Origin of the sequence: Streptomyces sp. FIT100 (genome assembly GCF_024584805.1) — a bacterium.
Classification (GTDB): Bacteria; Actinomycetota; Actinomycetes; order Streptomycetales; family Streptomycetaceae; genus Streptomyces.
On record NZ_CP075715.1, the window covers coordinates 6900092 to 6957762 of the forward strand.

The following is a 57671-nucleotide window of genomic DNA, read 5'->3' on the forward strand; positions in this document are numbered from 1 at the left end:
AGGAGTACATCTCTTCCGAACTCTCCCTCCATGTTGATCGGTTTACGGTAAAGGATAAAAGCGGGAAGATATACGCAGACATTTGGTTGAAAAAGGATAGGAAGAGTTTTTCGATACACATGCATGATTATGCTGGCAAAGTCGGGATCAGGCTGTCCACGCTCACGAGAGCAGGGGAGGGGAAAAGTCAATACATACACCGGCATGGATACCATAGATTTCCGGAGTCGGGTACTGACCTCACTGCCGCCGATCTCGAGAACGTCGTTCTCCAAATAGCATATAACACATGAACAAAAGCGGAGTCTGGCGAGTGCCTTTGAAGCCTTACCTGCCTTTAGCGGCGCCTCGTCTCGCGTTCCGTGGTCTATGTCGGGGTGCGACTGCGTATACCTGGGGAGAGCGGAAACGCAAGTGTTCACTAAAACGGCCGTCATTATGTGCATTCTTCATGCTTGCGCAGGTGACAGCGCTGTGACGACTCTCCCGACGTCCGGCCCGACTTTTCTGTACCCTCGGGGCCTCTGATCAGAGAAGCAGCAGGTCAGAGGCTCTTCATCGTGAATCGACCGACCTCGCTTCACCCCGGTTTGTACCGGCCCAGACCGGACCGTCTGCATGTCCGCGTTGAGGGTGGCGGTCGTGGAGTGGTTTCGCAGGCCGGTGCGGTGCTGCTGGTGGAGAGGGTCTGCAGGACCGGTCTGGACGCGGTGATATGGGGCGGCGCTTGAGTCGTGGCGAAGGGCCCGCGTGGTGCACGATCCGGGAAAGATCCGCTGGATGTGGCTCTCGCGGTGGCGTTGGGCGGGGACTGCGTGGCCGATGTGGCCCTGCTGCGAGCCGAGCAGCCCGTGTTCGGGCCGGTGGCCTTCGACCCGACGGTCTCCCGCCCGGTCGGAAGGCGGGCATCGGGTGGTAAGCGGGTCTTGGCCGTGCTGCGCACCGCTTGCGCCGAGGCACGCGCACGCATGTGACTGTTGGCCGGTGATGCGGCGCCGGAGGCGGGCGGGCATTGTGTCCAAGAGTGGATGCTCTCGGATGGGGTTGAGTTGTACGTGCCGTTCTTCTCCCCTCGAGAGCTCGGTGCGACTGGGACTGCGCCGGAGGGGCGCCACCACCTGGGCGCGAAGCCGGGCTTGAAGCGTAAGCAGCCGTGAAGTAGCCAAGGAGGCGATCAGCTGCACGTTTTCGCAGGTGGTAGGGCTGCGGCAATTCTTCCTCAAGGAGAAACCGCTGGTGTCCATGAACGCCCCCGCCTCCGCCGAGCCCACGTCCGTACCGAACGCCCGCACCGCGACCCCGGCCTTCGGGTCGGGGTCGGGGTCCGGGGCCGGTCCCGCGTACGTCGCCGGTGTACCCGTCTGCGGTACGGTCCAGCACCCCGACGGCAGCCGTGTGCCGCGCGCCGCGCTCACTCTCATCGACGTCCACGGCCGGCAGGTCGGGCGGGGCGCCAGTGGCGAGGACGGCCGGTACGCGCTGAGCGTGCCCGGTTCCGGTTCGTACGTCCTCATCGCCGCCGCGGGCGGTCATCAGCCGCAGGCGGTCTCGGTGACCGTCGGCGAGCGGCCCGTCGATCTCGACGTCGTGCTCGGCGGTGCCGGACGGCTCGCCGGGAGCGTCACCACCGCCGACGACCTTTTTTCCGCTTCGTCGACCTGTCGTCGGGCGAGTACACGGTGATCGCCGCGGGCTACCGCCGGTCGCCACTGTGCTGCAGGTCGCGGGCGGCGGACGCACGGAACGCGATCTCCAACTGGGCCACGAGGACTGACGTCCGGTTAATGGAGGCACCCGTTGTGCGGTTCCGTGCGCGGGCGCACGACCGATTCCGTCGATGCCCGGCGCCCGGCGGTCGCAGGGGCCTACCGTGGTGAAACGAGCTGGACATCAGCCCGGCGACGGGGAAGGAGCCTCCCACCGATGCACAGTGGCGTTCCGCCGCAGCTGCCACGGCAGGATGCGGCGGCCGGCCGGATACCGCTCGCCGTGGTCGTCGTGGACGGCGACGGCCGGGTCTCGCACTGGTCGAGCGGCGCGCGGCGGCTGTTCGGCCATTCCAAGGAGGACGCGGTAGGGCAGTCCGTCGTGGAGCTGCTTCCGGTCGCCGGCGCGCTCGATGGGGGCGGACCGTACGAGGGGGATGAGGGCTACAGCGGCCTGGGCCCAGGGCTCGACGCCTCGCTGAACGGACTGACGTCCTATCCGGCGGCCGGGTGCGCGCGGCTCTCCGACGGCGCGGCCGACGATGGGGCGGAGCGCGGGGTGACTCACGGTAGGGACGCGTACCGGCTGGACGTGCTGTGGTGGGCGTACGCCCTGGTCGGGCCCGGGCGGGAACGGCTTCTCGTACTCGCCGCCGACGCCGCCCAGTTCGATGCCGGACCCGACGGTCCGGTAGCCGGCGGGGTGACCGAGCGGATCGCCCCCGGCTTCGCGCTGCACACCGAGTTCCCCGGCTTCGACGAGCTGGCGCGGCGGCTCACGGAGATCCTGCCGAGCATGAGCGTCCAGGAGTCCACGCGGATCGTCGCTCAGGTGCTCGACCTCGGCTATCCCGTCCTCGAGTTCAGCCACCACGACCGGGTGCCCGTCACTCCCGACTGGGGCGTGCCGATGCGCGCGCAACGCCGCGCGCGGAAGCAGGCGGCGCGGCGGGCGGCGGCTGCGAGCGGGCCCGTGGGCGCGGGCGATCCGGGGCGCGAACGCCAGGACCTCGACGACCTCGACGCTCTCGACGACCTGGAACACGCCGCCGTGCGCGAGCGGCTCGAATTCCTCAACGAGGTGAGCGGACGCATCGGCTCCTCGCTCGACCTGGCCCGTACGATCCATGAGGTCAGCGCGGCCGTCGTCCCCCGGTTCACCGATGTCGCAGGCACCTATCTGCGCGAGCAGGTCATCGCCGGCGAGGGCTTCCCCGACGGGCCGCCCGACGCCACCACCCTGTGGCACCGGGTCGCGGTGGAGCACGTGGACGAGCCGGGCCGCTGGGACGACGTCGTGCCGGTCGGCGAGTCCATGCCGTTCCCCGAACACACCCCGTTCTTCCGATGCATGACCACCGGCGAGCCGGTGCTGGTCCCTCGGATCAGCGAGCAGGCGGGCACCGCCATCGCCTCCCAGTTCGAGAAGCGGGACATCAGGCCGCTGATCAACGGCCGGTCCATGCTGGTCGTGCCGCTCAAGGCGCGCAACGTGGTGCTCGGTTTCATGATCCTGCTGCGTCACCCCGAGCGCGCCGAGTTCAACGACATCGACCGCGTTACGGGCGCAGAACTCGCCGCCCGTGCCGGGCTCGTCCTCGACAACGCGCGGATGTACACGTACCAGGAGAGCGTCGCCGAGGCCCTCCAGGACTCCATGCTGCCGCAGATCACCCCGCGCATGGCGGGGTGCGACACGGCCACCCGCTATCTGCCCGGCACGCTCCTCGGCCGCGTCGGCGGGGACTGGTTCGACTCCGTCAAACTGCCCGGCTCGCGCACCGCCCTCGTCGTCGGCGACGTCATGGGCCACGGCCTCGGCTCGGCGTCCATGATGGGCCAGCTCCGTACGGCCGTGCAGACCATGGCCGCGCTCGACCTGCCGCCGGACCAGCTCCTGCGCAACCTCGACGACCTCGCGCAGCGGCTCGGCGAGCACTATCTGGCGACCTGTCTCTACGCCGTCTACGACCCGGTCGCGGGGGAGTTGCTGCTGGCGAACGCGGGACACGTCCCGCCGGTCGTGGTGCGCGCCGCGGACGGCCGCAGCGAACTGCTCGACCTGCCCACCGGAGCGCCGATCGGCGTCGGCGGGGTCCCCTTCGAGACCGTGCGGGTCACCGTCGACCCCGGCGACCGGCTCGTCATGTGCACGGACGGTCTGGTCGAGGTCCGCGGCGAGGACATCGGGGTCGGGCTCGCCACCCTCTGCGAGTCGGCCGCACACCCCGCCGCCTCCATGGACGACGCCTGCGACACGATCATCCGCGCGCTCAACACACGGGGTGGCCGCAAGGACGATGTCGCGCTGCTGATGGCCCGGCTGAACGGCATCGCAGCCGACGACGTGGCCCGCTGGCACCTGACGCCCGCGGCGTCCGAGGCGGGCCGTGCCCGCAGGCTCGTACGGCAGCAGCTGGCCGCCTGGCGGCTCGACGAGCACGTGGACACCCTGGAGCTGCTGGTCAGCGAGCTCGTCACCAACGCCGTACGGCACACGGCGGGCGACCGGATCGAGCTGCGGCTGGTGCGGACCGACTCGCTGCTGTGCGAGGTGACGGACGACGGGCACACCCTGCCTACGCTGCTCAGCGCGGGGCCCGGCGACGAGTCGGGGCGCGGGCTTCGGGTGGTGAGCAGCCTGGCGCGGGAGTGGGGCACGAGCCGTTCGGGCGGCGGGAAGTCGGTCTGGTGCGAGCTTTCGCTGCCGCGGCGTGCGGGAGCAGAGGCCGGGCGCGAGGGAGACCGGCGCGGGGGGACCGGCGCGCCTTCTCCAACTCCCGGTGAAGGAACGCCGCCGAGTCTTGCCGACGCAACCAGCGGGATGTAGAACGATCTTGACGTGTCGTCGGATGCGGTGCCGTGCGGTCGTACTCGCCCTGGGGAGCTGGTCATGAGCGTGACGAGTCGGTACAAGGACGCCTGGGAGGGGTTCTGGCGGGAGGCGCCGGGCGAACCGGGCGCGGTGTTCTGGGACGCCGAGCCGGCCGTCACCGCGGGCGTTCATCTGCCCCTGCTCGAACCGCATCTGGCCGCGTCCGCGCTGCCGCTGGTCGACCTCGGCTGCGGCAACGGAACCCAGACGCGGTTCCTCGCCGGGCGCTTCCCGAAGGTGCTGGGGGTGGACCTGGCGCCGGCCGCGATCGACCACGCACGGCAGCAGGGCAAGGACGGCGAGGTGGAGTTCCGGGTGCTGGACGCGGTGGACGCGTCGGCCGTCGGACGGCTTCACGCCGAGCTCGGCGACGCCAATGTGTACATGCGCGGCGTACTGCACCAGTGCGAGCCGCAGGACCGGGCCGCGCTCGCCGAGTCCGTCGCCACGCTGGTGGGGGCGACGGGCCGGGCGTTCGTCGTCGAGCTCGCGGAGGCGGCTGGTCGTGCTATCGCGGGCCTCGCCCAGAGCCCGTCCGGGCCCCCGGCCAAGCTCCTGCCGGTCCTCCGCCACGGCATCGCTCCGGGCGCGGTAGCGGACGCCGAGATGCCCGCCTGCTTCCGCTCCGCCGGCCTCGGCATCCTGGCGAGCGGCGCGCTGCCGCTGGCCACGACCGAGCACGGGCCGGACGGCGCACGCGTCGAGGTGCCGTCGAACTGGCTGGTCGTGGGCCGGAACGGGTGACGTCACCGGGCTGAACCACGGGGAGTTATCCACAGGGGTGGTCGGCCCGGCGGCCGACGCGTACGGTTCCAGGCATGAAGATCCTGATCAGCGCCGACATGGAAGGTGCCACGGGCGTCACCTGGCCGGCGGACGTGCTGCCCGGCACCGCCCAGTGGGAGCGGTGCCGGCCGATGTTCACCTCGGATGTGAACGCGGCGGCGCTGGGTTTCTTCGACGGCGGCGCCGATGAGGTCCTCATCAACGAGGCGCACTGGACCATGCGCAATCTCCTGCTGGAGCATCTGGACGAGCGCGTCCAGATGCTGACGGGGCGGCACAAGTCCCTGTCCATGGTGGAGGGCGTGCAGCACGGCGACGTGGACGGCATCGCCTTCGTCGGGTACCACACGGGTGCGGGCACGGAGGGCGTGCTCGCGCACACGTACTTGGCGAACTCCATCACCGGGGTCTGGCTGAACGGGGAGCGTGCGAGCGAGGGCCTGCTCAACGCCCATGTGGTCGCGGAGTTCGGTGTCCCGGTCGTCCTCGTCACCGGAGACGACCTGACCTGCGAGGACGCGCTCGGATACGCACCGGAGGCGCGCAAGGTGGCCGTCAAGGACTATGTCTCGCGGTATGCGGCGGTCTGCCGCACTCCCGCCAGGACCGCGGCCGAGATCCGCGCCGCCGCCAAGGAGGCCACGGCGCTCGCCGTCCGGCACGAGCCGGTGCGGGGCGGACCGTTCACGGTGGAGCTGGAGTTCGACGCCGAGCACCTCGCCGCGGCCGCGACCGTCGTCCCGGGCACGGCCCGCAGCGGCGAACGCCGCGCTGTCTACACCAGCGGGACGATGTATGAAGCCATCCGCACGTTCAAGGCGGTCACGACGATCGTCTCCGCCGCAGTGGAGGAGCAGTATGGCTGACGTGATTTCCTCCGATCCCTCCCGGGGCCCCTCCGGTCAGGTCGCCGGCACCGCCGCCGAGTCCGCCGGCACGCTCGCTGCCGGTGCGGAGTCCGCCGTCGACGGCACCGCGCTCGACGAGGTCGTGGCGTTCACCTCCGAGCTGATCCGCATCGACACCACCAACCGCGGAGGCGGCGACTGCCGGGAGCGGCCCGCTGCGGAGTACGTCGCCGAGCGGCTCGCGGGGGCCGGCCTCGACCCGGTGCTCCTGGAGCGCACCCCCGGGCGGACGAACGTGGTCGCCAGGATCGCGGGCACCGACCCTTCCGCCGGCGCCCTGCTCGTCCACGGCCATCTCGACGTCGTTCCCGCCGAGCCCGCCGACTGGACGGTCCACCCCTTCTCCGGCGAGGTCCGCGACGGGGTCGTCTGGGGCCGCGGCGCCGTCGACATGAAGAACATGGACGCGATGGTCCTCGCCGTCGTGCGGGCCTGGCAGCGCGTCGGGATCAGACCCCGCCGGGACATCGTCATCGCCTACACGGCCGACGAGGAGGCCAGCGCGGCCGACGGCTCCGGGTTCCTCGCCGACAGCCACCCGGAGCTGTTCGAGGGCTGCACCGAAGGGATCAGCGAATCCGGGGCGTTCAGCTTCCACGCGGGACCCGGGATGACGCTGTACCCGATCGGCGCGGGGGAGCGCGGCACCGCATGGCTCAAGCTCACCGCCCACGGCAGGGCGGGCCACGGCTCCAAGGTCAACCGGTCGAACGCGGTGACCCGGCTGGCCGAGGCCATCGCCAGGATCGGGGCGCACCAATGGCCGGTGCGGCTCATCCCCACCGTGCGGGCCGCGCTGTCCGAGCTGGCCGCACTGCACGGCATCGCACTCGACCTGGACGCTCCGGACCTCGACGTGGACGCACTGCTCGACAAGCTCGGCCGGGCCGCGCTGCTGGTCGAGCCGGTCGTGCGCAACAGCACCAACCCGACGATGCTGGACGCCGGTTACAAGATCAATGTGATCCCCGGCCACGCCACCGCCTTCGTCGACGGCCGGATGCTGCCCGGCGGCGATGACGAGTTCCGCGACACGCTCGACCGGCTCACAGGTCCTGACGTCGACTGGGAGTTCCACCACCGGGAGGTCGCCCTGGAGGCGCCCGTCGACTCGCCGACCTACGCCGGGCTGCGCGCCGCCGTCGAGCGCTTCGACCCCGACGGCCACGTCGTGCCGTTCTGCATGTCCGGCGGCACCGACGCCAAGCAGTTCTCCCGCCTCGGCATCACGGGCTACGGCTTCTCACCGCTCAAGCTGCCCGAGGGGTACGACTACGGCGCCATGTTCCACGGTGTCGACGAGCGGGTGCCGGTCGAGGGGCTGCACTTCGGCGTCCGCGTCCTCGACCACTTCCTGAAGTCCGCATAGTCCGCGCAGCCAGCAAGAGCCAGCAAGAGCCAGCAAGAGCCAGCAAGAGCCAGCAAGAGTCAGCAGCAGTCCGCACAGCCGGCTCAGTCCGTGCAGTTCACCGAGGGGGAATGGGCAATGGTACCGACGGGCGCCTACGGGACCTGGCCGTCACCGATCGACGCCGCGCTCGCCGCCTCGCACGACGGCCGCCCCGAGTACGTCGGCACCGTCGGCGACGAGGTGTGGTGGACCGCGCCGCGGCCCGCCGAGGACGGTCGCCGCGCCCTGGTCCGGTGGCGCCCTGACGGCACCGAGGAGTCCGTCCTCCCCGCTCCCTGGAACGTGCGCAGCAGGGTCATCGAGTACGGTGGCCGGCCCTGGGCCGGGACACCGCGCGGCGAAGGCGGCCCGCTCGTCGTCTTCGTCCACTACCCCGACCAGCGGATGTACGTGTACGAGCCGGACAGCGGTGGTGAGCCCAGGCCGCTCACCCCGGTCTCCGCGCAGGGAGGCGGGCTGCGCTGGGCGGACCCGGTCGTCCATCCCGGCCGGGGCGAGGTCTGGTGCGTACTGGAGGAGTTCACCGGCGAGGCCCCCACCGATGTGCGGCGTGTCGTCGCCGCCGTGCCGCTCGACGGCTCGGCGGCCGACAACCGCGGCGCCGTAAGGGAGTTGAGCGAGGACCGGCACCGCTTCGTCACCGGAGCCCGGCTGTCGCCCGACGGGCGGCACGCCGCATGGCTCGCCTGGGACCACCCGCGCATGCCGTGGGACGGCACGGAGGTGCTCCTCGGGGAGGTCGCGGACGACGGGCCGTTCCGCGCCGTGCGGCGGATCGCCGGAGGCACCGACGAGTCGGTGGCCCAGGTCGACTGGGCCGACGACGGCTCCCTGCTGTACGTGTCCGACCGGGGCAACTGGTGGGAGCTGCAACGGATCCGGCCCGAAGGGCTCGACGACGGTGCGGATGCCCCCGAGGGCACCGGCCTCTGCCCGGGCCGCGGCGAGGAGTTCGGCGGGCCGCTGTGGAAGATCGGCCTCAACTGGTTCCAGCCGCTGGACAGCGGGCTGATCGCCGTCATCCACGGCAAGGGCGCCACCGCGCTCGGGATACTCGACCCGGAGACCGGCGAGCTCGTCGACACCGCGGGCCCCTGGACGGAGTGGGCACCCGCACTCACGGCCCACGGCACCCGGGTCGTCGGCATCGCCGCCAGCCCCCGCAGCGGATACGAGGTGGTCGAGCTCGACACCCGCACCGGCCGGGCCCGGGTCATCGGCGCGGCCCATCTCGACCCGGTGGACCCCGCCTACTACCCCGAGCCGCAGATCCGCACCTTCACCGGCCCCGACAACCGCGAGATCCACGCCCACATCTATCCGCCCCACAACCCCGACCGCATCGCCCCCGGCGACGAACTCCCGCCCTATGTGGTGTGGGCCCACGGCGGGCCGACCGGCCATGCCCCGCTCGTCCTGGACCTGGAGATCGCCTATTTCACCTCGCGCGGCATCGGCGTCGCCGAGGTCAACTACGGCGGCTCCACCGGCTACGGCCGGGAGTACCGCAACCGGCTGCGCGAGCAGTGGGGCGTGGTCGACGTCGAGGACTGCGCGGCCGTGGCCGAGGCACTCGCCACCGAGGGCACGGCGGACCCGGACCGCCTCGCGATCCGCGGCGGCAGCGCGGGCGGCTGGACCACCGCGGCCTCCCTTACCAGCACCGATGTCTATGCGTGCGGCACGATCAGCTACCCCATCCTGGACCTCACCGACTGGGCCACCGACGGGACCCATGACTTCGAGTCCCAGTACCTGGAGTCGCTGATCGGCCCGCTCGCCGAGGTCCCCGGACGCTACCGGGAGCGCTCGCCGATCGAGCACGTCGACCGGATCACCGCCCCGTTCCTGCTGCTCCAGGGCCTGGACGACCCGATCTGCCCGCCCGCGCAGTGCGAGCGCTTCCTGGCCCGGACCGCGGGACGCGGCATCCCCCACGCGTATCTCACCTTCGAGGGCGAGAGCCACGGCTTCCGCCGTGCGGACACCCTGATCCGCGCCCTGGAGGCGGAACTCTCCCTGTACGTGCAGACCTTCCGCATCGCCCGCAGGGATGTCCCCGTCCTCGACTTCAGGAAGTGACCGAGGAGCCCGCACCATGACACTCACGCCCCTGACCCGGCCCGCCCGCCTCCGGCCGGGCGCCAGGATCGCCGTCGTGGCACCCAGCGGCCCGATCCCCGCGGACCGGCTCGACGAGGGCCTCTCCGTCCTCCGTGGCTGGGGACTGGAGCCGGTCGTGATGCCCCATGTCCTCGACGAGCACCCGCGCTTCGGCTATCTCGGCGGAGAGGACGCGGCACGCGCGCGCGACCTCCAGGACGCCTGGTGCGATCCGTCCGTCTCCGCCGTGATCTGCGCCCGCGGCGGGTACGGCGCCCAGCGTATGGCCGACCTCGTCGACTGGGCGGCGATACGCGCGGCGGGCCCGAAGGTCTTCATCGGCTACAGCGATGTGACCGCGCTGCATGAGGCGTTCGCGACTCGGGCCGGACTGTCGACCCTGCACGGCCCGATGCCCGCGACCGTCGTCTTCCCCAAGGACCCGCACACCCAGGAGTCCCTGCGCACCACCCTCTTCGAGCCCGAAGCGGTCCGCACCCTGGGGCTCGGCACCGCCCGGCCGCTGGTGCCGGGCCGCGCGCGGGGCGTCACCCTGGGCGGCTGCGTCAGCCTCCTCGCCGCCGACCTGGGCACCCCGCACGCCCGCCCGTCTGCCCGGGGCGGACTGCTCCTGATCGAGGACACCGACGAGGAGCCGTACCGCCTGGACCGGATCCTCACGCAGCTGCTGCGCTCCGGATGGCTGGACGGCGTGGCCGGGATCGCACTCGGCTCCTGGGCGGAGTGCGGCCCCTACGACGAGGTCCGGGCGCTTCTTCTGGACCGGCTCGGCGGACTCGGCGTCCCGGTCGTCGAGGAGCTGGGCTTCGGGCACGGCATACCGGCGCTGACGATGCCGCTCGGGGTCCCTGCGGTGCTGGACGCGGCGGCGGGCACGGTCACGCTCGACGTGCCCGCGCTCCGCTGACGCGGCCGGCGGCCCGGCGGCGCCTCTCCCCTCGGCCTCGCAGGCCCGCAGGCCCGCAGGCCCGCAGGCCCGCAGGCCCGCAGGCCCGCAGGCCCGCAGGCCCGCAGGCCCGCAGGTCCTCCGGTCCGGGCCAGGGTCCCGGTCCACTGTCGCGGCGCCAGGCCCGGGTCCGGGGCAGGATCCTCGGCCCGTACTCGGCCCAGCCCGGCGGGGCACGGCCGGGGTGCGTCAGTTCGGCCCGTACTCGGCCCAGCCCGGCGGGGCACGGCCGGGGTGCGTCAGTCGAGGGCCGCGTACCCCGGCCGGATCACCTCGTCGATGAGGCGGCGGCGCTCCGGCAGTGGCAGGAAGGCCGACTCGACGGCGGCGACCGTGAACCGCTCGAAGACCTCGGAGCCGTAGCCGAAGGCGTCCACCATGTGCTGGAACTCACGGCTCATGGTCGTGCCGGAGACCAGCCGGTTGTCGGTGTTGAGCGTGATGCGGAAGCCCAGGCGGCGCAGCAGGTCGATCGGGTGCGTCGCGTAGTCCTTCGCCGCACCCGTCTGGAGATTGGAGGTCGGGCAGACCTCCAGCGCGATCCGGTTGTCCCGGACATACGCGGCGAGACGGCCCAGCGTGGCCGAGCCGTCGTCATGGACCTGGATGTCGTCCGTGATCCGCACGCCGTGCCCGATCCGCTCGGCGCCGCAGACCTGGACCGCCTCGTGGATGGACTCGGCGCCGACGGCCTCGCCCGCGTGGATCGTGAAGTGGCAGTTGTGCAGCTTGAGATGCCGGAATGCGGGGAGGTGGTCGGCCGGCGGGTTGCCGATCTCACCGCCCGCGATGTCGAAGCCCGCCACACCGCGGTCGCGGTGGGCGACCGTGAGCTCGGCTATCTCCAGCGAGCGCCGCGTGTGCCGCATACCCGTGAGCAGCGCGCGGACGGTGATCCGGCCGCCCGCCCGGCGCTCGCCCTCCCGAAGACCCTCGTTGACGGCGTCGACGACCTCGTCGAGGCTCAGCCCGCGCTCCAGATGCTGCTCCGGCGCGTACCGCACCTCGGCGTAGACGACCCCGTCGGCCGCCAGGTCCTCGGCGCACTCGGCGGCGACCCGGAAGAGCGCGTCGCGGGTCTGCATCACCGCGCAGGTGTGGGCGAAGGTCTCCAGATACCGCTCCAGCGATCCGGAGTCCGCGGCGTCCCGGAACCAGACGGCGAGCGCGTCGGGCTCCTCGGTGGGCAGAACGCCGTAGCCGCACTCCCGGGCGAGCTCGATGATCGTGGCGGGCCGCAGACCGCCGTCCAGATGGTCGTGGAGCACGGCCTTGGGGGCGCGGCGGATCCAGTCGGCGAGGTTGTCAGACAAGTGCATGCAGCGGGAGTGTACGGCACCGGGGCGACAGGTGCGGCTGCGGCTTCCGGGGCACTGGCCCCGTTCGCCCTCGCCGCCCGCCAGGGTGCTGAGGGCGCTGAGGGCATCAAGGGCGACCAGGCAGCCCTGGCCGACCTCGTCGACCAAGGCGACCGGGCCCCAACCAAGGCGACCAGGCCAACCGGGCGCCCAGGGTGACCGGGCCGGCTAGGGAGTGTCTTCACAGTGGCGTCGTCCGCCCGGAGGGCGGGCCCGGCGGCGTCTGGTGCGGGCGATCGCAAGGCGGAGGAGGGGGAGTCCATGCGGTGGGGGCACCTCCTGTGCCCGAAGGGCCACGGGGGACATAGGCGACCGACGACAACGCAGCGAGGGTGCGTGCCAGACGCCGCCGGGCAGACGGGACTTTGAAGACACGACCTAGGTCGACTGGAGCACCGGCAGGGCCGGCGCGCCCGTCGGGAGCATGTGCTTCGCCGCCAGGACCGGCACGTCGCCCGCTCGTACCACCTGCGTGACCAGCACCGCGGGCGTGTCCGCCGCCCGCCCCAGCTGCGCGCCCCGACGCTGCCCGAGCAGCGTCGCTGTCACCCCGGAGCGCGCCGTCAGGGGCAGCCCGCGCGAGGCGCCGGTCAGCACGGCCAGCATCGAGGTGCGGTCGGCGCGCCCCGCGTCCCGCAGGGCCGCCGCGAACTCGGGGTGCGCCTGCTCCAGGACGTCGTCCGGCGCCGCCCACTCCTGGCTGAGCGCCGCCGCGTCGTCGCCGGCGAACAGGGACTCCCAGAACCGCAGCTCCGCCCGCGCGGGCGCCAGCAGATGCTGGGTGGTGAAGTCGGTCGGCTCCTCGACGGCCCGCCGAAGCGCCCGCACCCGCAGCGGGGCACCGGCGGAGAGCTGCTCCTCCAGTGGTTGGAGGTGCTCGAACCCCCGTTGCGGCGGAGTGTCGTTGACGGTCCTGCCGACGCCCCGGCGCACCGTGAGCAGCCCGTCCTCCTGGAGCAGCAGCAGCGCCTCGCGCAGCGCGGGCCTGCTCACGCCGAGCTCGGCGGCGAGCCGGGGCTCGGAGGGCAGCGTGGAGCCCGGCGGATAGGTGCCGTCGTGGACGGCGTCGGCGATCCGCTCGTACAGCACGACCACCGGCCTGCGGCGCGCACCGGTCATCGTGTCTCCCCGGGTCACGTGTCCGCCTCGTCTGCTCACTGTCCACCCACCGCCTCGGGTGCGTCGTCCCTCGACCGCCTCGCACTCTACTTGCCCGCCCCTTGCTTGTCTGACAAGGACAAAAAGAAGGTCCTTGTGGACCTCTCGGCGGCGAGGATGTGCCCCATGCGGAACATCGTGATCATCGACGCCCCCTCCAACCTGGGCCTGCGGCCGCCCGCCCCCGGCACCGTCCCCGGCTGCCACAAGCTCGCCGGAGCCCTGCGCGAGCAGCGGATCGTCCAGCGCCTCGGGGCTTTCGAGGGCGGCGTCGTCGTCCCGCCCCGCTATGACCGGGGCGACTGGCAGGAGGGCGACGGGGTGTTCAACGCCGCCGCCATCGCCTCGTACTCCCGGAAGCTCGCCGACCGTATCGAGCACCACGTGCGCGCCGGGGACTTCCCGCTCGTCCTCGGCGGGGACTGCTCGATCCAGCTCGGCGCCTCCCTCGCGCTGCGCCGCACCGGCCGCTACGGACTCGTCGCCGTCGACGCGTCCGCCGACTTCCGCCACCCCGGCAACTCCGACGGCGTCGGCGCGGCCGGCGGCGAGGAGCTGGCCCTCGCCACGGGGCGCGGCCAGGCGGATCTCACGGACATCGAGGGACTGCGCCCGTATCTGCGCGACGAGGACGTACGGCTCTTCGGCATCCGGGACGGCGACCCGGACCGCGAGGAGCTGGCCGCGCTCAAGATCCCCAACGTGACGGTCGGGGAACTGAGGCAGTGGGGCGCCGCCGACCTCGCCGCCGCCGTCGTCCAGACCTTCGAGGTGTCCGCCGTCGACGGCTTCTGGGTGCATCTCGACGCGGACGTACTCGACCCGTCCGTCATGCCCGCCGTCGACAGCCCCGACCCGGACGGGCTGCTGCCGGACGAACTGCTGCCGCTGCTGCGGACCCTGGTGCGCTCCGATCGCTGCGCCGGCCTCAACGTCACGATCTACGACCCCGATCTGGACCCGGACGGCACCGTCGGCGCCCTGCTCACCGACCTGGTCGTGGCGGCCTTTACCGAAGACTGACCTGCACGGCCCCTGGCCTGGGCGGCAGCCGCCGTGTTCCATGGTCATCCGGGTGAGAACGAAGCGAGCGAAGCGAGGTTGCCGTGGCCACGACCGTGCGACGTACCGTACTGACCCTCCCCGCGGCCCCGTTGGGGCCCGGCAACCCGCTGCCCGCGCTCCGCCCCGTCGGCGGGGTCCACGCGCTCGACGAGCGCGCCAAGGACGCACTGCCCCGCGACATGGCCCGGCAGATCGGCTACGAGCCGCTGCGCACCGTGCTCCCCACCCGACTGCGCGACGGCTACGACCGGCGGCGCACGGCCACGGACCTCGACGCGATCGTCATCGAGAACGACCGGCTGCGGGCCACCGTCCTGCCCGGGCTCGGCGGCCGGATCCACTCCCTGCACCACAAGCCCACCGGCCGCGAACTCCTCTACGCCAACCCCGTGCTCCAGCCCGCCAACTTCGCCCTCAACGGCGCCTGGTTCTCCGGCGGGATCGAGTGGAACATCGGCGCCACCGGCCACACCACCCTCGCGTGCGAGCCGCTGCACGCGGCCGTCGTCCCCGGCCCCGACGGCACCGACATGGTCCGGCTGTGGGAGTGGGAGCGGCTGCGCGACCTGCCCTTCCAGGTCGATCTCTGGCTGCCCGACGGCTCCGACTTCCTCCATGTCGGGGTGCGGATCCGCAACCCGCACGAGCGGCCCGCGCCGGTCTACTGGTGGTCCAACATCGCCGTCCCCGAGGACGAACGGAGCCGGGTCATCGCCCCGGCCGATGCGGCCTGGCACTTCGGCTACGAACACGCCCTGCGCAAGGTCGCCGTGCCCGAGCACGAAGGCATCGACCGCACCTACCCGACGCGCGGCGCGTACGCGGCCGACTACTTCTACGACGTACCGCGCGACGCCCGCAAGTGGATCGCCTCGCTCGACGAGCACGGGCACGGACTCGTCCAGACCTCCACCGACCTGCTCGGCGGGCGCAAGCTGTTCCTCTGGGGCACAGGCCGCGGCGGCCGGCGCTGGCAGGAGTGGCTGACCGAGCCCGGCACCCCCGGATACGCCGAGATCCAGGCCGGTCTCGCCCGCACCCAGCTGGAGCACGTACGGCTCGACGCGGGCGAGGAGTTCAGCTGGCTCGAGGTGTACGGGCCGCTGTCCGCCGACCCCGCGGCCGTGCACGGCGAGGACTGGGCCGCGGCCCGCGCCGAGACGTCCGGGCGGCTGGAAGCGGTCCTTCCGCGCGCGGACGTCGACGCGGCGTACGAGGCATGGCGGCGGTGCGCCGACATCGAGCCGGCCGAGGTCCTGGCGGGCGGTTCCGGCTGGGGCGCGCTCGAAGTGCTCCGCACCGGAGCCAAGTTGCCCGGCACACCCTTCGACGAGACGACGCTCGGCGACGAGCAGGCGCCGTGGCTGGAGCTGCTGCGCACCGGGGTGCTGCCGACGCCGCGCCGCGTCGTCCCGCCGGGGCCCACCCTGGTCGCCCCGCACTGGCGCGACATGCTGGAGACGGCCCCGGCCGAACCGCTCACCGAGTACCACCTCGGCGTCGCCCAGTGGCACGCGGGCGACCACGCCCAGGCTGTACGGAGCTGGGAGCGCGGGCTGCACCTCGCCCCCTCGCGCTGGCCGTTGCTGCGCTGCCTCGCCGTGGCCGAACTCGCCGCCGCCGGCCACTCGGGCGGCCACCCCGCGCCGCAGGCCGCCGCCCGCGCCGCCGAGCTGTACCTGGAGGCGTTCGACGACCTGTGCGCCGAGCGCCGCGACGACGGCGAGTCCTGGACCGCGGCGACGGCCGCCCTGGCCCGGGAGACCGTCGAGGCCCTGCTCGCGGCCGGCCGCGCCGGGGCCGCCCGCGGGGTCCTCGACCGGCTGTGGCCGGCCGTGCGCGGCCGCGGCCGCTTCCGGCTCCTGGAAGCCCGGCTCCTCGTCGCCGAGGGCGACTGCGCGGCCGCCCGGGCGGTCTTCGACGGGGGATTCGAGGTGGCGGACCTGCGCGAGGGCGACGAGACCCTGGGCGAGGTGTGGGCGGCGCTCACCGACGGCGAACCGCTTCCGGACCGCTACGACTTCCGGATGCGTCCGCCGCGCGCCTAGGGGGTGTCCGGCGGATCATGCTGGGCTCGCGACGCCCTGCGACTCCGTCTCCCGCGTTGTCGTCGGTCGCCAACGCTCCGCGTTGTCTCCCTCCTCCGCCTTGGATCCGAAGCCGCTGGACGCCGCTCGCTGATCCAGCCTGATCCACCGGACACCCCCTAGTCGTCACTGACACGTCCCGCCTGGCGTGCGGCGCCCGGCACGTCCTCCCAAGTAGCCCTTCGGGCAGGGGAGGTGCCTCCCACGCCGTGTTGCGCAGGCGGACGGCGCCATGTGGCCATGTGTCGGACACGGCCCAGGGGGTGTCCGGCGGGATCGGGCCGGGCTCAGGCCGGGCTCACACCACGGCCCTGCGGTCGACGTACTCGAAGACCGACCCGTCCGGGTGCACGGCGATGAGGTTGCGGCCCACCGGGGTCGGCACGGGTCCCGCGAGGACCTTCGCGCCGCCCTCGGTCAGGGCGGCGTGCGCCGCGTCCACGTCCTCCACCGCGATGGTCGCCGCGACCTTGCGCAGCACTTCGAGTTCCGACTCGGGGCCGCTCATCAGCAGGAAGCAGCTCACCGCCGCGACGGACACGCCCCCGCGCTCGAAGCGCAGCGCCGGGGCGCCGGTGAGGCGTTCGTAGAAGGCCGTCGCGGTCTCCAGGTCGTCGACGCAGATGCGCAGCGTGGTTCCGAGGATCTCCATACCCGCGAGGGTAGTTGGAGCGCCCGGCGCGGGGGAGCGGAGCGCCGGGAGCGGAGTGCGCCCGGGAGCGCCGGGGGTACCTGGAGCGCCGGGCGCGCCGGGAGCGTGAAGCCGCTATCGCCGGCAGAGCAGTTCGCCGTGCGGGACCATGAACCAGGCGTCGTGCCTGCTGCCCCACTCCCGCCAGGCATCCGCGATCGCGGTCAGCTCCCCGGTGGTCGCATGGCCGCCGTCGACGGCCAGCCGCGCGTACGCCGACGCCGTCGTACGGTCCGCCCACAGCCCGCTCCACCAGGCGCGCTCGTCGGGCGTGGCGAAACACCAGCTGGTGGCGGTCGCCGTGATGTCGGAGAAGCCCGCGCGGCGCGCCCAGGAGTACAGCCTGCGGCCGGCGTCGGGCTCACCGCCGTTCGCCCGGGCCACACGGCGGTACAGCTCCAGCCAGGCGTCGAGCCCCGGGACCTGCGGATACCAGGCGAAGGCCGCGTAGTCGCTGTCGCGGACGGCTACGGTCCCGCCGGGGCGGCAGACGCGCCGCATCTCGCCGAGCGCCCGCACCGGATCCCCGACGTGCTGGAGCACCTGGTGGGCGTGGACGACGTCGAAGGAGGCGTCGGGGAAGTCCAGTCGGTGGACGTCGGCGATCGCGAAGCGGATGGTGTCCGCACCGCGCCGGGCCGCCACCTCACGGGCCTCGTCGAGGATCCCGGCCGAGGCGTCGACCGCCGTCACCGTCCCCGGCGCGACCAGCGCGGCCAGATCGGCCGTGATGGTGCCGGGGCCGCAGCCGACGTCCAGGAGGTCCGTGCCGCGGCGCAGTTCGGGCAGGAGGTACGCCGCGGAGTTGGCGGCCGACCGCCAGCGGTGCGAGCGCAGGACCGACTCGTGGTGACCGTGGGTGTAGACGGCGGTCTCCCTGGGCATGGCGGTGCTCCCTCCCGGTCGCGTGCGGCGGCCAGGTCCACGGTACGCCGAACGCCGGATGGTGAGACCAGCGTCTCGTGATGCGGACACGCACGGGTCACGGTGATGATGCCGAGGTCCGCAGGCCCACCACCACCGGGGGAAGGGCCGCGGCAGAGGCTTCGGGCGTCGGCGGACGGTAGACGACGAGCGCCTCCGGAACCTTGTCCAGGACCAACTCCTCCGCGGCTTCGCTCACTTCGCCGTCGTACGCGAGCGGCGTGCCCGGAGCCAGCCCGGAGATCCGCAGCTTCCGGAGGCGCACCGCCGCGTGGAAGGGGGAGCGGCTCAGCGGGCCGGAGAGCGCGGCGGCGAGGAGCCGCAGCCCCGGGCCTCGGCCGCCGTGCACGACGCGCACGTCGAGGAGCCCGTCCGCGAGATCGTTCCGGCGGCCGGGCACCGGGCCGACGTGCTGGTAGACGCCGTTGCCCGCGAACAGCAGCCACAGCGGGCGCCGGCTGCCGCCGACCTCCGCCTCCATCGTGTGGCCCCCGCGCAGCGTCCGCAGCGCCGCGAGTACCCCCGCGGGCCAGTCGCCGATGCGCGGAGCCCAGCGTTCGCGCACCTGCACGAGCTCCGGATAGACGCCGAGGCTGAAGGTGTTGAGGAAGTACCCCGCCCGCGCGTCGCCCCCGGGGCCGGGGCGGAACCGGCCCAGGTCGACCCGTACGGCGTCGCCCGACGCCAGCGCCAGGCAGGTGTCGTGCACGGTCTCCACACCGACGTCGCGGGCGAAGTGGTTCAGGGTGCCGCCGGGGAACACGGCGAGCGGCAGGCCGCGGCGGGCGGCGACGGCCGCGGCCCGGTTGACCGTTCCGTCGCCGCCCAGCACGCCGAGGGCGCGGCAGCCGTCGGCCGCCTCCTCCAGGGCGCCGTCCAGCTCGTCCGGCGCGCACTCCACGATCCGGGCGAGCGGCAGCGCCTCCGCGACGAGACGGGTGAGCGTGCCGCCCGGTCCCCCCGCCGAGCGGTTGACGACGACGGACAGGCCCCGGCCGCCCGGCAGCACCGGCGCATCGGCGTGCGGCCGGCCCGGCGGGGGCAACTGGTCGCGCGTCGGGACGAGCCCGCGCACCGCGAGCGCCGCGCCCACGCCCAGCGCCGCGCCCGCCAGTACGTCGCCCGGATAGTGCACGCCCGTGTAGACCCTGGAGAGCGCCACCGCCGCCGCGAGGGGCGCGACGGCCGCGCCCCAGCCGCGGGACTCCATCGCCACTCCGGCCGCGAAGGCCGCGGCCGATGCGGAGTGCCCGGAGGGGAAGGAGGTCGTGAACGGCTGGTGCCTCAGCTGCCGCATGAGCGGTACGGCGTCGAGCAGCGGCCGGGCCCGGCGCACCGACCGCTTGCCCACCGTGTTGATCGTCGCGGAGGCGAGGGCCAGCGACGCCACACCGCGTACGGCCGCGCGCCGCGCCCGAGCGCCGCGCCCGAGCATGGCGATGCCGGCCGCCGTGCCGAACCAGAGCAGGCCGTGGTCGGCGCAGCGGCTCAGCCGGGGCAGCAGTGGGTCGGCGCCGGGCCAGTGGCGGGTCGCGATCGCCCGAAAGGCACGGAGATCCCAGTCGGACACCAGCGCCGCCAGTGAATGCGGGCCGGTTTTCCGGGCGTGGTGCGAGGCCGAGTGGGACATGGAACGCGGGTACCCATCAGGCCCGATGCCCAAGCGGACGGGCGGCGAAGTGCCCCAAAGAGCCGACGCGGCACCGGCGGCACCGGCGGCACCCGGGGCTGCAGGGTCACCGGCAGCACCGTGGTCCAGCGGCACCGGCAGCACCGCGGCACCGGCAGCACCGCGGCAGCAGGGGCGCCGGGGGCAGGTCCCCGGCAGCACCGGCAGCACCCGCGGCACCCGCGGCACCCGCAGCACCCGCGGCATCGGTGGCACCGGCGGTACAGCGGCACCGGCGACAGCGGTGGCACCGGCAGCACTGCGGCACCGGCAGCACCGCGGCAGCAGGGGCGCCGGGGGCAGGTCCCCGGCAGCACCGGCAGCACCCGCGGCACCCGCGGCACCCGCGGCACCCGCAGCACCCGCGGCATCGGTGGCACCGGCAGCACCCGCGGCACCCGCGGCACCCGCGGCACCCGCAGCACCCGCGGCATCGGTGGCACCGGCGGTACAGCGGCACCGGGGGCAGCAGGGTCACCGGCAGCACCGTGGCACCGGCGGCACCGGCGGTACCAGCAGCAGTGGTGGCACCGGGCCACCGGTCGCACCGTGGCACCGGCGGCACCAGCGGCACCGGCGGCACCAGCGGCACCAGCGGCACCGGGAGCACCGGGAGCACCGTGGCATCGGCGGCATCGGCGGCATCGGCGGCACCGGGCGCACCGTGGCATCGGCGGCACCAGCGGCACCAGCGGCACCAGCGGCACCAGCGGCACCAGCGGCACCAGCGGCACCAGCGGCACCGGGAGCACCGGGAGCACCGGGCGCACCGTGGCATCGGCGGCACCGGGCGCACCGTGGCATCGGCGGCACCGGCGGCACCGGCGGCCGCCAGGGAACATCAGGGCCGCCGCACCGGTGACCCCGCAGGCCGTGGTGGTGCAGGGCTCGCACGGGTCCTGCGGCGCGCGCACAGTGGTCCCTATGGCTATGGACAATCGGCTTCTGGATCGGCACGCCGAGGCGCTCGCCCTCTTCACCGAGCGCGTGCACGCCGTACGGCCCGAGCAGTGGGACGCCCCCACGCCCTGCGAGGACTGGTCCGTCCGCGACCTCGTGAACCACCTGACCGCCGAGCAGCTCTGGGTGCCGCCCCTGGTGCGCGAGGGCAGGACCCTCGCCGACGTGGGCGACGCCTTCGACGGCGACGTGCTCGGGGAGCACCCCGCCGTCGCCTGGGACCGCGCCGCCTCCGCCGCGAAGGCGGCCATGAGCGAGCCGGGCGCGCTGGACCGCACGGTGCCGCTGTCGTACGGCGAGAGCGGCGTGGCCGCCTACTGCGCGCAGATGGTGGCCGACATGACGGTGCACGCGTGGGACCTGTCGCGGGGCATCGGCGCGGACGAGACACTCCCGGACGCGCTCGTCGACTTCACCGCCCGCGAGGTGGCGCCGTACGCGGCCGATCTCGTGAAGAGCGGGCTGTTCGCGACCGCCGTGCAGCCGCCGGCGGGCGCGGACCCGCAGACGAAGCTGCTCTGCCTGCTCGGACGGGATCCGTCGGCAGGGCGCTGACCACGGGGAGCGCCACCCAGCGCGGAAACGGCCCCGGCGCGGAAACGCCACCCGGCGCGGAATCGGCCCCGGCGCGGAATCGGCCCCCGGTCACGGGAATGGGCCGACCGGAGCGGCAGGACCGCCCGAACCTTCGTATAAAGGGCACGTGGGCCGGGCAGGGTTCCCGGGCGTGAGCACGGGACGTGAGCACGGAGGTGGCGCATGGAGCGGACCGATCCGGAGGGCCACGGTCCGGTCCGTTACGGCCCGCCCGCCCCGGAGCCGGGGCTCCCCGTGCTGCCCGAGCTCGCCGACGTACTCGCGGCCGCCGCCGGGCGTACGTCGACGCCGGAGCCGCCCGGCGGAGGACTCGTCCTGCGGGAGGCGGCCGCGGGCTACTGGTGGCGGCGCGGACTGCGCAGCCGCCCCGAGGAGGTCGCCGCAGCGCCGGGCGCGCAGCCGCTGCTGCTCGCCCTGCTCGCCGCGCACGGCGGCGATGTGCTGATGCCGCGGCCGTGCCCCGCCTGGTGGACACCGCAGGCCCGGCTCCTCGGCCGCCCGGCCTACCACGTGCCGACGCCCGCGGAGTGCGGCGGCGTGCCGGATCCGTACGCGCTGCTGGAGACGGTGCGCAGAGTGCGGGCAGAAGGCGGCACTCCGCATCTGCTGCTGCTGTCCGTCGCCGACGACCCGACCGCCACCGTCGCGCCGCCCGAGCTCGTACGGGAGGCGTGCGAGGCGGCCGTCGGCGAGGGCCTGCACATCGTCAGCGACGAGACCTGGCGGGACACGCTGCACCGGCCGCACGAGCGGGTGCTGCTGAGCCCCGCCGAGATGTGCCCCGACGACGTGACCGTCCTCAGCGACCTGTCGGGCGCGCTCGCCCCTCCGGCCTGGCCGGTGGCGGTCGCCCGCTTCCCCGCGACGGAGGGCGCGACGGTACGGAGGGCGAGGGTCCTCGACATCCTCACCGCGCTCGGGGCGTTCGTGGCCGGGCCGGTCGCGGTCGCCGCCGCGCACGCCCTCGGGGAACCCGCGCCGGTCACCACGAGGTCCGCTCGCGCTGCCGCCCTGCACGGTCAGGTCGCGGCGGCGGCCCACCGTGCGGTCCTCTCCGCCGGTGCGCTCGCCCGCCCCCCGCAGGCGGGCCGTCATCTGTACGCCGACCTCGGCCCGCTGCGCGGCCGCCTCGCGGCGCGCGGTGTCACCGACTCCATGGAGCTGGAGGACTACCTCAGCGTCAGCCTGGGCAGCCCGTCCCCCGGGGGCCACCGCTTCGGCGACGAACTCGGCGCCCTCCGCGTCCGGCTCGGCACGGCCGCGCTGCTCGGCACCACGCCGGAGGAGCGCCTCCAGTCCCTCGCATCGGACCAGCCCCTGGAACTGCCCCATGTGGCCCGTTCCCTCGACTCCTTCGCATCGGCCTTCGACGAACTCCGCTGACCCCTCCACCGCCAACCGCGACCCGCGATCCCCCAACCGCGCCGAACGGAGCAGCAGATGACGGACCACACGGAGCCGCCCCCGCCCCGCCCCTCCACCACCCCGCCCCGCCCCTCGACCACCTCAGTGCCGTCCCCCGGCGGTGCGGGCACCCCGGTTGTCGGCCTGCCCGTCCGCGCGGGTACGGCAGGGCCCCAGGCCGAGGCCCCGGGCGCGCCGCACCCCGCGCAGTCCGCCCAGTCCGCCCAGTCCGCGCCGGTCGCACCGGTGCCGCCCGCGCAACCGCGGCCCTTCGGGCCCGGCCGGCGGTGGCCGCGGTCGTTCGCCGGGCGGCTCACCGCGCCGTTGCCCGGTGTGAGGGCGATGGCCAGGCTGGCCAGGGAAGGCGCGTTGCGGCCCGCGGCAGCGGGGCTCGCGGACATTCCGCAGCTGCCGTTCGCGCCGGGGCCGCTGCCCGCCGCCGAGCCGGGCACCGTCGCCGTCACCTGGGCCGGGCACGCCAGCTGGGTGGTCGCCATCGGCGGGCTGACCGTGCTCACCGACCCCGTGTGGTCCCGCAGGATCCTCGGCACACCGGCCCGGCTGACCCCCGTCGGGGTCCGCTGGGAGGACCTCCCGCCCGTCGACGCCGTGGTGATCAGCCACAACCACTACGACCACCTCGACGCCCCCACCATCGCCCGACTCCCGCGCCGCACCCCGCTCTTCGTCCCGGGCGGGCTCGGACGCTGGTTCCGGCGGCGCCGGTTCACCCGGGTGACGGAGCTCGACTGGTGGGAGGCGGCCGAGCTGCCCGCCCCCGGCGGGGGAGCGGTGCGGTTCGACTTCGTACCCGCACACCACTGGTCCAAGCGCACCCTCACCGACAGCTGCCGCTCGCTCTGGGGCGGCTGGATCATCGGCGACCAGCAGGGCCGGCGGGTGCATTTCGCCGGCGACACCGGATACGGGCACTGGTTCAAGGAGATCGGGCGCCGCTACCAGGCCATCGATCTGACGCTGCTGCCGATCGGGGCGTACGCACCGCGCTGGTGGCTCAGCACCGTGCACACCGACCCCGAGGAGGCCGTGCAGGCGTTCACGGACCTCGGCGCCCGGAACATGGCTCCGATGCACTGGGCCACCTTCGTGCTCTCCGCCGAGCCGGTCCTGGAGCCGCTCCAGCGGCTGCTCGCCGCTTGGGAGTACACGGGCCTGCCGCGTGAACGCCTGTGGGACCTCCCGGTCGGCGGCTCCCGGGTGCTGCCCGTGGCCTGAAACCCACCGCCTGACACCGCCGTCTGGAACCGTTGCCTGACACCGTCGCCTGGCACCAGCCGCCTGACACCGTCGCCTGGCACCAGCCGCCTGACACGTGCCGTCCGACACCCGCGACCTGACACGTGCCGTCCGACACCCGCGACCTGACACGTGCCGTCCGACACCCGCGACCTGACACGTGCCGTCCGACACCCGCCGCCGGTCGGCGCGCCGGTGCCGCTGCTCACGCCGGGTGCTGCCCGCCCGGTGAACCGGGACGCGGCCGCCGCAGTCGGCGCCACACCGCGGGCAGACCGCTCAGCAGCAGCGTGAGCGCCACCGCCGCGACCACGCCCTCCCACGGCTCGTCGAACAGCGACCCGCCGAGGATCCCGATCAGCCCATAGGTCGCCGCCCAGGCCAGACACGCCGGCGCATCGCCCCGCGCGAACCACCCGAGCGGCATCCGCGCCAGCAGGCAGGCCAGCATCACCGGGATGCGCCCTGCGGGTGTCAGCCGGGACAGTACGAGCACGGTCGCCTTGTGCTCCTGCAGCTTGCGCTGCGCCTGCGCCAGCCGGTCCGGCGTGGCACGCTCCCGCAGCGCCGCCGGCCACCGCGACCCGTTCTTCGACGCGATCCCGCGCTGCCCGAGCCAGTACAGCGCGATGTCCCCGAGGAACGCCGCCACTGCCGACACGACGAAGACGAACACCAGCGCGAACGGCGCCGTCTGATGGAACGCCACCACCGCCGCCGAACTCACCACCGCCCCCGTCGGGATCACCGGCACCAGCGCCCCGAGCGCCACCAGCAGAAACAGCGACGGATAGCCCACGGCCTGCTGAGTGGACTCCGGCGGCAACCGCCCCACCACGTCGCCGAGCACCGGTGCCATCGGCGCCATCAGCGTCATCGGCGTCACCGGGTGACCTCCGGACGGACGCTCTCGCCGTGCCCGAGCCGGTGCACCGCCACGCTCGGCGCCAGCCGCGCCGCCTTGCGTACGAACTCGTCCCCCGGCGAGTGGAACTCGTGCGGCCTGACCGCGTCCAGCCCGATCGGCCAGTACGTGCCGTAGTGCACAGGCACCGCCGAACGGGGCGCCAGCGCCGCGAGGGCCCGCGCCGCGCGGTCGGGGTTCAGATGGCCGTGCCCCAGGAACGGGCCCCAGCCGCCGACCGGCAGCAGCGCCACGTCCACCGGACCCACCGCCTCCGCCATCTCGTCGAACAGCCCGGTGTCGCCCGCGAAGTACGTCCGCGCCTCGCCCCGGATCACATAGCCGAGCGCCGGCGAGCGCCGCGGCCCGATGGGCAGCCGCCGCCCGTCGTGCAGGGCCGGCACGGCCCGCACCCGCACCTCTCCCACGGCCACCTCGTCGCCCGGCCCGACCTCCGTGATCCGCACCCCGTCGAGCCTCCGCAGGCCCGGCACCGCACGCTGCGCCCCGAGCGGCACGACCAGCAGGGTGCCGGGCGAGAGCCGGGCCAGCGAGGGCAGATGCAGATGGTCGGAGTGCAGATGCGACACGAGCACCGCCTCGGCGACCGCGGCCTCGGGCGGCGGCAGCTCGCCGCGCCGCCGGCGCAGATGGGCGAGCCTGCCCACGAACAGGGGGTCGGTCAGCACCCGGACGCCGGAGTCCACGACCGTACAGGTGGCATGACCCCACCAGGTGACCTCCACCGGCACGCCCCGCCTCCTCGCTCCCGGCTCGTCCGGTACTCCCGGCTCTCCCGCGGTGCTCCCGGAACGAGCCTACGCCGCACGCCTGTCCCGCCCGGACGCACGGGGAGTAGGGTCGGCGGCACCGCAGGCGAGGGCACGAGGGGACGGGGCGGCCGTGGACGACGTACGAGTGGCGGCGATCGCCAGCCTGACCCCGCTGGAGGAGCTCGACAGCGACCCCTTCCTGGTCGACACCCGCAGCCAGCACGCCATGTGCGCCCGCTGGGCCGCCGACAAGGGCTACGCCGTCACCCGCGAGCTGCTGTTCTACGGGCTGCGGCCCGACCACTGCGTGCTGTGGGCCGATGTCGAGGCCGGTCTCGTCGATCTCTTCGTCGCCCCCAACGAGCGCGTCCTCGCCCGTGCGCTGACCTCCGTCGCGGAGTTCGCGGCGGAGTGCGAGCGGCGCGGCGTACGGCTGGAGACGGCCGGGCTCGACGAACCCGTGTACGACGCGGCGGCGAAGGCGAGCGTGCACCGCAGGCTCTCCATGCCGACCGCCGGATACGACGGCTGCTGAGCCCCACGAGCCGCCCCCACGAGCCGCGCCACGAACGTGCCCGCATGGCCCGCCCCCACGCCCCCCGAGCCCGCCCAGCAGTCTGCCCCGTGGGCCGCGCCGGGGCCGCTCGCGGCCTCCGCCCGGGTGAACGGGGACACTCCCCGGATTTGTGCCACGCTGGACGGTGAGCGAAGCACGGGGGCCGGGGGCGAGAGGCAGTGACACGGCGTGGGCGAACGGCGTTGGCGGACCGCTGGCGGCGCCCTGCTGCGCGTGATCGTCGTATGGGCGGTGTCCACGCTCACGATGCTCGCGCTCGCCGCGGTCCTCCCCGACTTCAAGCTCCAGTCCCCGGGCGGGGACAGCATCACCAGGGCGGCGCTCACGGCGGCCTGGGGCGCGGGCGTGTTCGGTCTGCTCAGCGCACTGGTGTGGCCCGTCCTCGTCCGTGCGCTCCTCCTCGTCTCGGCCCTGGTGCTGGGACTGCTGGTGTTCTTCCTGAACGGCTCGCTGCTGCTCATCGCCCTCTGGCTGGTCCCCGACGGGAGCGCCGCCGTGGCCCCGGAGACGGCCGTGGTCGTCGCGGCCGTCATGTCCGCCGTCGCCTCCGCCACCTCCACCGCGCTCGCCGTCCGCGACGACAACGCCTACCGGCGCCGCCTCTCCCGCCTCGCCGACCGGCGCCGCCGCCGGCGCGGCGAACGGATCGGGGGCAGCGCCCCGCCCGGCACGGTCTTCCTCCAGCTCGACGGCGTCGGGCACGCCGTGCTCGTACGGGCCGTCGAGGACGGGCTGATGCCGACCGTCGCGTGCTGGCTGGACGCGTCCCACCGGCTCACCCGCTGGCGCACCGACTGGTCCAGCCAGACCGGCGCGAGCCAGCTGGGCATCCTGCACGGCTCGAACCACGACGTCCCGGGCTTCCGCTGGTACGAGAAGGACACCGGCCGGATCATGGTCAGCAACCGCCCGGCCAGCGCCGCCGAGCTCCAGCGGCGGGCCGTCGAGCGCACCCGTGACGCCGGGCTGCTGAGCCTCGACGGTGCCAGCCGCGGCAACCTCTTCAGCGGCGGGGCCGACCAGCTCGCCCTCGTCCTCTCCGTGGCCGCCCGCCGCGGCCGCGCCAACCGCTCCCGGGCCGGCTACTTCGCCTACTTCTCCGACCCCGCCAACTCCGTGCGCACCGCCGTCTCCTTCGTCGCCGAAGTGGCCCGCGAGCTCGGCCAGTCCGTCCGCTCCCGGCTCAGGGGCGACCGGCCGCGCACCGGCCGCGGCGGCCTCTACCCGTTCATCCGCGCCTTCGCGACCGTCGTCGAACGGGATGTGGTGGTCACCGCCGTGATGGGGGACATGCTCGCCGGGCGCACCGCCGTCTACGCGGACCTCGTCGCGTACGACGAGGTCGCCCACCACTCCGGACCCCACAGCCGCGACGCGGCGAAGGTGCTGGAGCGTATCGACCGGGCCGTCGCGCTGATCGCCAAGGTCGCCGAGCACGCCCCGCGCAGCTACCGGATCGTGCTCCTCTCCGACCACGGACAGAGCCCCGGCGAGACCTTCGCGGGCACGTACGGGCTGACGCTGAGGGACCTCGTACGCGCCGGCTGCGGGCTTCCGGTGTCGCGCCGCGCCGGGCGCACCAGGAGCGGCGCGGAGGCCCGCGACGCCGCACGCGACGCGCTGCGCAGCGCGCTGCACCGGCCGGTCGGGGACGAGGACGCGGCGGAGCGCCCGGCCGGCGGCTCCGATCCGGTCGTCCTCGCCTCCGGCAACCTGGGGCTGATCTCCTTCCCCGAGCTGCCGGGGCGGCTCAGCCGGGAGCAGATCGACCGCCGTCACCCCGCCTTGCTGCACACGCTCGCCGGCCATCCCGGCATCGGCTTCCTGCTGGTCCGCAGCGAGCGGCACGGGTCGGTGCTGCTCGCCAGGGACGGGGCCGCGGGCATCGTGGAACTGCCCCTGGCCGCGCTCGACGGCACCGGGCCGCTGGCCGCCTTCGGACCCGGGGCGGCGGACGCCGTGCGGCGCACCGACTCCTTCCCGCACGTCGCGGACATCATGGTCAACTCGATGTACGACCCGGTGAGCGGCCGGGTGCACGCCTTCGAGGAGCAGATCGGCTCGCACGGCGGACTCGGCGGCGAGCAGTCGTACCCGTTCCTGCTGGCGCCGCGCGAGCTCTCCGATCCCGTCGCGGACGGCGGTGAGCTCGCGGGCGCCGAGCAGGTGCACGAGGTGCTGCGGCGCTGGCTCGGCGAGGCCCCGGGCGACGCACACGCACCTCAGGTGCCGCTCGGCGCCGAGCACGCTCCGCAGGCGCCGCCCGGCGCGGTGCACGGTTCCCGGACGCCGCCCGGCGCCGCGGAGGATCCGCGGCCGGCGGCCCCGGCGGGCGAAGCATTTCCCGCCTCCCGCCGGGCCGGGCAGGACAAAAACGAGTGATTTGGTGCAGCGTGCGACGTCGCCCGATCATGTTCGGGTTTGCACGGAGAAAGGCGCACCACCTTCATGACCATCACAGTTCCCCCCAGGGACACGATCAACGACACGATCGCAACGGTTCCAGAGGGGCAGAGCAAACACGCGCGGCGGTTCGGGCTCCCCGTCGCCACCGCTCTGGTCATGGGCAACATCATCGGCGGCGGCATCTTCCTGCTGCCCGCGTCCGTCGCCCCCTTCGGCACGATCAGCCTCGTCGCCTTCGCGGTCCTGACCGTCGGCGCGATCGCGCTCGCCCTCGTCTTCGGCCGGCTCGCCGAGCGCCATCCGCGCACCGGCGGCCCGTACGTCTACGCCCGCGAGGCCTTCGGCGACTTCGCGGGCTTCCTCGCGGCCTGGTCGTACTGGATCACCGCCTGGGTGTCGAACGCCGCGCTGGCCGTCGCCGCCGTCGGCTACCTCGACGTCCTCGTCCCGCTCCACGACTCCAAGCCCGCGACCATCGGGGCGGCCCTGCTGCTCCAGTGGCTGCCCGCCCTCGCCAACCTCGCGGGCACGCGGTACGTGGGCGCCGTCCAGCTCGTCGCGACCGTCATGAAGTTCGTGCCGCTGCTGCTCGTCGCCGTCGGCGGGCTCTTCTTCTTCGACGCCGACGACCTCGGCCCGTTCGAGGCGAGCGGCACCGGCACCGTCGGCGCGCTCTCCGCGTCCGCCGCGATCCTGCTCTTCAGCTACCTCGGCGTGGAGTCCGCCGCGGTCAGCGCGGGCGAGGTGCGCGACCCGCAGCGCAACGTCGGACGCGCCACCATCCTCGGCACCGCCGGCGCCGCGGTGATCTATCTGCTGGGCACCCTCGCCGTCTTCGGGCTCGTCTCGCACGACCGGCTGGGCGAGTCCACCGCGCCGTTCTCCGACGCCGTCAACGCGATGTTCGGCGGGGCCTGGGGCGGTACGGCCGTGGCCTGCATGGCGCTCGTCTCGATGGTCGGCGCGCTCAACGGATGGACGCTGCTGAGCGCCCAGACGCCGTACGCCGCCGCCAAGGACGGCCTGTTCCCCGCGGCCTTCGCGCGCAAGCGGCGCGGCGTGCCGACCGTCGGCGTCCTCGTGACCGTCGTGCTCGCCTCGCTGCTGACCGTCTACAACTACACCGTCGGCTCGGAAGGCGTGTTCGAGGTCCTCGTCCTCGTCACCACCTTCACGGCGACGGTGCCCTACCTGCTGTCCACCGCCGCACAGATCCACTACCTGGCCTCCGGGCAGGCACACCGTGTCAACCGGGCCCGGCTCGTCCGCGACGGCGTGCTGGCGGCGGTCGCCGCCGGTTTCTCGCTGTGGCTGGTCGCGGGGTCGGGCTACGCGGCGGTCTACCAGGGCGTGCTGTTCCTGTTCGCCGGCGTGCTCGTGTACGCGTGGATGTCGGCGCGCAAGGCGAACGCGGCGTAACGGCGTAACCGCGTAGGCCGGAAGGGGGTTTCCCGGCCCGGCGGCGGCGCGCCTGGGCGGCGGGCGGGGCACATGTGGCATGTGCAGGAGGTGTTCCCCGTGAACCGTTCCGCGCGCCGCGCCGCCGTTCGTGCCGCGCTCGTCGTACTGCTGGCGCTCGCCGCCCTGTTCGTGGCGCAGGCGGGCGCCGCCGGAACCGTACCCTCGCAGGCCGCGGAGAGCCGGCCCGCGGGCTCCTCCACGCCGGAGCAGGAGGTGGCCGGGACGGAGCAGCCGGCGCCGCCGTCCCGGGCGCAGCGCCGCATCGGGCCACCGGCCCCCGACCACCGGGCGGAGACCCCCGCGCCCGGCGCGGCAGGCCCGTGCGCGGCCACCGGGCCGGTGCTGCGGCGGCCCTCGGCGCACCCGCTGAGGTCCGTGGTCCTGCGCTGCTGAGGGCGACACCGCTCCGACGGTCCGTCACCCCTCATCACCCGTAAGGACACAGTCATGGCCATCGACCCCATTGCCGCAGTGAACGCCATCATCCGCGCCGAGGCCGCCCGTACGGGCCCGTCGGCCGAGCAGCCGGACGCCCGGTCCAGGTCCGCGGCACCGGAACCCGAACCTGAACCGGCGCCGCAGGCCGGCAGGAAAGGCCGAGCCCCGGAGACCGGGCCCGCCCGCTGAACCGCGGCCGGATCCGGTGCGGCCGGCCCGCCGCACCGGATCCGGCCCGATCCGAACGACAGCCCTGGCTCTGCCACGTGTCGGGCGCGACAGTGGTCATACGGAAGCCGTAACGTCGCCCGCAGAAAATCAGGCAATCCGGAATCCGGAGGGAGCCCTGCTCATGCCCACAGAGCCGCTGTCGCAGAAGGAGATCGAGGACCGGCTGCGCGAGCTGCCCGGCTGGTCCCAGGAGGGCGACCGGATCGCCCGCACGTACCGACTCGGCACCCACTTCGCCGCGACCGCGCTCGTCGTCCATGTGGCGCACATCCAGGACGAGCTCGACCACCACTCCGACCTCACCCTCGGCTACCACACGGTCAACCTCACCGTGAACACCCACGACGCCGGCGGTGCCATCACCGACCGCGACTTCGAGCTCGCGCGCCGCGTGGAATCCGTCGCCCCGAGCCACGGCGCGAGCTGACCGTGCTGCACGACGACGAGTCCCTGGAGACGCTGGACGAGAAAGGCACCGCCGCGGGGGCCGGCGGCGGCGCGGCAGCCGCCACGGCCGGCCCCGGCCGGGACACGCTGCTCGACTACGACCTGGAGGCCGCGCTCTACGACGCCTCGCGCGGCGGCGTGCCCCGTGCGGCCGCGGCCGCCGTGGCCGTGCTCTCGCTGGTCCCGGCCGAGGCCCGCGCGCTCCTCGACATCGGCTGCGGCACCGGCCTCGTCACCGAGCGGCTCGCCCGGCCCGGACTGCGCGTGCTCGGCGCCGACACGGCGCCGGGCATGACCCGTATCGCCGCCGCCCGGGTCGGCGCCGTGGTCCTCGCCGACGTCCGGCGGCTGCCGCTGCCCGACGCCTGCGTGGACGCGGTCAGCGCGGTGTGGCTGCTGCATCTCGTACGGGACGCCCGCGCCATCGTCGCCGAGGCGGCGCGGGTGCTGCGTCCCGGCGGGGTGTTCGTCACCACCGTCGACAAGGACGCCGGGCACGACGTGGGCAGCGACATCGACGCCGTCCTCGCGCCCTACCGCTCGACGGAGGCGTACGACCGCGCGGAGCGCATCGAGGCGTTCGGCGCGGTGCACGGCCTCTCCCCGGCCGGGGAGACGCACTTCACCGGCCACGGCCAGGGCCGCTCGCCGCGCCGCGCCGCGCAGGCGCTGCTGCGCGGCGACTACGCGCGCCGCCTGACGGCCCGCGGCGCGGTCGCCGAGAAGCTCGCCGCGGAGCTGCGCGGCCTGCCGGACCCGGACGACCCCCGCCCCGAGCCGCGCTACCGGCTGCTCGCACTGCGCAGATCCCCAGGGCACGGGTGAGGGGGCGTCACCCGTCCCCGGGCGCTGCGGCGTCCATCGCGACGCGCCGCGAAGTGCCCCACGCCCGGCCGGGCGCGGGAGCGCCGGGGCCCGGGCTCCGGCGCCGACCCCTTCCCGGTGCCGCGGCCGTTTTGCCGGAACCGCAACACGGCTCGCCAGGACCGGCCGCCGCGGGCACCCTGACGCCATGAATCGTCACCACGGCAACCAGGGCCACGGCCAGGGCCACGGCCACCACCACGACAGCACCCACATCGACTGGGACGAGATGGCCCCGCTGCTCGAACGCGGCGGCGAGATGCACCTGCCGCTGTACGCGCAGGCCGCCGCCTGGATCGGCGAGCAACTGCCCGTCGCCGGAGTGCGCCGCGTCCTCGACATCGGCAGCGGGCCGGGCGTGGTCACCTGCATGCTCGCCGAGGCGTTCCCGTACGCCGAGATCGTCGCCGTGGACGCCACCCCCGCGCTCCTCGACCGCGCCCGGGCGAGGGCCGAAGGCCGCGGACTCGGCGGGCGCGTCCGCACCCAGGTCGCCGAACTTCCCGGCGGCATCGCCGAGCTGGGCGAGGCCGACGTCATCTGGGCGAGCGGCTCGGTCCACCATGTGGGCGATCAGCGCGCCGCTCTCACCGGCCTGGCCCGCCTGTTGCGTCCCGGCGGCCTGCTGGCGCTGCTGGAAGGCGGACTTCAGCCGCGCCATCTGCCCCGCGACATCGGCATCGGCCGCCCCGGCCTCGAAAGCCGGATCGACGCGGCCGGCACCCTCTGGTTCGAGGAGATGCGCGCCGGGCTGCCGGACACCACGGCGGAGATCGAGGACTGGCGCGCCCTGCTCGGAGCGGCCGGCCTGACGCCCACGATCAGCCGCTCCTTCCTGCTGGACATCCCGGCCCCCGTCACCGCTGCCGTACGCGAACAACTCGTCTCCGTCTTCACCTGGCTGCGCAAGTCCCTGGACGGCCGGCTCGACGCCGACGACAGCGCCGTACTGGACCGGCTCCTCGACCCCGAGGACAAGGAGGGCCTGATGCACCGCCCGGACTGCTTCCTGCTGGCAGCCCGCACGGTGCACACGGCACGACGCGGCTAGGCCCTGTCGTTCGGATCTTGCCGGGCTCGCGTGCCCTGGCACTGCCGCGTTGTCGTCCGCCGCCCCCGCGCCCTTCGGGCACGGGAGGTGCCCCCACCGCGTCGATTTCCTCCTCCGCCTTGCAGCTCCACGCGCCGCTGTGACATCAGCCGCTCCGCGGCGGGCCGCTCGCTGATCCGGCCTGATCCAAACGACGGGGCCCAGGCTCTGTCCCAAAGCGGGCCCGCGGCCCGGCGTCTGCGTCGTCAGGCGCCCAGGTTGAAGGACGCCGGGTCCGGGCCCAGGCGGCGGCCCTCGTCGAGGGCGGCGAGGGCGGCGAGGTCGTCCGTGTCCAGTTCGAAGTCGAAGACCTCGATGTTCTCCCGGATCCGGGACGGGGTCACGGACTTCGGGATCACCACGTTGCCCAGCTGGAGGTGCCAGCGCAGGACGACCTGCGCCGCGGTCCTGCCGTGCTTCTGCGCGACGGCGACGACCGTCGGGACCTCCAGCAGCCCCCGGCCCTGGCCGAGCGGGGACCACGCCTCGGTGGCGATGCCGTGCTTGGCGTGGAAGGCGCGGGACTCGGCCTGCTGGAGCTGGGGGTGCAGCTCGATCTGGTTGACCGCGGGCACGACCGACGTCTCGGCCAGCAGCCGCTCCAGGTGCTCGGGAAGGAAGTTGGAGACCCCGATGGCCCGGGCGCGGCCGTCGGCGAGGACGGTCTCGAGCGCCTTGTACGTGTCCACGTAGGCGTCCTTGGCGGGCACCGGCCAGTGGATCAGGTACAGGTCGACGTGGTCGAGGCCGAGCCTGGCCAGCGAGGCGTCGAAGGCGCGGAGCGTCGCGTCGTACCCCTGATCGCCGTTCCAGAGCTTGGTGGTGACGAAGAGCTCCTCGCGGGGGATCCCGGAGGCGGCGACGGCCTCGCCGGTGCCCTTCTCGTTTTCGTAGACGGCTGCCGTGTCGATGCTGCGGTAGCCGGCCTCCAGCGCCGTGCCGACGGCCTGCGCCGCCTCGGCGTCCGGCACCTGCCAGACGCCGAAGCCGAGCTGGGGCATGGCAACGCCGTTGTTGAGGGTCAGGGAGGGGACCTTGCTCACGAGCGATCGATCCTTACGTCGTCGGTGGGTGCTCACATGGTGAACGATCACTCCGGCGGAGGCATTCCCCGCCGGACGGCCGCTTCGCCGAACACGCTATCTCCCTGTGAACACCCCCCGACGGCGGTCCCGCCCCGCCGGTCAGACGGCGCTGTACGGGCGGTCGCGGCGCGCGTCGTGGAGCACGGTGCCCCACCACTCCAGCTGGTCGAGGAGGACCTTCGCGGCGCCGTTCGGGCCTTCGGGGTCCCGCAGGGCGCCCTCGGGCGAGAAGAGCTCGTAGTAGCGGGGGAAGGACACGTAATCGCGCACCGTGTGGGCGTGCAGCTCGCCGAAGACCTGACGCAGCTGCTCGATGGCGAGCAGACCGCCGCTCGCGCCGCTGTAGCCGACGAACCCGACGGGCTTGGTCTGCCACTGGGTGTAGTGCCAGTCGATCGCCGCCTTGAGCGACGCCGGGAAGCTGCGGTTGTAGTCGGGCGTCACGACGACGAACGCGTCGGCCGCGTCGAGCCGGCGGGTGAGCTCCGCCATCCCCTCGGGCCGCGGCATGTCGGGCTCCAGGGCCGGGGGTACGGGCGGCAGCTCCAGGGGCAGCTGTGCCTCCGCCAGGTCGACGAGGTCCACCGTGAACCGGCCGTGCTGCCGGGCCCGTTCCACGAACCAGTTCGCCACGACGGGGCCGAAGCGGCCTTCTCGGACGCTGCCGAGGATCACTGCGAGGTCGAGATTCTCCGATGTCATGCCCCTCAACCTGCCGGGGCGCCGGGCGGCGGGGGAGGCCGGGCCGGGACTGGTAGTGAGAGGGCCACGATCCGCGGTGGCGCGGCTGTTACGTTCGAAGGGTGAGCGACAACGAGCTGGGTCTGTTCCTGCGCAGCCGCCGGGAGGCCGTCACCCCGGCCGAGGTGGGCCTGCCCACGGGCTCGCGGCGCCGTACGCCCGGGCTCCGCAGAGCGGAGCTGGCCACGCTCGCCGGCGTCAGTGTCGAGTACGTGACCCGGCTGGAGCAGGGCCGTGACCGCCGGCCGTCGCCGCCGGTGCTGTCCGCGCTGGCCGACGCGCTGCGGCTCGGGCCCGCCGAGCGCATCCATATGCACCGTCTGACCAAGGCAGCCGACGGCGGCTTCTCCTGCCGGGGAGGGGCGGCACCGGTGCGCACGGTCCGGGCCACCGTGCGGGCCCTGCTCGACCGGCTCGAACCCGCCCCCGCCGTGCTGCTCAACCGGCTGAGCGAGATCCTCGCCTGCACGCGGGGGTACGAACGGCTCGCGGGCCCGCTCGGACTGCTCGACGGCGACCCGCCCAACCTCGCGCGGTACGTCTTCACCGACGCGCGGGCACGCGCCGCGTTCCCGGACTGGGAGCTCGTCGCCGACCAGCAGGTGGCCGCGCTCAAACAGGGGCCGTTCCGGGCCGACGCCTCCGTCGCGATGCTCGCCGACGAGCTGACGGTCACCGCGGGGGCGGCGTTCGCCGGACGCGTGGGGACCGTACCCGGACTGCCGCGGTCCACCGGCGTCACCCGGCTCGCCCACCCGGAAGCGGGCGAGCTGCGCCTCGCGTACGAGACGCTCGACCTGCCCGCCGACGACGACCAGCGGCTCCTCGTCCACCTCCCCGCGGACGACGCCACCTCCGCGGCGCTGGACCGCCTCAGCGGCCGCCGGCCGGGGGCGCTGCGGGCGGTGTCCGGCTGACGCCCTGCGTTCCGAGGTAGGCGGCGGCCACTCTCGGGTCGGCCCGTATCTCCTCCGGAGTGCCCTCCGCGAGGACCTCGCCCAGGTCGAGGACGACGACGCGGGAGCACAGCTCCATCACGAAGGCGACATTGTGCTCGACGAGCAGGACCGCGCAGTTCCGCTCTTCGGCCGTGTGCCGGATGACGGCGGCGAGCAGGGCCCGTTCGTCCGCCGACATGCCCGAGGCCGGCTCGTCCAGGAGCAGCACGCGGGGCGGGTCGGCGAGCGCCCGCGCCAGCTCGACCATCCGCGCCTGGCCCACGGGGAGCCCGCCGGCGTACCGCTCCGCGAGCGGGTCCATGCCGCACTCGCGCAGTACCGCCGCGGCGCGCTCGCGGCGGGATGCGGCCGCGCCGCGCCGCCACTCCTGGGCGACGAGGAGATTGTCCCGCACCGTCAACTGCCCGAAGAGCTGCTGGCGCTGGAAGGTGCGGCGCAGCCCGTGCCGGGCGCGCCACACGGAGGAGCGGCGCGTGATGTCCGCGCCGGCCAGGACGATCCGCCCCTCGTCGGCCCGGCGGATCCCGGAGACCACGTCGAACAGGGTGGTCTTGCCCGCCCCGTTGGGCCCGATCAGCCCGCACACCTCTCCCGGGCGCAGTCCGAGGCCCACGCCGTGCAGCGCGCGTACGCCGCCGAACCGTACGCCGACGTCATGTGCCTCCAGGACGAACGCGGTCATCGCCGCACCTCCCGGCCGATTCCCAGGTACGCCTCCGTGAGCCGGTCGGTCTCCACCTCGGCGCGCGGGCCGCACCAGGCGACGCGGCCCTCCGCCAGATACGCCACGGTGTCCGCGATGCCGAGCACGTCGACGGCCTTCTCCTCCACCAGCAGCAGCGCGGAGCCGGCCGCGCGGAGCTCCTCGAACACCCGGAACACCTCCTCGACGACGCGCGGCGCGAGCCCGAGCGACGGCTCGTCCGCGATCAGCACGGCGGGCGGCCGCTGGAGGAGCGGGGCGAGGGCGAGCATCTGCTGCTCCCCGCCCGAGAGGGACCCGGCGAGCACACTGCGCCGGGCGGCGAGCTCGGGGAACCGGGCGTACGCCTCCTCGCGCGCGGCCCCGTCCGCCAGCTGGAGCGCGAGGTTCTCCTCGATGGTGAGCCCGGGGAAGACCCCCCGCCCCTCGGGCGCCAGCAGCACCCCGCGCCGCGCCCGCCGCACGGCACCGTCGTGGCTGACGTCCCGCCCGTAGACGTACACCCCGCCGCTCCGTGCGCCGAGCGCCCCCGCGGCGACGCGGCAGGCGGTGGACTTCCCCGCCCCGTTGGGCCCGAGCACGGCGACCAACTCCCCGGCCCGCACCCGGAGATCCACGCCTCGCAGCACATCGGCGCCGCCGTACCCGGCGTGCACGGCGACCAACTCCAGTGCGGGGGTGGTCACTTCTCCCGCCCTTGCGCCTGCGCCTGCGCGCGGAGGCGTGGGTGGCCCCCCGCTTCCCGCGACCGGGAGCAAGCCGTCGGCCCCGCCGGCCGCGTGCGGCCCGCCGCCCCCGAACTCCGCGCCATGCACCCCCGGTTCGGCCGGGTACGGCACGAAGCCGCTGTCGTAGGGCGGCTCCCCGTTCCGGGTGCCCGCCTGCGCAGCGAGGGTCTCGGCCGGGTCGGAGCCTTTCGCCGGCCGAGGCGCGGAGCTGCCGTTTCCGGGGGTTCGGGCGCGGAGCCCCCGGGCGGGGGCCCGGGTGCCCCCGGCCCCCGGCGTCCCCCCGGCCCCCGGCGTCCCCGCGGCCCGGCGGGCGTGCAGGCGCGTCGGGAGCGCCGCGCAGTAGCCGTCGGGATCGTTCGCCAGTGCCAGGCCCGCCAGGCCGAAGAGGATCACCGGCAGGTGCGAGGACTCCGTCACGTACTCGGCGAGCAGATGCGGCACCAGCGCGAAGACCAGCCCCGCCACCACCGCGAACTGCGGCCTCCGCAGGCCCGCCGCGACCACCACCGCCAGCCAGACGAGACCCGTCATCGCGGTGAAGTCGCTCGCCGTGACACGGGTGTTGTACGAGGCGTAGAGCACGCCCCCGAACCCGGCGAGCCCCGCCGACACCGTGAACAGGAGCAGCTTCGTCCGCACCACCGACACACCCGACGCCGACGCCGACGCCGCCGCGGGCGCGGAGCGCACCGCCAGCATCGCGCGCCCGGTGGGGGAGTCGCGCAGGGCGCTGAGGGCGGCGACGGCCGCCGCCACCAGGACCACCAGCGCCACGCCCATCGCCCGGTCGTCGCCGAGGTCCACAGGGCCGAGCACGGGGCGCGGGATCTCCCACCCGGCGTCGCCGTTGCGCAGCCACCGGAACTGGAAGAGCACCTGGTCCGCCAGGAAGGCCAGGGCGAGTGTCGCCAGGGCGAGCGAGCGCCCGCCCAGCCGCAGCGCCGGCAGCGCGGCGACGGCGCCGAGCAGCGCCGCCGCACACGTGCCGACGGCCGCCGCCGCCGCGAACGGCCAGCCGTGGCTCATCAGGAGACCGGCCACCAGCGCCGCGCCCGTCACGAACGTCGCCTGCGCGAGCGACACCATCGCGCCGAGCCCCGTCACCACTGTGAACGAGACGAACACCAGGGCTATCGCCAGGCCCTGCGCGAGGATCCCGCTCCAGAACGGGGTCGTCACGGTGTAGAAGGCCACCGCCAGCAGCGCGGCGGCAGCCGCCCACCCGCCCCATCTGCGCCCCCACGGCCGCCCGGCGAGATAGTCGACGGGCGGCGCGTCCGCCGCGGCCGTCCCGGCCGTCCGGCGCCGGCGGTCCATCACCAGTAGCCCCGCGAAGAGGATGAGGAACGGCACGGCGGTCCGGAAGCCGGTGATGCCTTCCGCGAAGGAGGCGTATCCCGCGACCAGGTTCTGCAGCACCCCCAGGGCGAGCCCGCCCGCGAACGCCAGCGGCACCGACGCGAAGCGCCCGAGCACGGCGGCCGTCGCCGAGACGAAGAGGAAGAGGGTGTAGTCGTGGGCCGACAGGCCCAGCAGCGGTGTGGCCAGGACGCCCGCGAGCCCGGCGAGTCCGGACGACAGCATCCACGCCACCGACGACAGCCGGTCCGCGCTGATCCCGCGCAGCTCCACGAGGTCGCGGTTGTCGACGGCCGCCCGCAGCCGCAGGCCGAGCCGGGTGTGCCGCATCAGCACCCACAGTCCGGCCGCCGCAACCGCCGTCGCCAGCCAGGTGATCAGCTGGTCCGAGTCGACGCCGACGCCGTCGAGCGGCTGCCAGGACACCGCCGGGCTCGGCCCGACCCCCGGCAGCCCGTACTGGTTCTCCGCCGGCAGCACCGGCGCGCCCGCGTCCGCCAGCAGCTCCACCGTCCACAGCCCCGCCGCGGGCAGCGCGACGAGCAGCCCGATCGTCGCGACGATCTGCGCGGTCTCACCGACCTGCGCGAGACGCCGGAACATCAGCCGGTCGAGCCCCCACCCGATCCCGGGCGCCACGACGAACACCAGCAGCAGCGCCGTCGGCACGGCCGGCCAGCCGAAGCCCGAGTGCAGCTCGTAGAAGGCGAGCGCGCAGAGATAGGCGGTCGCGCCGTGCGCGAAGTTGAAGAGCCCGGACGCCGAGTACGACAGCACGAGCCCGGTCGCCAGCAGCGCGTACAGCGCGCCGGAGACCAGTCCGCTCAGCACGAAGCCCAGCAGGTCACCCACGGCTCACACCCCCGGGCCCAGGTCGTGTCGTCGAAGTCCCGTCTGCCCGGTGACGCCTGGCACGCTCGCTCGCGGCGTTGTCGTCGGTCGTTGGTACTCCGCATGGACTCCCTCCTCCGCCTTGCGATCGCACGCACCGGACGCCGCCGGGCCCGCCCTTCGGGGTGACGACGCTGCTTTGAGCACTCCCTAGCCGAAGGGGATCGGCGGGTAGCAGCGGAACGGCGAGGCCACCTCGTACCGCCCGTTCCTGAGCCGGACGAGCGCCCCGCAGCCGAAGCTCTCCTTCTGTCCCTTGGGCTCGGCCCGGTCCCCGACCAGCGTCCCGGTGTCGGAGAAGGAGGCCGCGGCCTGCTGGAAGGACTCGACGGTCAGCTCCTTGCCCGCCTTCCGCGCGATCGCGAGGAAGAGGTCGGCGGACATGTAGCCCGTCATCATGTGCATGTTGAGGGGCACGTCCTTGCCGCCCGCCGCCTTGGCGATGTCCTCCTTGAACTGCCGCATCGCGGGGCTCCGGGACTCGAACGGCTCGAACTGGAGCAGCACGTGCGCCCCGTCCAGCGCCTGGCGTGTCGCGTCCTTGGTCAGCAGCCCCGGGTCGTAGTCCGTCGGATCGGAGATCACGCCCCTGAAGCCGGCCCGCTTGAGCGCCGTGAACAGCCCGATGTTGTACGGGGTCTGCATCACCGACACGACCGCGTCGGGCGCCTTGCCGCCGTTGGACCGCAGGATCTCCTTGGTGTACGCGGACCAGTCGTTCGGCACCGAGGCCGCGGGCACGACGGCCTTCGCGTACGCCACCCGGAAGCCGGCCGCCGTGAAGCCCTGCCGGAACGTGCGGATCCCGAAGGTGCCCGCGTCGTTGTCCGTGGCGATCAGCGCGACCGACTTGCCCCGCGCCCCGCCCAGGACCGCCTTGAGCCCCTCCGGCCAGGTCTGGTTGAGCGTGCCGCCGGGCATCGGCACGAGGCAGCCGTTGAAGCCGTAGATGTGCTTCGGCCCGCAGAAGGACGGCAGCGTGCCCCAGCCGAAGGTCGGTACCCTCTGCTGCTCCAGGAAGTCGGCGCCGGAGAAGGTCACCGAACTCATCGGCGCGACGGCGAAGACCTTGTCCCGCTGGACCAGTTTGCGGGCTGCGGCGAGATTCCTGGCCGGATCCTGGCCGTCGTCCTCGGCACCCAGGTAGTCGATGCGGCGGCCGTTGACCCCGCCCTCGGCGTTGGCGCGGTCGTAGCGGGCCCGCGCGCCGAGGTCGGTGTCCTTCTTGGAGTAGCCGCTGGCGGTGGTCATGGAGACGATGCCGCCGACCTTGATGGCATCGGCGGTCACCCCGCGGGTCGTGCTCCCGCCCTTGCCGGCCGATTCCCCCGGCGTGGCGGCGGAGTTGCAGGCGGTGGCGAGCAGCAGCGCCGCGGCGGCTGCGGCGATGGCGCGGATCGGTCGCAACACGGTCGGTCCCTCCGTCGAGTGCCCAGATTCTGGGCTCGACCTGATGGACCGTCAATAACTGATGCATCATCAGTTGCCGGGTGGCGACCCGCCGCGTCAGCGGTAGAGCGCGTCGACCTCCGCCGCGTACGCCGTCTCGATCGCCTTGCGCTTCAGCTTCAGCGACGGCGTCAGCAGCCCGTGCTCCTCGCTGAAGGGATGCGCCAGTATCCGGAAGGTGCGGATGGACTCGGCCTGAGACACCAGCGTGTTGGCCGCCACCACCGCCCGCCGGATCTCCATCTCCAGATCCGGGTCCCGCACCAGCTCCGCCGGCGCCATCGGCGCCTTGTCGCGCATCGCCAGCCAGTGGTCAACCGCCTCCTGGTCCACCGTGACCAGCGCCGCGATGTAGGGCCGGTCGTTGCCGACCGCGATGCACTGCGCCACCAGCGGATGCGCCCGCACCCGCTCCTCCAGGCCGATCGGCGACACGCTCTTGCCGCCGGAGGTCACCAGGATCTCCTTCTTCCGCCCGGTGATCGTGAGATAGCCGTCCTCGTCGAGCGAGCCCAGGTCGCCGGTGGCCAGCCAGCCGTCGTTGAGCACCGCGTCGGTCGACTTGGGGTCGTTGAGGTAGCCGGAGAAGATCTGCCCCCCGTTCAGCCACACCTCCCCGTCCTCGGCGATATGCACCGTCGTCCCCGGGATGGGCAGCCCGACCGTGCCGTACTTGGTGCGCTCCGGCGGGTTCGCCGTCGCCGCCGCGGTCGACTCGGTGAGTCCGTACCCCTCGAAGACGGTGACCCCCGCGCCCTCGAAGAACAGCCCGAGCCGGCGGTCCATGCCCGAGCCGCCGGACATCGCGTGCCGCACCCGGCCGCCCATCGCCGTGCGCACCTTGTGGTAGACGACCTTCTCGAAGAACTGGTGCTGGAGGCGCAGCGCCGCCGAAGGCCCGGGGCCCAGGCCGAAGGCCCGGTGCTCCAGGGCCTCCGCGTACCGCACCGCCACATCGACGGCCTTGTCGAACGGCCCGGTCTTGCCCTCGGCCTCCGCCTTGCGCCGGGCCGCGTTGAAGACCTTCTCGAAGATGTACGGCACGGCCAGGATGAACGTCGGCCGGAAGGACACCAGATCGGCGATGAGCGCGGCGGCCTGGAGCAGCGGCTGATGGCCGAGCTTCACCCGGCCGCGGATCGCCGCGACCTCCACCATCCGCCCGAAGACGTGCGCGAGCGGAAGGAACAGCAGGGTCGCCGCCTCGTCGCCCGGCCTGGAGTGGAAGACCGGCTCCCAGCGGCCGATGAGCGTGTCGGACTCGTACATGAAGTTGGCGTGTGTGATCACGCACCCCTTGGGCCGGCCCGTCGTCCCCGAGGTGTAGATCACCGTCGCGATGGACTCGGGCGTGACCGCGCGGCGGTGCCGGTGCACCACGTCCTCGTCGATGTGCGCACCCGCCGCGACGAGCTCGGCGACGGCGTCCTTGTCCAGCTGCCACAGCCGCTTCAGCCGGGGCAGCCGGTCGATGACCGAGCCGATCGTCATCGCGTGGTCCTCGTGCTCGACCATGCACGCGGACACCGCGGCGTCGTGCAGCATCCACAGGACCTGCTCGGCGGAGGAGGTGGGGTAGATGGGCACGGACTGGGCGCCGACCGTCCACAGCGCGAAGTCGAAGAGCGTCCACTCGTACCGCGTACGGCACATGATCGCGACCCGGTCGCCGAAGCGCACGCCGTGGGCGAGCAGACCCTTCGCCAGGGCCAGCACCTCGTCCCGGAAAGCGGCGGACGACATGTCGTGCCACTCGCCCGCGTCGTCCTTGCGGCCGAGCGCGACACGGTCGGGATCGCTCAGGGCGTGGTCGAACACGGCATCCGCCAGCCCGCCGACAGGCGGTGCCATCGCCAGGGGTGGAACCGTGAACTCACGCAAAGACCTGCTCCTTGTGGCGCTCCGCACAGCGCCGGTGACGGTACCCCACCGCCCGTTCGGGCGGGAGGGCCTTCAACAACTCGGCACATTTCGCAACGGCGCTGGTCAGCCGCTCATATCCGGCCAACAGATGGGCGCGCGGGCGCAGTTCTGACTGAAGGGTAAGTGGCGTCCGGAGGAATCTGCACCGAATCTGTACGCGGCCGACACGTGCCGGGTGCCGCCCGCGGGCCGGCCTTCAGCGCGGGCCGGCCGCCGGACGGTGCAGCCGGTCGCCGCCCGCGAGGACCGCCGCGGCGAGCGCGTCCGCCGCCTCCTTGGTCCCCCGGGGAACGCCCGCCCGGTGGCCGTGGAGCAGGACGAAGTCCACATCCCCCAGCTCGGGAAGGCCCGCCCGCGGCGGAACGGGCGCGAGCCCCGGCGGGATCAGCCCGCGCGAGTGCGCCATGACACCGAGCCCCGCCCGCGCCGCCGCGACCAGCCCGCTGAGGCTCGCGCTCGTGCACACGATCCGCCAGGGGCGCCCGTGCGCCTCCAGGACCTCCAGCGCACGGGCGCGGGTGATCCCCGGCGGCGGGAAGACGATCAGCGGAACCGGCCGGTCGGGGTCGAGGCGCAGCTGAGGAGCGCCGATCCAGGCGAGGGTGTCGTGCCAGACCAGCTCGCCGTGGGTGCCGCCGGCGGGCCGCTTGGCCAGGACGAGGTCGAGCCGGCCGGCCGCCAGCTGCTCGTGGAGCGTGCCCGAGAGCTCCACCGTCAGCTCCAGGTCGACCTCGGGGTGATCGCGCCGGAACGACTCCAGGATCTCCGGCAGCCGGGTCAGGACGAAGTCCTCGGACGCGCCGAAGCGGAGCCTCCCGCGCAGCCGGGTCCCGGAGAAGAAGGCCGCCGCGCGCTCGTGCGCCTCCAGGATCGTCCGAGCGAACCCGAGCATCGCCTCACCGTCCTCGGTGAGCTCCACGCTGTGGGTGTCGCGTGTGAAGAGCTGCCGCCCGCCCGTCGCCTCCTCCAGCCGCCGCACATGCTGGCTGACCGTCGACTGCCGAACACCGAGCCGCCGGGCGGCCTGGGTGAAGCTGAGCGTCTGGGCGACCGCGAGGAACGTACGCAGCTGGGCGGGGTCGTACATGGCACCAGGCTAGGGGGCGTCCGGCGGATCATGCTGGGCTCGCGACGCCCTGCGACTCCGTCTCCCGCGTTGTCGTCGGTCACCGACTCCCCCGTAGCCCTCCGGGCACGGGAGGGGCCCCACCGCGTTGTCTCCCTCCTCCGCCTTGGATCCGAAGCCCCATGACGCCGCTCGCTGATCCAGCCTGATCCACTGGACACCCCCTAAACGCGCTCATCGCGAACCGTGATGACAGTGAGAGTGGTGTACGGGATTCCCGATCGCCCGGGGTGCGTGGACGATGGAGAGGGCACGATCCGAACCGAGAGCAAGTGGAGCACATGAGCCGCCTCACCCCCCTTCGACCGCCGTCCTGGCTCCCGCTCGACCCGTACATCCTGGCCCTGCTCGCCACCGTGCTCCTCGCCGCACTCCTCCCCGCCTCCGGCACGGCGGCGACGGTCGGCGGCGGAGCCGCCACAGGAGCGGTCGCCCTGCTCTTCTTCCTCTACGGGGCCCGGCTTTCGACCCGTGAGGCGCTGGACGGACTGCGGCACTGGCGGCTCCATCTGACCGTGCTGGCCGCGACCTTCGCGGTCTTCCCGCTCCTCGGGCTCGCCACGAAGGGGCTCGTGCCCTCGCTCCTCACACCGGCCCTTCACGGCGGTCTGCTCTTCCTGTGCCTCGTGCCGTCGACCATCCAGTCGTCGATCGCGTTCACGTCGATCGCCCGCGGCAACGTGCCGGCGGCCATCTGCGCCGGCTCCTTCTCCAGCATCGCCGGAATCGTCCTCACCCCGCTGCTGGCGGCGCTGCTCCTCCGGCAGAGTGCGGGCGGGTTCTCCGCCGACTCGCTGATCCGGATCGTGCTCCAGCTGCTCGTGCCCTTCCTGGCGGGCCAGCTGCTGCGCCGCTGGACCGCGCCGTTGCTGACCCGGCACAAGAAGCTGCTGGGATACGTGGACCGCGGCTCCATCCTGCTCGTCGTCTACACCGCGTTCAGCGAGGGCATGGTCGCCGGCGTCTGGCACCAGGTCACGCCCGCGCGGCTGGGGGCGCTGCTGGTCGTCGAGGCGGTGCTGCTCACGGTGATGCTCGCGGTGACGTGGTACGGGGCGAAGCGGTTCGGCTTCGGGCGGGCGGACCGGATCGCGATCCAGTTCGCCGGGTCGAAGAAGAGCCTGGCCGCGGGGCTGCCGATGGCGAGCGTGCTGTTCGGGGCGCAGGCGAGTCTGGCGGTGCTGCCGCTCATGCTCTTCCACCAGATGCAGTTGATGGTCTGCGCGGTCATCGCGAAGCGCCGCGCCGGCGATCCGGTGGACGAGCCCGTGCCGGAGCTCGTACCGGAGCCCGTGCCCGAGTCCGTGCCCGGGCGGGGGCCCGTGCCCGGGCGGGGGCCCCTCGCCCCGTCGGAACAGGAGTGCACGGCGGCGCCCCGCTGACACCGGCCGCCGACAGGGTCGCCGGGGTTCGGCCGCGGCGCACGGAGGCCGGCGCGTGGAGGCCCCCGCGACGTCGGTGGCGGCGTTCATCGAGACTTCCGCGGGGCGTTGCCCGGCCAGGGGCAAGGCGCGGACGGTGCCGCTCTAGCGTGCAGGCCGTCACACTCCACCACCGCCCGGAGACGCGCCATGCCCACCACCCCGCCTCCCGCCGGAAGACGTACCTTCCTCGCCGCCGCCGGCCTCACCGCGCTCACCGTCGGGGCCGCCGGAACCGCAGGTTCCGGGACCGCGGTCGCGGCGGGCCGGCCGGCCGGCCACAAGGCCCCCGCGTCCGGCTGGCACAGCGACCCCGACCGCCGCACGTTCACGATCGCCGTCATGCCCGACACGCAGTACCTCTTCGACGGCGCCAGCATCAACCCGGAGCCCGTCGAGGCCGCCCTGCGCCACCTCCTCGACCACGCCCACGACGAGAACATCGTCTTCCTCTCCCACCTCGGCGACCTCGTCGAGAACGCCAGGGCCGAGGAGTTCGCCCCGCTCAGCAAGGTGTTCGAGCTGCTCGACCGCCGCCGCGCCGGATACAGCGTCCTCGCCGGCAACCACGACATCGACTCCTCCAAGGACGACCAGCGCGGCCCCAGCGCCTACCTGGACGCCTTCAGTCCGCAGCGGGCCCGCAGGCTGCCCACCTTCGGCGGTGCGTCCCCCGACGGCTACAACACCTACCACCTGGTCCGCGCCGCCGGCCGCGACTGGCTGGTCCTCGCGCTCGACTGGCGGCTGTCGCCCGCCGGCTTCACCTGGGCGAACGAGGTGATCGCCCGGCACCCGAAGTGCCCGGTCATCCTCACCACCCACGAGATCCTGTACGCCGACGAGGCGAGCGCCGAGGCCCGGTTCTCCTCGTACGGCGAGCGGCTCTGGGACGAGCTCATCGCCCGCAACGACCAGATATTCCTCACGCTCAACGGCCACAACTGGCCCGCCGCCCGCACCACCCGCACGAACGACGCGGGCAACGACGTGCACCTGCACCTCACCAACTACCAGGACCGGTACTACGGCGGCAGCGCGATGATCCGCCTCTACCGCTTCGACCTCGACCGCAACACCATCGACGTCTCCACCCTCTCCCCGTGGCAGCTCGCCCGCGCCGCCCGCGGCGACGCCAACGCCCTGGAGCTCCAGGAGACCGAACTGACCGGCCCCGAGGACCGGTTCTCCGTCGCGATCGACTTCGAGGAGCGCTTCGCCGGCTTCGCGCCCGTACCGCCCCGGCTCGCCCGCCCCGCCTCCCGCATGCTGCTGCCCGGCACGGTCGCGTACTGGCGCTTCGACACGGGCACCGAGGACGGCGCACCCGTCGACGGCGGCCTGCGCGTCCGCGACCTCTCCGGCCACGGCAACGACCTGGTCCGCGCCGCCGTCCCCGGCAGCCCCGCCGACGCCCTGCGCTGGTCCGCCGAGCACCACCCCGACCAGCCCGGCCACGGCAGCCTCCGCTTCGACGCCGCCAAGTCCCCGCTGCGCGGTGCGTTCTTCCGTACGGTGCAGGGCGCGCCGCTCGACACCGCGACGTTCCCCTCCGGCTTCACCATCGAGGCGTTCTTCAAGCTCCCCGCCGACTGGAACGGTTCCCGCAACGCCTGGGCGGGGATCCTCAGCCGTCAGGGAACCGTCGGCGCGGCCGGCAAGACCGGCGACCCCGCGGAACCGGTCGTCACCCTCTCCGTCTCCGACGGCCACGGCCTCCAGTGGGCAGCGGCCCCCCTCAACCAGCCGGGCCTCGTGGGCAGCTGGGGCCATGAGCTCCCGCTCGACCGCTGGTGGCACGTCGCCGTCGTCAACGACGGCCGCCGCAGCACGCTGTACGTCGACGGCTGCCCCGTCGTGCGCAACGCGGAAGTCGCCGCCAACGGTCTGACGACCCTCGGACTGTCCTGGCTGTTCGGCGGATAGGAGTACGGCGGCACCCTCGACCAGCTCTTCCACGGCTGGATCGGCGACGTCCGCGTCACCGAGCGGGCCCTGCCCGTCGGCGCCTTCATGAACGCCTAGCCGGGCGTGAGATCGGTGCCGAGTGAGCCGAAGGGGCGCGTCACTGTCGAAAGGGAGACTGCGATCGATGTGCGGCTACCGCCGCGTGGGCAGAGGTCCCGAGGAACGAGGGACCGAGCACGATCGACCGTCGACAGGGACTGAAGCGCCCCGGTGGGGGTCCCCCCGGCCGAAGGCCAGGGGGAGAACCGAGGCTCGAAGAGACAAGGACCCGGCCGGCGCAGGGGGCGCTCCCCGCCGGCCGGGTCCGTCACACCCCCGTGTGAAGGGCGATGCGCTCCTCGCCCGCGTACACGTTCATGTCCGGACCGCGCAGGAAACCGACCAGCGTCAGCCCGGTCTCGGCGGCCAGGTCCACGGCGAGCGACGACGGCGCGGAGACCGCCGCCAGCACCGGCACCCCCGCCATCACCGCCTTCTGCGCCAGCTCGAACGAGGCCCGCCCGGACACCAGCAGGATCGCCCGCGACAGCGGCAGCAGACCCTCCCGCAGCGCCCGGCCGACCAGCTTGTCGACCGCGTTGTGGCGCCCCACGTCCTCGCGGACGTCGAGCGGCTCGCCGTCCTCCGTGAACAGCGCGGCGGCGTGCAGCCCCCCGGTCCGGTCGAAGACCCGCTGTGCCGCCCGCAGCCGGTCGGGGAGGCCGGACAGCAGCTCGGGCGCGACCCGGACCGGGGGAGTGTCGGCGATCGGATGGCGGGTGGTCGTGCGCACCGCGTCGAGACTGGCCTTGCCGCACAGACCGCACGACGACGTCGTGTAGACGTTGCGCTCCAGGGTGATGTCGGGGACCGGAACGCCGGGCGCGAGCTGGACGTCCACCACGTTGTACGTGTTCGACCCGTCGTCCTTTGCGCCCGCGCAGTACACGATCGACCGCACCTCGTCCGCCGAGCCGATCACGCCCTCGCTGACCAGGAACCCGGCCGCCAGCGCGAAATCGTCACCCGGCGTGCGCATGGTGATCGCCAGCGGCCGGCCGTTCAGCCGGATCTCCAGCGGCTCCTCCGCCACCAGCGTGTCCGGCCGGGCGGACACGGCCCCGTCCCTGACGCGGATGGTGCGGCGGCGCTCGGTGACCCGTCCCATGTGATCAGTCCCGGTTCTGTACGTGTGTGAAGCCGAAGCGGCCCTTGATGCAGAGGTTGCCGTGGGTCACCGGGTTGTCGTGCGGAGAGGTGACCTTGACGATCTCATTGTCCTGCACGTGCAGGGTCACGTTGCAGCCCACACCGCAGTACGCGCACACCGTCGTCGTCTCCGTCTGCGCCGACTCGTCCCAGGTGCCCGCCGCGCGCATGTCGAACTCCGACTTGAACGACAGCGCGCCCGTCGGGCACACCTCGATGCAGTTCCCGCAGTAGACGCAGGCCGACTCGGTGAGCGGGGCGCCGTGCTCGGTGGAGATACGGGCGTCGAAACCACGGCCCGCGACCGCGATCGCGAACGTGTTCTGCCACTGCTCACCGCACGCGTCCACGCACTTGTAGCAGAGGATGCACTTGCTGTAGTCCCGGACATAGAGCTCGTTGTCGACCCTCGGATCCTCCTCGACCCTGGCCGCGTCCTCGCCGAAGCGGCCGGGCTCCGCCCCGTACTCCTCGATCCACCCGGCGACACGCGGCGTGGTCGACATGTCGACCGAGGAGGCGAGCAGCTCCAGGACGAGCTTGCGGCTGTGCCGGGCGCGCTCGCTGTCGGTGCGGACGCTCATGCCCGGTTCGGCCAGGCGGGAGCAGGCCGGGGCGAGGGTCCGGGCGCCCTCGACCTCGACGACACACACCCGGCAGGCGTTCTTCGGGGTGAGCGTGTCGCCCTCGCACAGGGTCGGTATGTCCTTGCCCGCGGCCCGGCAGGCATCCAGGACGGTGGCGCCCTCCGGGGCGCGGACGGTCTCCCCGTCCAGGGTGAACTCGACCAGGCGGCGCGGAAGTCCGAGCGGGACGGTGGTCATGCGTAGGCTCCCAGACGGTCGATGGCGGATTCGACGGCGTTCCACGCGGTCTGCCCGAGACCGCAGATCGAGGCGTCCCGCATGGCACGGCCCACCTCGCGGAGCAGGGCGATGTCATCGGCGGCCGCGGCGCCGGTGCGCTCGGCGATCCGGCGCAGCGCCTCCTCCTGGCGGACCGTGCCCACCCGGCACGGCACGCACTGGCCGCAGGACTCGTCACGGAAGAACTCGGCGATCCGCAGCAGGACGCGGGGCAGCGCCACACTGTCGTCCAGGACGAGCACCACCCCGGAGCCGAGCGTCGTCCCCGCGGCGCGGGTCCCCTCGAAGGTGAGCGGGATGTCCAGCTCGTCGGGGCGTACGAAACCGCCCGCGGCGCCGCCGAGCAGGATCGCCCTCAGCCGCTCCGGCGGTCCGGCGAGGCCGAGGAGTTCGCCGAGCGTCGCACCGAACGGCAGCTCGTACACGCCGGGCCGCTCCACGCTGCCCGACACACAGAACAGCTTTGTCTCGGCGGCGGCGAAGGCCGCGGCGCCGCCCGTCAGGATCGGCAGGACATTGACGAGCGTCTCGACGTTGTTCGCGGCCGTCGGCTTGCCGAACAGGCCCTTCTCGACGGGGAAGGGCGGCTTGGAGCGCGGCTCGCCCCGACGCCCCTCGATCGAGTTGAACAGTGCCGTCTCCTCGCCGCAGATGTAGGCGCCCGCGCCGCGCCGTATCTCGATGTCGAAGGCGTACCCCTGCCCGAGGACGTCGTCGCCGAGCAGCCCGCGGGCGCGGGCCTGTCCGACGGCGTGCTCCAGCCGGTGCAGGGCGCGCGGGTACTCGCCGCGCAGATAGAGGTAGCCGCGGTGCGCGCCGACGGCGTACCCCGCGACGGTCATCGCCTCCACGAGGGCGTACGGATCGCCCTCCATGACCACCCGGTCCTTGAAGGTGCCCGGCTCCGACTCGTCGGCGTTGCACACGACGTAGTGCGGACCGTCCGGCTGCGCGGCCGTGGCCTGCCACTTGCGCCCCGTCGGGAACGCGGCTCCGCCCCGCCCGACCAGCCCGGCCTCGGTCACCTCCCTGATCACCCCGGCGGGTCCGAGCGCGAACGCCCGGCGCAGCGCGGCGTATCCGCCGTGCGCCCGGTACTCGTCCAGGCTGTACGGGTCGACGGCCCCGACCCGCCGCAGCAGCACAAGACCCTCCTCCCCGGCCTGCGGGACGGCGTGCGCGGCGCCGGGTTCGGCGGGCGCGTCGTGCGGGACGCGGGCGGCCTTCGCCACGGCCTCGGCGCGGGCAGGCGCGACGACGGCGTGGACCGGGGGCTCTCCCGCCCGTACCACCAGCGCCGCCGGGGCCCGTTCGCACAGGCCCAGACAGGGGCTCCGCTCGAACGGGACACCCGCCGCCTCCATCCCCGCGCACAGCCCCGCCGCGCCTCTCGCCCCGCACGCGAGGTCCGTGCAGACCTGGACGACCGTCGCGGGGCGCGGCCGCACCGAGAACATGGAGTAGAAGGTCGCGACCCCGTACGCCTCCGCGGGCGGCACGGTCAGCCGCCGGCACAGATAGGCCAGCGCCCCCTCGCTGATCCACCCCACCCGGTCGTTGACCGCGTGCAGCCCCGGCAGCAGCAGATCCCTCCGCTCACGCGCCGCGCGCCCGCCCCGCGCCCACCGCAGATCGGCGCTCGTGCGGTCGACGAAGCTGCCCGGGGCCGCTTCCCACGCGGACTCGGGCGGCCCGAGCAGCGCATCGACCGCCGCCCGCTCCTCGTCCGTCGGTTTGCTGTCGCCGAAACGCAGATCCACGGTTCCTCAGCTCCCCACTCGCTGCTTCTCGATCCGGATCGCCGACGCCTTGAACTCCGCCGTCCCCGCGATCGGGCAGTTCGCCTCGATCGTCAGCGCGTTGGTGTCCACCTCGTCGGGGAAGTGCATCGTCATGAAGGCGAGCCCGGGCCGCAGCCCGGTGTCCACCCACACCGGTGCCACCACCGCCCCGCGCCGCGACACCACCCGGACCTGCTCGCCGACGACGACGCCGTACCGCTCCGCGTCCTCCGGGCACAGCTCCACGTACTCCCCGCGGCGCAGCGGCGAGGCGAAACTCCCGCTCTGCACCCCGGTGTTGTACGAGTCGAGCCGCCGGCCCGTCGTCAGCCGGATCGGGAACTCCTCGTCGGTCAGGTCCACCGGCGGATCGTGCTCGACGAGCCCGAACGGCGCGCGCCGCCCGCGCGCCGCCTCGTCCGTCTCCCACAGCCGCGCGTGCAGGAAGCTCGACGGCAGCCGCTCCGTGTCGGGGCAGGGCCACTGCAGGCCCTGGTGCTCCTCCAGCCGGTCGTACGTCATCCCGGAGTGGTCGGGGGACAGGGCCCGCAGCTCGTTCCAGACCGCCTCGGCCCCGGTGAACTTCCAGTCGTGGCCGAGCCGCCCCGCCATGTCGCACAGGATGTCGATGTCCTCGCGCGCCTCGCCCGGCGGGGTGACCGCGGCCCTTACCCGCTGCACCCGCCGCTCGCTGTTGGTGGTCGTGCCGTCGGTCTCCGCCCACGCGGCGGTCGCCGGCAGCACGACGTCCGCCATCTCCGCGGTCCTGGTCAGGAAGATGTCCTGGACGACGAGATGGTCGAGGGCGGCCAGGCGGCGCATCGCCTGCTCGCTGTCGGCCTCCGACTGGGCGGGGTTCTCGCCGATGCAGTAGACGGCCCGCAGTCCGCCCGCCTCCATCGCCTCGAACATCTCGGTGAGCGTCATCCCGTACCTCGGCTGGATCACCGTGTCCCAGGCGGTCTCGAACTTCGCCCGGTGCCCCGGGTCGAGGATGTCCTGGAAGCCGGGCAGCCGGTTGGGGATGGCGCCCATGTCGCCGCCGCCCTGCACGTTGTTCTGGCCGCGCAGCGGCTGCACCCCGGAGCCGAAGCGGCCCACGTGCCCGGTGAGCAGCGACAGGTTGATGAGCGCGCGGACGTTGTCGGTGCCGTTGTGGTGCTCGGTGATGCCCAGCGTCCAGCACAGCTGGGCCCGTTCGGCGCGGGCGTAGGCGTGGGCGAGGTCGCGGATCGCCGCGGCCGGCACACCGGTGACCTTCTGGGCGGCGGTGAGCGTCCAGGGCTCCACGAGCGCGGCGTACTCCTCGAAGCCGCTCGTGGCGCGCTCCACGAAGGCGCGGTTGACCAGGCCCGCGTGGATGATCTCGCGGCCGATGGCGTGGGCGAGGGGGATGTCGGTGCCGACGTTGATGCCGAGCCAGCTCTCGGCCCACTCGGCGGTGGAGGTGCGGCGCGGGTCGACGGCGTACATCCGCGCCCCGCTCCGTATCCCGCGCAGCACGTGCTGGAAGAAGATCGGGTGCGCGAAGCGGGCGTTGGAGCCCCACATCACGATCAGATCGGTGTGCTCGACCTCCTCGTAGGAGGACGTGCCGCCGCCGGAGCCGAAGACGGCCGACAGGCCCGCGACGCTCGGCGCGTGGCAGGTGCGGTTGCACGAGTCGACGTTGTTGGTGCCCATCACGACGCGGGTGAACTTCTGCGCCACGTAGTTCATCTCGTTCGTGGCGCGGGCGCAGGAGAGCATCGCGAACGCGTCGGGCCCGTGGTCCTCGCGCGCCCGGCGGAAGCCCTCCGCGGCGCGGTCCAGGGCCTCGTCCCAGCTCGCCCTGCGCAGCGGCCCGTCCCTGCCGTCCCGTACGAGCGGATGGGTGAGCCGGGTGTAGTTCTGCTTCGTACGGTCTCGCTTCCTCACGCTGCGCTCCTCGTCGCCAGCAGATCCGAAATGGCCGCCACCGTGCGGAGCGTGGGCACCGGCACCCCGGTGGTCCCCGCGAGTTCCACCACGGCGGCGAGCAGTACGTCGAGCTCCAGGGGTTTGCCCTTCTCCAGGTCCTGGAGCGTGGAGGTGCGGTGGTCGCCCACCCGCTCGGCCCCGGCGAGGCGCCGCTCGACGGAGATGGCGGGGCGGCAGCCGAGCGCCGCGGCGACCTGGAGGGTCTCGGTCATCATCTGCTCGATGACCTCGCGGGTGGTGCGGTGCCGGCACATCTCGCGCATCGTCGCCCGGGTCAGCGCGCTGATCGGGTTGAAGGAGATGTTGCCGAGCAGCTTGATCCAGATGTCGTCGCGGAGTTCGGGCTCGACGGGGCACTTCAGGCCCCCGGCCCGCATGGCCTCGCTGAACTCCGAGCAGCGCGCGGACACGGAGCGGTCCGGCTCGCCGACCGAGAAGCGGGTGCCTTCGAGATGGCGGACGACGCCGGGCCCCGCCAGTTCGGTCGCCGCGTAGACCACGCAGCCGACGGCCCGCTCGGGCGGCAGGACGGCGCTGACCGTGCCGCCGGGGTCGACGCTCTCGATGCGCTGTCCGTCGTAGGGGCCGCCGTGGCGGTGGAAGTACCACCAGGGGATGCCGTTCTGGGCGGCGATGATCGTGGTGTGGTCCTCGAGGAGCGGCTCGACGAGCGGCCCGCACGCCGCGTACGAGTTGGCCTTCAGACCGAGGAAGACGTGGTCGACCGGGCCGACGTCGGCCGGCCGGTCGGTGGCGTTCACCCGCGCGGTGAAGTCGCCGCGCGGGCTGAGCACCCGGACGCCGTGCTGCCTCATGGCCGCCAGGTGGGGTCCACGGGCGATGAGATGGACGTCGGCACCGGCGCGGTCGAGCGCGGCTCCGACGTAGGCGCCGATCGCTCCGGCGCCGACGACTGCGACTTTCACGTGGGGCTCTCCGTCCGGTCGAGGGAACCGATAAACGGGGCTGAACGGGCTGAACCTGTCGACGATATATTGTCTACAGTATGGATTTGCCGTCGACAAGGCGTATGGCAGCGTGGAGCAGGAGAGCGCCTCGACAGCCCGCCGGCAGCGCGTCAGAGCCCGCCGGCGACCAGCCGACCGACCGACGGGAGCCAGTGATGGCCGGCGAGATCTCCTTCTTCGAACTGGGCGTGGACGACGCGCAGAAGGCCCGCACCTTCTACGGCGGACTCTTCGGCTGGACCTTCGAGCCCGTCCCGCCGGGCAGCGGCTTCTCGATCACCACCCCGACCGTCCCCGGCGGAGTCCACGGCGCCGACGCCGAGGCGAGCCCGTACCTCTTCTTCAAGGTCGACGACCTCGACGCCGCGCTCGCCCGGGTCGTCGCCCTCGGCGGCGCGGTCGAGCCGGGCCCCGGCGGCGCCGACGAGGACCCCGGCACCGTCGCGCGCTTCGGGCGCTTCCGCTTCTGCCGCGACGACCAGGGCTCGCCCTTCGGCCTCCACCAGCCGCCGGCCACCGCGGACGACAGGGGCGACAGGTAGGAGCCTCCAAGAGGGAGGGGGGATTCCTGTCGGTTCACCTGCCCTCGTACCGGTGGGTCGCTGACGAGACTGGGAGGCTCCTGACGTCGACAACTACGGGGGTCCCCGGGTATGACCGGCACACGCACCGGCACCGGCACGCGCACTGGCGCCGGCACGCGCACCGGCACGCGCACTGGCGCCGGCACGCGCACCGGCACGCGCACTGGCGCCGGCACGCGCACCGGCACACGCATCACCGGGCTCGGGCACTACCAGCCCGCCAAGGTGCTCACCAACGGCGACCTGGCGGCCGTGGTCGACACCAGCGACGAATGGATCACCAGCCGTGTCGGCATCAGGACCCGGCACATCGCCGGCCCCGACGAGCCGGTGGACGAACTGGCCGCCCACGCCGCCGCCAAGGCGCTTGCCGCGGCAGGACTCGCGCCCGCCGACATCGACCTCGTCCTGGTCGCCACCTCCACCGCGGTGGACCGCTCCCCGAACACGGCCGCACGCGTCGCCGCCCGGCTCGGCATGGCCTCGCCCGCGACCATGGACCTCAACGTCGTCTGCGCCGGCTTCACCCACGCCCTCGCCACCGCCGACCACGCCGTGCGCGCCGGGTCGGCCGTGCGCGCCCTGGTGATCGGCGCCGACAAGATGTCCGAGATCACCGACTGGACCGACCGCACCACCTGCGTTCTCGTCGGGGACGGCGCGGGCGCCGCCGTCGTCGAGGCATGCGAGGAGCGGGACTCGGGCATCGGACCGGTGCTGTGGGGATCGCTCCCGCAGATGGGCCACGCGGTGCGGATCGAGGGGATGCCTCCGCGCTTCGCGCAGGAGGGCCAGAGCGTCTACCGCTGGGCCACCACACAGCTCCCGCCGATCGCCCGGGCGGTGTGCGAACGGGCCGGGATCGCCCCCGAGGAACTCGCCGCCGTCGTTCTGCACCAGGCGAACCTGCGGATCATCGAGCCCGTCGCCGAGCGCATCGGCGCGGTCAACGCGGTGGTCGCCCGCGATGTCGTCGAGTCCGGCAACACCTCCGCCGCCTCGATCCCGATGGCCCTGGCCAAGCTGGTGGAGCGCGGCGAGGTCGCCTCCGGCGCGCCGGCGCTGCTCTTCGGCTTCGGCGGCAATCTCTCCTACGCGGGTCAGGTGGTTCACTGCCCCTGAGGGGATTGTGCTCGGTAGACTGTAGACGATAGCCAATCGTCCGGAGGGGGCGCGATGTTGTCCGCAGGGCTGCCGCAAGGATCCGTGCCCAGGCTGGAACGCCCGGGGCCTCTGCGCGAGCGTGTGTACGAGGCGCTGCTCGAGCTCATCACCACCCGGGCGCTGCGGCCCGGGCAGCATCTGGTCGAGAGCGAGCTCGCCGGCCACCTCGGGGTCTCCCGGCAGCCCGTGCGGGAAGCGCTGCAGCGGCTCAACACCGAGGGCTGGGTCGATCTGCGCCCCGCCCAGGGCGCGTTCGTCCACGAACCGACCGAGGAGGAGGCCGACCAGCTTCTCTCGGTCCGTACGCTCCTGGAGGCCGAGGCCGCCCGGCTGGCCGCGGCGAACTCCGGCTCGGCGGGCATCACGGCGCTCGAAGAGCTCTGCGCGCAGGGCGAGCAGGCCGTCGCCGACGACGACGTCGACCGCGCGGTCGCCACGAACGCCGCCTTCCACGCCAAGGTGATGGAGCTCGCAGGCAACCTCGTCCTGGCCGAGCTGGCGGGCCAGGTCGACCGGCGGGTGCGCTGGTACTACACCCCGGTCGCCCGGCAGCGCGGGAAGCAGTCGTGGATCGAGCACCGCCAGCTCATCGCGGCGATCTCGGCCCGGGACGAGCAGCGGGCGACGGAGATCATGCGCGCGCACACCGAGCACACGCGCAGGACGTACCACCAGCGCGAGAACTGACCGAAGGGGTTCCGCCCCGGCCCGGCGCCGTAAGGGTGCCGGGCGGGAACGCGGGGTCCCGTGTCCCCTGTCCCGGCCGCCGTCCAGGCGCCGTTCGCCGGGACGGCCCCTTCGAGCCCTGCCCTTCAGCCGCGCCGGACGGGCCGACGCCTCGGCCGTCGTTCGCCCGGGCGACTCCCCCGGGGGAGCCCTGAGGCTCCCGCGCCCCGCGCCTCGGAGACCCGAGGGGCCGGCGGACCAGGCCGCCGCCGGGCCTTGCCGGCAAGCGGCCGCGCCGAATGCGGGTTCCCACCCAGGACTTGCACGCAGCATGCGCAGAGAGGACGGGCCGGGACAGGCCGCGGAGTCCCGAATCACGGCCTCCCGCGGCGACGGGGCGCGGTCAGCCGTCCGGTGACCACGACCGGGCCCTGCGGGCCCGGGAGCTGCTCCCGGTCGTCGGGTCGCCGACGCTCCGTACGGACTCCCGCTCCGCCGCCTTGCGAGGGCACGTACCGGACACCACCCGGCCCGCCCTCCGGGCGGGCGACGCCGCTTCGAAGACACTCCCCGGTGTCGGCCCGCGGCCGGCTCCGCCCAGGGGGAACGGCGTGGGGGCAGCTCCAAGCGCGCGCTCCGGGGGGAGTGTGCCAGGGCGTCGCAGGGCGGACGGGACCTCGACGACACGACCCGCGGCCGCGGTCGCGCGCGCAGGGCGCGCCGGGGGCCCGGGGCGAGCCGCGGGCCGGAGGTGCGCCGCGGGCCGCCGCGGGCGCATCCTTTCCTTGTGACCTGGTACGGCGCGGCCAGGCCCGGCCCGTCACGCCACAGCGGGCCACAGCACAGGACGAGCGACAGCCCTGTCCGCACCCCGGACGAGCTCGGCCTTGCGCTCGCCGAGGCCGCGGTCGAGGCGACCGGCGCGGTCGGCGGCTACGCCGGCGGGGTGTACCTGCGCTCGGAGACACAAGGGCTGCTCCGGCTCGCCGTGCTCGTCGGGCTCCCCGGCGAGCTGATGCACCCGT

At 73.7% G+C, this 57671-nt stretch carries 45 protein-coding genes and 2 pseudogenes (2 of these 47 running past the window's edge); 28 read left to right on the forward strand and 19 right to left on the reverse strand.

The genetic code is table 11. From position 1 onward, the window contains the following. From KK483_RS30845 to KK483_RS30885, 8 genes and pseudogenes are all read left to right on the forward strand, one after another. Positions 1-293, forward strand: partial view of an alpha/beta hydrolase family protein gene (locus KK483_RS30845; RefSeq protein ID WP_262008495.1) — the 3' portion only. The gene continues 4843 nt to the left of window position 1, outside the view; only the last 293 of its 5136 coding nucleotides appear in the window; its start codon lies off the left edge, out of view; the stop codon is at positions 291-293. Between the two features lie 919 nt (positions 294-1212). Continuing rightward, positions 1213-1774, forward strand: a pseudogene (locus KK483_RS30855) (carboxypeptidase-like regulatory domain-containing protein); the annotation flags it as partial. Positions 1775-1923: 149 nt separating this feature from the next. Further along, positions 1924-4536, forward strand: coding sequence for a SpoIIE family protein phosphatase (locus tag KK483_RS30860; RefSeq protein ID WP_262008496.1), 2613 nt, complete (start codon positions 1924-1926; stop codon positions 4534-4536). A 63-nt stretch (positions 4537-4599) separates the two neighbouring features. After that, positions 4600-5325 carry a class I SAM-dependent methyltransferase gene (locus KK483_RS30865; RefSeq protein ID WP_262008497.1) on the forward strand — a complete coding sequence of 242 codons (726 nt, stop codon included), beginning with the start codon at positions 4600-4602 and terminating at the stop codon, positions 5323-5325. 74 nt (positions 5326-5399) lie between these two features. Further along, entirely contained in the window at positions 5400-6233 is an 834-nt protein-coding gene (locus KK483_RS30870; RefSeq protein WP_262008498.1) for a M55 family metallopeptidase, read from the forward strand. Then, complete coding sequence (locus KK483_RS30875; protein ID WP_262008500.1) at positions 6226-7644, forward strand: M20/M25/M40 family metallo-hydrolase; 1419 nt, start codon at positions 6226-6228, stop codon at positions 7642-7644. Before KK483_RS30870 ends, KK483_RS30875 begins: the two co-directional genes overlap by 8 nt. A gap of 117 nt (positions 7645-7761) precedes the next feature. Further along, positions 7762-9768 carry a prolyl oligopeptidase family serine peptidase gene (locus KK483_RS30880; RefSeq protein WP_262008501.1) on the forward strand — a complete coding sequence of 669 codons (2007 nt, stop codon included), beginning with the start codon at positions 7762-7764 and terminating at the stop codon, positions 9766-9768. 16 nt (positions 9769-9784) lie between these two features. Next, positions 9785-10717 carry an LD-carboxypeptidase gene (locus tag KK483_RS30885; RefSeq protein ID WP_262008502.1) on the forward strand — a complete coding sequence of 311 codons (933 nt, stop codon included), beginning with the start codon at positions 9785-9787 and terminating at the stop codon, positions 10715-10717. A 278-nt stretch (positions 10718-10995) separates the two neighbouring features. Here KK483_RS30885 and KK483_RS30890 read toward each other — a convergent pair whose 3' ends face one another. Further along, positions 10996-12075 (reverse strand): adenosine deaminase, encoded by a 1080-nt coding sequence (locus KK483_RS30890; protein ID WP_262008504.1) that lies wholly within the window; start codon positions 12073-12075, stop codon positions 10996-10998. Positions 12076-12492: 417 nt separating this feature from the next. After that, positions 12493-13233: a GntR family transcriptional regulator gene (locus tag KK483_RS30895; protein ID WP_262008505.1), complete on the reverse strand. Its 741-nt coding sequence runs from the start codon at positions 13231-13233 to the stop codon at positions 12493-12495. A 165-nt stretch (positions 13234-13398) separates the two neighbouring features. Here KK483_RS30895 and KK483_RS30900 point away from each other — a divergent pair, with 165 nt between their 5' ends. Then, positions 13399-14295: an arginase family protein gene (locus tag KK483_RS30900; protein WP_262008506.1), complete on the forward strand. Its 897-nt coding sequence runs from the start codon at positions 13399-13401 to the stop codon at positions 14293-14295. Positions 14296-14378: 83 nt separating this feature from the next. Next, entirely contained in the window at positions 14379-16385 is a 2007-nt protein-coding gene (locus KK483_RS30905; RefSeq protein ID WP_262008507.1) for a DUF5107 domain-containing protein, read from the forward strand. Between the two features lie 337 nt (positions 16386-16722). Here KK483_RS30905 and KK483_RS30910 read toward each other — a convergent pair whose 3' ends face one another. From KK483_RS30910 to KK483_RS30920, 3 genes are all read right to left on the reverse strand, one after another. Further along, complete coding sequence (locus KK483_RS30910; RefSeq protein WP_262008508.1) at positions 16723-17076, reverse strand: VOC family protein; 354 nt, start codon at positions 17074-17076, stop codon at positions 16723-16725. Positions 17077-17190: 114 nt separating this feature from the next. Continuing rightward, entirely contained in the window at positions 17191-18000 is an 810-nt protein-coding gene (locus KK483_RS30915; RefSeq protein WP_262008509.1) for a class I SAM-dependent methyltransferase, read from the reverse strand. Positions 18001-18097: 97 nt separating this feature from the next. Then, positions 18098-19669, reverse strand: a complete 1572-nt coding sequence (locus tag KK483_RS30920) for a bifunctional phosphatase PAP2/diacylglycerol kinase family protein (protein ID WP_262008510.1) — start codon at positions 19667-19669, stop codon at positions 18098-18100. A gap of 969 nt (positions 19670-20638) precedes the next feature. On the opposite strand from KK483_RS30920, the gene KK483_RS30925 reads away from it, so the two are divergent. The 3 genes from KK483_RS30925 to KK483_RS30935 all read left to right on the forward strand — a co-directional run bounded on the left by KK483_RS30925 (position 20639) and on the right by KK483_RS30935 (position 23905). Continuing rightward, positions 20639-21223 (forward strand): TIGR03086 family metal-binding protein, encoded by a 585-nt coding sequence (locus tag KK483_RS30925; protein ID WP_262009758.1) that lies wholly within the window; start codon positions 20639-20641, stop codon positions 21221-21223. Positions 21224-21427: 204 nt separating this feature from the next. Then, a complete protein-coding gene (locus tag KK483_RS30930; RefSeq protein WP_262008511.1) occupies positions 21428-22648 on the forward strand; it encodes an aminotransferase class I/II-fold pyridoxal phosphate-dependent enzyme in 1221 nt (406 codons plus the stop codon). 57 nt (positions 22649-22705) lie between these two features. Further along, positions 22706-23905: an MBL fold metallo-hydrolase gene (locus KK483_RS30935; protein ID WP_262008512.1), complete on the forward strand. Its 1200-nt coding sequence runs from the start codon at positions 22706-22708 to the stop codon at positions 23903-23905. 226 nt (positions 23906-24131) lie between these two features. Here the strand turns inward: KK483_RS30935 and KK483_RS30940 are convergent, their stop codons facing one another. Then, entirely contained in the window at positions 24132-24785 is a 654-nt protein-coding gene (locus tag KK483_RS30940; RefSeq protein ID WP_399016234.1) for a DedA family protein, read from the reverse strand. Positions 24786-24808: 23 nt separating this feature from the next. Next, positions 24809-25582 carry an MBL fold metallo-hydrolase gene (locus tag KK483_RS30945; protein ID WP_262008513.1) on the reverse strand — a complete coding sequence of 258 codons (774 nt, stop codon included), beginning with the start codon at positions 25580-25582 and terminating at the stop codon, positions 24809-24811. Between the two features lie 151 nt (positions 25583-25733). Here KK483_RS30945 and KK483_RS30950 point away from each other — a divergent pair, with 151 nt between their 5' ends. The 8 genes from KK483_RS30950 to KK483_RS30985 all read left to right on the forward strand — a co-directional run bounded on the left by KK483_RS30950 (position 25734) and on the right by KK483_RS30985 (position 33078). Further along, positions 25734-26138, forward strand: a complete 405-nt coding sequence (locus KK483_RS30950) for a hypothetical protein (RefSeq protein ID WP_262008514.1) — start codon at positions 25734-25736, stop codon at positions 26136-26138. 210 nt (positions 26139-26348) lie between these two features. Beyond that, positions 26349-28562 carry a phage holin family protein gene (locus KK483_RS30955; RefSeq protein ID WP_262008515.1) on the forward strand — a complete coding sequence of 738 codons (2214 nt, stop codon included), beginning with the start codon at positions 26349-26351 and terminating at the stop codon, positions 28560-28562. Between the two features lie 66 nt (positions 28563-28628). After that, a complete protein-coding gene (locus KK483_RS30960; RefSeq protein ID WP_262008516.1) occupies positions 28629-30005 on the forward strand; it encodes an amino acid permease in 1377 nt (458 codons plus the stop codon). 99 nt (positions 30006-30104) lie between these two features. After that, on the forward strand, positions 30105-30440 hold the full coding sequence (locus tag KK483_RS30965) for a hypothetical protein (protein WP_262008517.1): 336 nt from the start codon (positions 30105-30107) through the stop codon (positions 30438-30440). A 54-nt stretch (positions 30441-30494) separates the two neighbouring features. Continuing rightward, positions 30495-30674: a hypothetical protein gene (locus tag KK483_RS30970; protein ID WP_262008518.1), complete on the forward strand. Its 180-nt coding sequence runs from the start codon at positions 30495-30497 to the stop codon at positions 30672-30674. Between the two features lie 163 nt (positions 30675-30837). Beyond that, entirely contained in the window at positions 30838-31143 is a 306-nt protein-coding gene (locus KK483_RS30975; RefSeq protein WP_262008519.1) for a 4a-hydroxytetrahydrobiopterin dehydratase, read from the forward strand. A 107-nt stretch (positions 31144-31250) separates the two neighbouring features. Further along, entirely contained in the window at positions 31251-31988 is a 738-nt protein-coding gene (locus tag KK483_RS30980) for a class I SAM-dependent methyltransferase (protein ID WP_262009760.1), read from the forward strand. Positions 31989-32175: 187 nt separating this feature from the next. Beyond that, positions 32176-33078 (forward strand): trans-aconitate 2-methyltransferase, encoded by a 903-nt coding sequence (locus tag KK483_RS30985; RefSeq protein WP_262008520.1) that lies wholly within the window; start codon positions 32176-32178, stop codon positions 33076-33078. A gap of 245 nt (positions 33079-33323) precedes the next feature. On the opposite strand, the gene KK483_RS30990 is transcribed toward KK483_RS30985, so the two are convergent. Beyond that, the gene (locus tag KK483_RS30990; protein ID WP_262008521.1) at positions 33324-34160 is read right to left on the reverse strand and encodes an aldo/keto reductase; all 837 of its coding nucleotides are present in this window, start codon (positions 34158-34160) and stop codon (positions 33324-33326) included. Positions 34161-34301: 141 nt separating this feature from the next. Next, on the reverse strand, positions 34302-34904 hold the full coding sequence (locus tag KK483_RS30995) for an NADPH-dependent FMN reductase (protein ID WP_262008522.1): 603 nt from the start codon (positions 34902-34904) through the stop codon (positions 34302-34304). Positions 34905-35005: 101 nt separating this feature from the next. Here KK483_RS30995 and KK483_RS31000 point away from each other — a divergent pair, with 101 nt between their 5' ends. Beyond that, the gene (locus KK483_RS31000; protein WP_262008523.1) at positions 35006-35860 is read left to right on the forward strand and encodes a helix-turn-helix domain-containing protein; all 855 of its coding nucleotides are present in this window, start codon (positions 35006-35008) and stop codon (positions 35858-35860) included. Here KK483_RS31000 and KK483_RS31005 read toward each other — a convergent pair. From KK483_RS31005 to KK483_RS31025, 5 genes are all read right to left on the reverse strand, one after another. Further along, positions 35817-36584, reverse strand: a complete 768-nt coding sequence (locus tag KK483_RS31005) for an ABC transporter ATP-binding protein (RefSeq protein WP_262008524.1) — start codon at positions 36582-36584, stop codon at positions 35817-35819. The genes KK483_RS31000 and KK483_RS31005 overlap by 44 nt on opposite strands. Next, a complete protein-coding gene (locus KK483_RS31010; RefSeq protein ID WP_262008525.1) occupies positions 36581-39544 on the reverse strand; it encodes an ABC transporter permease subunit in 2964 nt (987 codons plus the stop codon). The genes KK483_RS31005 and KK483_RS31010 overlap by 4 nt, the downstream gene beginning before the upstream one ends. 189 nt (positions 39545-39733) lie before the next feature. Beyond that, positions 39734-40993, reverse strand: coding sequence for an ABC transporter substrate-binding protein (locus KK483_RS31015; protein WP_262008526.1), 1260 nt, complete (start codon positions 40991-40993; stop codon positions 39734-39736). A gap of 96 nt (positions 40994-41089) precedes the next feature. After that, positions 41090-42889 carry a long-chain fatty acid--CoA ligase gene (locus KK483_RS31020; protein ID WP_262009761.1) on the reverse strand — a complete coding sequence of 600 codons (1800 nt, stop codon included), beginning with the start codon at positions 42887-42889 and terminating at the stop codon, positions 41090-41092. A 262-nt stretch (positions 42890-43151) separates the two neighbouring features. Next, positions 43152-44042 (reverse strand): LysR substrate-binding domain-containing protein, encoded by an 891-nt coding sequence (locus KK483_RS31025; protein WP_262008527.1) that lies wholly within the window; start codon positions 44040-44042, stop codon positions 43152-43154. 320 nt (positions 44043-44362) lie between these two features. Here KK483_RS31025 and KK483_RS31030 point away from each other — a divergent pair, with 320 nt between their 5' ends. Next, entirely contained in the window at positions 44363-45463 is a 1101-nt protein-coding gene (locus tag KK483_RS31030; RefSeq protein WP_262008528.1) for a bile acid:sodium symporter family protein, read from the forward strand. A gap of 189 nt (positions 45464-45652) precedes the next feature. After that, a pseudogene (locus tag KK483_RS31035) lies at positions 45653-47527 on the forward strand (LamG-like jellyroll fold domain-containing protein). A gap of 250 nt (positions 47528-47777) precedes the next feature. Here the strand turns inward: KK483_RS31035 and fdhD are convergent. Genes fdhD through KK483_RS31060 form a run of 5 tightly spaced genes read right to left on the reverse strand, consistent with a single transcriptional unit; the run spans position 47778 to position 54190 of the window. After that, positions 47778-48617 carry a formate dehydrogenase accessory sulfurtransferase FdhD gene (gene fdhD, locus KK483_RS31040; RefSeq protein ID WP_262008529.1) on the reverse strand — a complete coding sequence of 280 codons (840 nt, stop codon included), beginning with the start codon at positions 48615-48617 and terminating at the stop codon, positions 47778-47780. 4 nt (positions 48618-48621) lie between these two features. After that, positions 48622-49482 carry a 2Fe-2S iron-sulfur cluster-binding protein gene (locus tag KK483_RS31045; RefSeq protein ID WP_262008530.1) on the reverse strand — a complete coding sequence of 287 codons (861 nt, stop codon included), beginning with the start codon at positions 49480-49482 and terminating at the stop codon, positions 48622-48624. Then, a complete protein-coding gene (locus KK483_RS31050) occupies positions 49479-51284 on the reverse strand; it encodes an NADH-ubiquinone oxidoreductase-F iron-sulfur binding region domain-containing protein (protein WP_262008531.1) in 1806 nt (601 codons plus the stop codon). The genes KK483_RS31045 and KK483_RS31050 overlap by 4 nt, the downstream gene beginning before the upstream one ends. A 6-nt stretch (positions 51285-51290) precedes the next feature. Then, complete coding sequence (locus KK483_RS31055) at positions 51291-53222, reverse strand: molybdopterin oxidoreductase family protein (protein ID WP_262008532.1); 1932 nt, start codon at positions 53220-53222, stop codon at positions 51291-51293. Next, entirely contained in the window at positions 53219-54190 is a 972-nt protein-coding gene (locus KK483_RS31060) for a 2-dehydropantoate 2-reductase (protein ID WP_262008533.1), read from the reverse strand. The genes KK483_RS31055 and KK483_RS31060 overlap by 4 nt, the downstream gene beginning before the upstream one ends. A 197-nt stretch (positions 54191-54387) precedes the next feature. On the opposite strand from KK483_RS31060, the gene KK483_RS31065 reads away from it, so the two are divergent. From KK483_RS31065 to KK483_RS31080, 4 genes are all read left to right on the forward strand, one after another. Continuing rightward, positions 54388-54774: a VOC family protein gene (locus KK483_RS31065; protein ID WP_262008534.1), complete on the forward strand. Its 387-nt coding sequence runs from the start codon at positions 54388-54390 to the stop codon at positions 54772-54774. A 111-nt stretch (positions 54775-54885) separates the two neighbouring features. Next, entirely contained in the window at positions 54886-55938 is a 1053-nt protein-coding gene (locus tag KK483_RS31070; protein WP_262008536.1) for a beta-ketoacyl-ACP synthase III, read from the forward strand. A 54-nt stretch (positions 55939-55992) separates the two neighbouring features. Continuing rightward, on the forward strand, positions 55993-56667 hold the full coding sequence (locus KK483_RS31075; RefSeq protein ID WP_262008537.1) for a GntR family transcriptional regulator: 675 nt from the start codon (positions 55993-55995) through the stop codon (positions 56665-56667). Positions 56668-57433: 766 nt separating this feature from the next. Further along, positions 57434-57671, forward strand: partial view of a SpoIIE family protein phosphatase gene (locus KK483_RS31080; protein WP_262008538.1) — the beginning only. Its footprint extends 2357 nt past the window's final position; the window shows 238 of its 2595 coding nt (coding positions 1-238); the start codon lies at positions 57434-57436; the stop codon falls past the right edge of the window.

Bases quoted from the DNA above. Each gene is read 5' to 3' on its own strand.
- KK483_RS30860 (WP_262008496.1), top strand. From the start codon at position 1,924: ATGCACAGTGGCGTTCCGCCGCAGCTGCCACGGCAGGATGCGGCGGCC.
- KK483_RS30865 (WP_262008497.1), top strand. From the start codon at position 4,600: ATGAGCGTGACGAGTCGGTACAAGGACGCCTGGGAGGGGTTCTGGCGG.
- KK483_RS30870 (WP_262008498.1), top strand. From the start codon at position 5,400: ATGAAGATCCTGATCAGCGCCGACATGGAAGGTGCCACGGGCGTCACC.
- KK483_RS30875 (WP_262008500.1), top strand. From the start codon at position 6,226: ATGGCTGACGTGATTTCCTCCGATCCCTCCCGGGGCCCCTCCGGTCAG.
- KK483_RS30880 (WP_262008501.1), top strand. From the start codon at position 7,762: ATGGTACCGACGGGCGCCTACGGGACCTGGCCGTCACCGATCGACGCC.
- KK483_RS30885 (WP_262008502.1), top strand. From the start codon at position 9,785: ATGACACTCACGCCCCTGACCCGGCCCGCCCGCCTCCGGCCGGGCGCC.
- KK483_RS30890 (WP_262008504.1), bottom strand. From the start codon at position 12,075: ATGCACTTGTCTGACAACCTCGCCGACTGGATCCGCCGCGCCCCCAAG.
- KK483_RS30895 (WP_262008505.1), bottom strand. From the start codon at position 13,233: ATGACCGGTGCGCGCCGCAGGCCGGTGGTCGTGCTGTACGAGCGGATC.
- KK483_RS30900 (WP_262008506.1), top strand. From the start codon at position 13,399: ATGCGGAACATCGTGATCATCGACGCCCCCTCCAACCTGGGCCTGCGG.
- KK483_RS30910 (WP_262008508.1), bottom strand. From the start codon at position 17,076: ATGGAGATCCTCGGAACCACGCTGCGCATCTGCGTCGACGACCTGGAG.
- KK483_RS30915 (WP_262008509.1), bottom strand. From the start codon at position 18,000: ATGCCCAGGGAGACCGCCGTCTACACCCACGGTCACCACGAGTCGGTC.
- KK483_RS30920 (WP_262008510.1), bottom strand. From the start codon at position 19,669: ATGTCCCACTCGGCCTCGCACCACGCCCGGAAAACCGGCCCGCATTCA.
- KK483_RS30925 (WP_262009758.1), top strand. From the start codon at position 20,639: ATGGACAATCGGCTTCTGGATCGGCACGCCGAGGCGCTCGCCCTCTTC.
- KK483_RS30930 (WP_262008511.1), top strand. From the start codon at position 21,428: ATGGAGCGGACCGATCCGGAGGGCCACGGTCCGGTCCGTTACGGCCCG.
- KK483_RS30935 (WP_262008512.1), top strand. From the start codon at position 22,706: ATGACGGACCACACGGAGCCGCCCCCGCCCCGCCCCTCCACCACCCCG.
- KK483_RS30940 (WP_399016234.1), bottom strand. From the start codon at position 24,785: ATGGCACCGGTGCTCGGCGACGTGGTGGGGCGGTTGCCGCCGGAGTCC.
- KK483_RS30960 (WP_262008516.1), top strand. From the start codon at position 28,629: ATGACCATCACAGTTCCCCCCAGGGACACGATCAACGACACGATCGCA.
- KK483_RS30970 (WP_262008518.1), top strand. From the start codon at position 30,495: ATGGCCATCGACCCCATTGCCGCAGTGAACGCCATCATCCGCGCCGAG.
- KK483_RS30975 (WP_262008519.1), top strand. From the start codon at position 30,838: ATGCCCACAGAGCCGCTGTCGCAGAAGGAGATCGAGGACCGGCTGCGC.
- KK483_RS30985 (WP_262008520.1), top strand. From the start codon at position 32,176: ATGAATCGTCACCACGGCAACCAGGGCCACGGCCAGGGCCACGGCCAC.
- KK483_RS30995 (WP_262008522.1), bottom strand. From the start codon at position 34,904: ATGACATCGGAGAATCTCGACCTCGCAGTGATCCTCGGCAGCGTCCGA.
- KK483_RS31005 (WP_262008524.1), bottom strand. From the start codon at position 36,584: ATGACCGCGTTCGTCCTGGAGGCACATGACGTCGGCGTACGGTTCGGC.
- KK483_RS31025 (WP_262008527.1), bottom strand. From the start codon at position 44,042: ATGTACGACCCCGCCCAGCTGCGTACGTTCCTCGCGGTCGCCCAGACG.
- KK483_RS31030 (WP_262008528.1), top strand. From the start codon at position 44,363: ATGAGCCGCCTCACCCCCCTTCGACCGCCGTCCTGGCTCCCGCTCGAC.
- fdhD (WP_262008529.1), bottom strand. From the start codon at position 48,617: ATGGGACGGGTCACCGAGCGCCGCCGCACCATCCGCGTCAGGGACGGG.
- KK483_RS31045 (WP_262008530.1), bottom strand. From the start codon at position 49,482: ATGACCACCGTCCCGCTCGGACTTCCGCGCCGCCTGGTCGAGTTCACC.
- KK483_RS31065 (WP_262008534.1), top strand. From the start codon at position 54,388: ATGGCCGGCGAGATCTCCTTCTTCGAACTGGGCGTGGACGACGCGCAG.
- KK483_RS31070 (WP_262008536.1), top strand. From the start codon at position 54,886: ATGACCGGCACACGCACCGGCACCGGCACGCGCACTGGCGCCGGCACG.
- KK483_RS31075 (WP_262008537.1), top strand. From the start codon at position 55,993: ATGTTGTCCGCAGGGCTGCCGCAAGGATCCGTGCCCAGGCTGGAACGC.